Below are 57,671 nucleotides of genomic sequence, written 5' to 3'. Positions count from 1 at the left end.
ATTGTCCCCTTATCTGCATACTGGCCACCACCAGTTGGAAAAAAGATGGTCTGATCAAGTATAACAGCCTGGTCAGTTCTCTCAATAATATTGGCATGACAAGTCGTCATATATACATCTTCATCAAATAATCGTTTGGTCATTAGTCCCTCCATGTTCATATTTTCCATCATGATATCTATCCATAAAATACTCAAAATACATATTCAAGGCATCTGCTTCTTTAATAGCGCCAACCTCATCTAATAAGGCTACAGCCACCTCTACTGTACATAAGTGTCCTTGATCCTTATTTCTTCTTAAATCATAAGATGTTTGACTCTTAGGATTTAGTGCAATGATTGGTAAGTCCGCAAGGTAGGGACTTTTTCTTAACATTTTTCTGGCTTCCTTCCATGTACCATCTAGTATGATAAAGACTGTTTTCTTTTCGGAAGGCTCATAACTTTTAACACGTTTTTTCTCCTCATCCCTGTCATCTGCAAATACAAGATAAACATCATAATCATCCATAAGAGCAATCATCTGAGACGGCGTTTCTGTTCTTGACCATGCAAATACCCTGGTTGAAGCGATGGCATATTCTATAAGCCTACCTGTGTTATTGGTTCTTGAAAACTCATTTTCATGGGTTAAAAGCCAAAACTCAACAGGGGCATTAATATCAATTTCATAATCACAAATACAGCGGCCTTTTACAAGTCCACACGTCTCGCACTGAATGGTATTTTTAGATACTTTCTTTTGAAATGTTCTTTTCAAGTTTTTTCTCCATATAGGCAACGTTAAATTCATTACCCCTATATTTTTTTATCTTATCCACTTTATAACCCAACGCTTCATACCATTTATAAAGCTTTTGATTTTCATATATCATACCTAAAACAAGTTTTTCATTCGCCTGAGTCTCTGCAAAATCCATAAGGACTTTTCCAATGCCTTTATTTCTGTATTCAGGTAAAACAGATAACATTTTAATTTTACATCTTACATGACTCTTCTCCATAAGACCTATACAGGCTATAAGGTCAGGATCATAATAACCATAAAGTATCAAGCCCTTTGAAACCTGTTTCTCCAGTTGAGATAAGGTCAAATACCCACTATTTCCAGGACAGTTCTCTTTGGTGATACCAAGTGACTTATTAACATCTAAAAAACTCTCAACAATCAACTGATGACAAACCTTTAAATCATCCACCTTACGAATCATATGGCCTCCCATTCAAAGTTTAAAAGCATGCCTTTCTCCTTTAGAAACTTTTCTTTACTTTTATAATCTGGCATGATTTCATGTACGCGTTTCCAGTAAGACTTAGAATGATTCATATGCTCCATATGAGTCATTTCATGCACAACTATATAATCAATGACAGATAAGGGTGCCATCAAAAGTCTATAATTAAAGCTCAAAGTTCCTGAAGATGAACAAGACCCCCATCTTGTTTTCTGATCTCTAATGGTTATCTTTTTAGGACGCACTTTAAAATGATTTTGATAATGGTGGATACGTTCTTTAATAAGAGGACTCAGCATCTTCTTATAAAGAGCGATCAGCATTTGCTTGATATGGTCTGAAGTATAATCTTCTGGAATAATGAGAACAAACTCGCCTTGTACAAAGGAAATCTTACCCTTGTCCGTTTTTCTTCTAGTAATCTTAAGAGGTACCTTTTCCCCCAAATAATAGACCATAGTACCGGTCTCAAAGTCTCTTGACTTAAAAGCCTTTTCGACGACACCTAGTTTCTCTTCTATCCACTTGAGCCTTTTTTCAATGACATCCTCAATAATATGGTCAGGTGTTTTTTTAGGTACCTTAAAGACCACCTTTCCACCCGCTTCAATTCGGATTTCTATAGATTTTCTATTACTGTATTTTACTTCATATTCAAAACATTTATCATCATAACTATAAAACATTTATTACCTTCAACTGTTCTTTTACATAAGACTCCCAAGTCTCTCTGTCTTTTCCTACAACTTCAATCATATGATAATCAGCATCAACTTTTTTAATAATCTCATTTAATCGAGGATCCATCAAGGGTACATGCTTGTCCATACTAGAAATATGTTCATAAATCACCATAAAGTTTTCTTTAGGGTCTTCTTTAAATTCTTTGTATTTATCAAGATGATTCTTCTGCATATAATCAAATGAATCTGTCCCATTGATATGAAGACCTTTTATCCATTTGATGGCATCACCTAAATGATCAAGTCTATCTAAAATATAAGCTAAACCATCTGCTTCATTTTCCAAGTAGCCCTTTAAGATCATATGAGACAGATCAAGCATTATGCCCTTGTTCTCATATTTTACACCATCTAAAAAAGTTTCTAGTAAGTCTCTATTGTCTAAGGTCAAACCTGGCCACCATAAGTTTTCAAATAATAGTCTTGGCCCCTTGCCTTTAAAGACATCATTTACAATCTTTAAAGTATGGTCTAGTACTTCTTTGTCACTGTAGGTAAACTCAAAAGAAAAGGCATCTTTTAACCTTACATGAGAGACATGATAAACCATATAGTCTACGTCCAGTTTTTTAGCTATCTCAAAATCTCTTTTAAAACGATCATGTAAAGAGAGTGGATTTGTGCCTCCAAAGGTTCTTATAAGAGATTCATCGTCTGGAAAGTCCAGTTCATAGGCTTCTCCCTTATAAAACTCTAACCATGTAGGAAAATAAGATAAATGAAGACCCTTTACAAGGCCCTTAGGAATATGGTCTACGTCTTCATTACCGTGAAGCAGGAGTTCTATACCGTCCATTTTATTTTTATCTATAAACTCAGTTAAACCATCCCAACCATCTTTGTACCAATTTAGATGGTAGTTGGTATTAGAAAAATTACATAATATCATAAACACCTCTTTTTTTATATTACATGATTTTTCACATGAAAAAAAGCCTTAAAGATTATTCATCTTTAAAGGCTTCTACATACATCATATCTACTTCTAAAATGTGGTGTTTTATCCAGTTATTCATGTAATTGTAAAGCCACATCACATCCATTGCCGTCGGTTCTCTTTCAATGACACGTTTACATTCCATGTAGATATCTTTTTTTATGTTTTCATGCTCTGCATGATGATTTGCTAAATCCGGGTAATTGATCTTCGTTAACAAATCTTCTTCTGATTTAAAATGTAAGGTCGCATACTCTACAATTTCATTTAAAAGCCTAGGTAACTCATCTAAAAAAGTATCATGTGTCGTTAAATCCTCCAGTTTGTTAATCAAGGAAAAGAACATCTGATGTTGCTGATCTAGTTTTTCTACGCCAACTGAATACCTTTTATCCCATACAATCATTTTATACTCCTTCAAGCAGTTGATTAATTATCACAAGATAACCTCTTAATTCGCCTAAAGTAATTCTACCCACCAATAGCCTGTCATAATCTATAATATTATTTTCATGTAAAATTTTTATTGCTTCTACAGCCCAGAAAGCTCTTATATTCACTTGATGGTCATTCGATAAGACATAATCATCATAGAATGCTTGTTTAAGAACCACATAAGTTTCTTCGTGTGTAGCATAATCATCTGGCCTAAAATAGTCTTGATCACTGATTATCCCAAGTGTTCTTGCCTTTCTGACAGATAGGTCATCACAGTCCAAATACGCTTGACCCGGAACCACTTTATCAGACACAAGCGCCATGACTTCTTGAATCATCTCAAGCCTTGTAACCTTATTCATATTTTCATTTAAAAAGAGTCTTGGTCTACCCTCATACTTTAAGACCATGCCACCATATTCATCATAAAAAGCCTTGGCATAGACTTGATCTTCAAAATCTCTGACATATCTTCCATCCAGATACCATTTGTAATCAAAATAACCTACCCTATTGCCTTCTTTCATGGCTATCAAAGGTACATGTTTCACTTGATCATATGCCCTATTAACGACAGAAGTCGTAACAGGGAGTGTTTGCTTCCAGTGGACCGTCTCTACAGTCAAAGAGGGTTTTAAAGTGTTCATGGCAACAAAATCAGTTGAATAGCCAGATGAAGATGTATAACGACTAGATGCCACCATGTCATAACCTGTTTCAAGCGCTATTTTATAAGCCAAGTTAGAGGCATGTTTATTATGATTGTCAGAAAGCATCCACTTATCATAATAGATGACTTCCCCCTTTGAATGAAAGCTTAAATAATTTCTAAAATCATAATCTAAAAAATAATCCATCATCAATTTGGTCTCAACTTCAGAACCTGCATGGGTGCCAAAGTAAAAGGCGCCCCCCGGTCGATAAGACGTGTACTCATTGTGAATCATATTCCAAATATCACGCCATCTTTCCAGGTCTACATCATAATAATAACCTGGAAAATTCCTGTTTAAATCCACCCCACGGATGTTGGATTTATAGTTTCTAAAGTCTTGATCTCTAAAAGATAAGAGTAGGTTTTGATTTTCCTTCGAGATGGTATAAAGGCCTCTGTTAGAAAGGTTGTAACCATCTGGATTGGATAAAGGAATAATATGAAGGACATTTGAACTTAAGAGTTCCTTTAAGTTGTAATCTTCAATCACAGAGTCATCGTAGTAGTCTTTCGCATAGTCTTCTATCATCTTAACCATTAAGTTTGGACCAGGATTTTCCCTAGAATGAATGCCCGATTCAACTAAGAAGTGCATCTTTTCTACATAACCCTCACTTACTCTCATGGTAATATGTACATTTTCTGTCATGACGACAGCATAAATAGGTCGTCCGTCAGTAGACTGGCCTAAATGGACGACCTTAATTATTTCTGGATATTTATTTTCTAAACTGATTACTTGATCATACAAGGTCTCAGCTGTATAGAGTTTGTCTATGTCTTCAGCAAATGTCACAGAAGATAACACGAGTAGAAATATTGCTATAATTTTTCTCATCTTCTTCACCTGTCTCTATATTTTCGGAAACTTTACACCCTCCACGCCAATTGTCTTAAATAACCAAAATCCTCTTAAAACAAAATTGATTTTATCAGCACCTTCTAAAGCCATCTTTTGGATGTAAATTGTTATGCCATCTTGTTCAAATTTCTCAAAGCCTTTTGATACCTCCGGTACCTTATATGCCACTTCTGGCACTTGAATGATACCGCATCAGCCACCGCCTGTGCTTCTTAGAAAAAGCGTTAATGTCGTATGATTTTTACTTCTCAAATAATCAACAGCTTTTTGATCTATATGAATTGTCATCTATCCTCCTATATGCCTATGTCTCGATAAAACTTATAATCGCCGTCTTCTACTTTCCATTCTACAATATATTTGCCTTCATAGCGATTGCCATTTTCAATGGTTAATGTATAAGCACCTTTTTCATAAATTTCACCACTTACCAGATATAGATCAATGGTCTCTATTGTAAAAGTAGACGGTCCTATTCTTGTCATAAACTCTTGTAAATACTCTTTTACAGCCTGTCTGCCTTCAATTACTTTTCCGTCTGCACCTAAAATGGCACCATCTGTGTGAAAATAAGATGCTAACTTTTCATAGTCTTGATCTTTAAATGCTTGAATCCAAATACCGTTGCCTTTATCTACTGCTTTTCTGATATTTTCCATAGGACACCTCCTCTACATTATAAATACCCATATTCATGCAAAATATGCCACAAAATATCATCAAATCATACATTTAGAGTGTTTTAATGTCTTTATTTCGGGCATCTATATATAAAGGAGAATATTATGCGAGCTATACCGACTAAATATGTAAGAGAAGGCAGTGTTTTAGGAGAAAACCTATATACAGCATCTGGTCAAGTACTTCTAAAAGCCAATACTGTCCTGTCAGCAAATCTCATTTACAAGATCAATGATAACAAGATATATACCATCTATGTAAAAGATGAGCACAGCGATTATGAAGTCAATAGACTCCTAGAACAATCTTTTAGAGTAAAAGGCATGCTTCTCATCAAAGAATTATTCACCATTGCACAAGACGACAAACATGTCCTGGATCTACACGACAAGCTGTCTGAGTATGCAGATGATGTCTTATATGAGCTCAAGTCATCTCAAGACCAGTTCATTGAATACATTGATGTAAAAAATGTAGACATTTATATCTATTCATCATCTTTAAATGTTGCTTTACTGTCTTCATTGATTGCATGGAAACTAGGTTATAATGATGAAATGGTCAAGCATGTTTTTTTAGGAGCCATATACCATGATATAGGTATAGCCCTTTTACCTAATGATGTCATCAATAAAACAACAGAGCTTACAAGAGATGAAAAACTCATGATACTTAATCACCCAAACAGGGGCTATCAATTTGTAAAGGACAAGACTTACTTGTCTGCTTATATCAAGCAAATTGTTCTTCAGCATCACGAGTGTATTGATGGCAGTGGATATCCACAAAGATTATCAGGTGAAGATATATCAGAAATTGCTCAGATAGTTGGCATAGCAGACATATACGATGCTATGACCTCTGATAGGCCGTACAAACGTGCAGTGGCTCCCAATGAAGCTTTAGAGTATATATTAGGTTCGAATACCAAGTTCAACCCTAAGGTTGTAGAAGCTTTTATAAAACACATCGTGCCTTATCCAAAAGGCGCTTTAGTAGAATTGTCAAATGGTGAAATCGGTGTAATAGATGAAATACACCCTCACCTTCCACTCAGACCAAAGATTAGGGTTATTCACAAGGTTAAAAAAGGATATGACTATGAGAAGGTTGATCTAGAATTTAAGAACAATCTGGTCATTAACAGACTGTATTATGACATGATTTAAGGCCGTCAATGACGGCCTTTTAAAATGGTGCGAATCCTTGCTCACTCCACCAATCTTCTTGCAAATTGTTGTACTCTTTATTAAATACATCGTAATGGGCTCTTTCCCATGCTTCTAAAATCTTAAATAGTTCTTTAGCAGACTTTTCTTCCACTTCTTCAGAAGCCTTCTTATAAAACTCAAACGATGCTTTTTCAAGCTGAAGTGCTATACCGAAAACACTTAAGATGGTCTTAGGGTCTTCCCTATCAAGTTTGTCCCACTTAAATATCTCAGGTGATGGTGGTGCATCAACTGTCATCAGATCAAAATCACTGCCAGAATCGATAGACTTATGTAAATCCTGTAGCCAAACCACATGTTTTCTTTCTTCTTCAGCCAGCTCTAAGTATGTTTCTTTCATCTGAACATCACGCGTTTGTCCAGCTGCCATCCTGTAGAATTCATAACCTTCGATTTCACTGATTATGGCTTGTTTGATATAAGCTAAAGTCATCATTAGTAGTTCATTTCTTTCTTCTCGAAGTAGCCTTGAGGATGTTGACATGTTGGACATTCTTTAGGTGCATTTGGACCTTCATGAACATGACCACATTTTCTACACTTCCATCTAGTTGGTTCAGGCTTAGTAAAGACTTCATCATTTTCAATGTTTTTAGCTAACTTAAGGTATCTAGCTTCATGCTCTTTTTCAACCTTAGCAATATTTCTAAATGCTCTAGCGATAGCAGGGAAACCTTCTTCTTCTGCAACATTAGCAAACTCAGGATAAAGCTCAGTCCATTCTTCGTTTTCACCAGCAGCTGCTGCTTTAAGGTTTTCTACAGTTGACTTAATGATACCTGCAGGATACATAGCTGTAATTTCTACCGCTTCACCTGACTCCATAAACTTAAAGAATGTTTTGGCATGTTGCTCTTCATTAAGTGCTGTTTCCATAAAGAGTGCAGAAATCTGCTCAAAGCCTTCTTTTTTAGCTTGCTTAGCATAAAAAGTATAACGATTCTTCGCTTGAGATTCACCTGCAAATGCTTTTAATAAATTCTTTTCTGTTTTAGTTCCAATTACTGACATACTTACCTCCCTTAAATTTTAAACATCTTTACCTTTATACCTATTATATGCCATATTTAATCAGAAAACACAAAATTTAATGTAATACTATATTAACTTTATTATTTCCTCATCCATATGATATAATCAATTATGGTATTAATTAGGGGGAGGGGTATTATGCATGATACATTAACACCGAATGTCTTAAAAGTTGAATTTTCGAGAAAAGTCATTCAAATAAGAGCTTTAGTTGCTCTGGGTAATAATCTTATAAAAAACAACCCAGAGAAAAGATATGAACTGATGCTTGTTACAGCAGCAGGACAAATAAGCGGATCATATTGTGAGCTATACTGTAGTGATGATTTAGCTTGTCCATGTAACGATCAAGAATTTGATATTTCTAAAGTAGATGAATTAGCCAATAAGGTACTTATTGACGCTGAAAATGAGTTAGTTAACATTAAGTTGGTTGATAATGCAGAGTTTATCAAACTTACAAATGCTAAAATAGTTCAAGGTGGTCAAACCACTAAAGTAGAACAATTAAACATCTATGCCGATCAAATTATTGGTTTTTCTTTAGTAGAAATCTAAAACACGTGAAAACGTGTTTTTTTATTTTCCCATTTATATTTCACAAAAATCCCATAAGCGTATGAATTTAAGACATGATGCCATAGTCCATGTATTTTCTGGATGCTAAAATGAAGAAAATTTAGAAAGGAACTCTTATGGATAAGAAACTTACTTTAAAAGATCAAGCATCTTTACTGATGGGAAAAGATTTTTGGTCTACCCATCAAACAGATGGATTACCGTCCATCATGATGTGTGACGGTCCTCACGGACTCAGAAAACAAGCAGGAAAAACAGACCACCTAGGCAAGAATGAAAGTATACCTGCCACCTGTTTTCCAACAGCATCTGCCTTGGCCTCATCGTGGAATACAGATTTACTTTATGAAGTTGGTCTTGCTCTTGGAAGAGAATGTCAAGCGCACGATGTTTCAGTCCTACTGGGCCCCGGCATCAACGTCAAACGGTCTCCCCTATGTGGTAGAAATTTCGAATATTTTTCAGAAGATCCTCTTGTTTCAGGTAAACTGGGTGCTGCTATGATTAATGGCCTTCAATCCATAGGCGTGGGTGCATCCTTAAAACACTTTGCCGTCAACAATCAAGAGTACAGACGCATGTCCATAGACGCTGTTGTAGACGAAAGAGCTTTAAGAGAAATTTATCTACCTGCATTTGAAATTGCCATAAAAGAAGCAAATCCTTGGACTGTCATGTCCGCTTATAACAAAGTTAATGGTTCTTATTGCAGCGAAAATAAATACTTGCTGACAGACATACTCAGAAAGCAGTGGCATTATGACGGACTTATTGTAAGTGACTGGGGTGCTGTGTCTGATAGAATAGCCTCTTTAAAAGCAGGGCTTGATTTAGAAATGCCTTTTTCGAGTCACAAACATACAGAAGAACTTATAAAAAATAAAGACCAGCCTTCTTTTGATCAATCTGTTAACCGTGTTCTAAAGTTAATCAACAAGACCAAGCACCATAAAAAATCCCTTAAAGTGGATTACGACAAACATCATCAACTTGCTAAAAAAGCCTTGGTAGAATCAGCAGTGCTGTTAAAAAATCAAGGTGCACTGCCCTTAAAAAAACAAGAAACTCTTGCATATATAGGTCCTTTTTTTGAGAATCCACGTTTTCAAGGTTCAGGCAGTTCACATGTTAACCCTAAAAACTTGATTTCATTGAAACAAGCCTTAGACCAAGAAGATGTCAACTACATCCATTTGACTCAGGTAGCAGGTTCAGAAGACTTGATTAAAAACGTAGATAAGGTAGTTATATGTATCGGCTTACCTGATATATACGAATCTGAAGGATTTGACAGACAAGACCTCAATCTACCGCCTGACCATAATTCACTCGTTGATCAGATAGCTGAAATCAACCCAAACATAGTTGTCGTCTTATCTAATGGTTCACCAGTTCTTATGCCTTGGCTCGATCATGTTTCCGCCCTACTTTCAATCCACCTTGGCGGACAGGCACTTGGTCAAGCGACATATGATTTACTTTATGGATTTGAATCACCTAGTGGTAAGCTAACTGAAACCTATCCCCTATATCTTGAAGATACACCTTGTTATAAGTTTTTCGGGATGGGACCTCAAACTGTAGAATATAGAGAAGGCATTTATGTTGGTTACCGTTACTACGATACCTTTGAAAAAGAAGTCCTATTTCCTATGGGATATGGTTTATCTTATTCATCATTTGAATACAGCAACTTAAAGCTTATCAAGCACAAGGAAAGCTTTCACGTTTCAGTGGATATTAAAAACACTGGCTCTATGACAGCATCTGAAACAGTCCAGCTTTATATAGCACCACTTAAAAGTCATATTCATAGGCCTCTTCAGGAACTGAGGGCATTTGAAAAAGTACGTTTATTAGCTAAGGAGAAAAAAACTTTAGACTTTTACCTAGATAAAAGAGACTTTTCTCTTTATCATACCGGTATCAATGATTTTTATGCACCATCTGGCGACTACGAGATTAGAATTGGCAGTCATTCGAGAAATATCCTTTTAAAAGATCTTGTTCAAATAGAAAACAAAGACGATTTGCAAGTAGATTATCACGAAACGCAAAGAGAGTTTTATATGAAAGACATTGATATTTCAGATGAAACCTTTGAAAACATGATGGCTAAACCTGTTACTAAAAATGCACCTTTAAAAAAAGGCATGTTCGACATCAATTCTACCTTAGGGGATATCAAACATACCCTGATTGGTAAACATTTATATAGAAAAGCATATAAGGAAATGAAAACATCTGGCAGCCCTGTCGAAAAGGCCAATCTTGAAAGAGCAACAAATGAAACACCCCTTCAAGCTTATATTTTGATGACAGGCGGCCAAACTTCTCCTGATAAGATGAAAGCCTATATGGATATCATCAATGGGGCCTATATAAAAGGATTTAAGAAGCTACTAAAAAACCGTATCACTTAGATACGGTCTTTTTGACATATTCAACAAAATCATCATAACCTAAAGGTTTACTGTACAAGTAACCCTGTAGTTCCTCACAGTCTCTTGATTCAATGTAAGACAGTTGTTCCTCTGTCTCAACACCTTCTGCAACAACGCTTAGATTAAGGTTATGAGCAAGTCCTATAATAGCCGATACGAGCTTCTGACTCATGATATCATCTATGGCATTGATAAATGAACGGTCAATTTTAAGCTTTGACAGTGGTAGGTCCTTGATATAAGAAAGAGATGAATAACCTGTCCCGAAGTCGTCTACAGATATAGATATACCTAAAGACCTTAACTCATTTAAAACTCTAAGAGTCGTCTGTAAGTCGTTGATAAAGAGGCCTTCTGTAATCTCAACGGTTACTTTTTTAGCATCTATGCCGCAATCTTCAATGGCCTTTTTCACTTCACCAATAAAGCCTGCATCTAAAAACTGCATTACTGAGACGTTGACTGCAATATTTAGATGGTCTAATCCTTCATCATGCATGCGCTTGGCTTCTCTAAGAGCTCTTTTTAAGATCCAAATACCTAATGAAATAATCAAGTCTGTTTTTTCAGCTAAAGGAATAAAGACTGCAGGCGAAACATGTCCAAGTGTATCATTTTCCCATCTTAACAAGGCTTCCATACCTGTAACTTCCTTAGTCATAACCGATACAATCGGTTGATATAATAGGGTCAACTCATCATTTTCTATAGCATTTCTCAGTTCATTGATGATGATCATACGCATTCTTGCAGAGTCATTCATCTCTGCACTGTAGAACTCATACCTGCCTTTGTTCACTTCTTTACAGTGAATCATGGCATTAGTAGCAAACTTAAAAAGCTCTGTTGGTTCTGATGTATCAAATGGAAATGATGAAATACCAACACTTGAGCCAATCAAGATCTCATAATCACCAATCTTATAAGGTTCTTTAAAGGTTTGGTTCACATCCTCTACAGTGTTGATCAAGTTTTTTAGTTTGTTGTCTCTAAAGATAAAAGCAAACTCATCACCACTTAACTTAAAGAGCATACACTCATTAGGCAGAACTTGTCTGAGTCTCTCAGAAATAGCCTTTATAAGCTTATCACCAAAAGTCCACGAATAGGCTTCATTAACCTTTCTAAACTCGTCTAATCCTATGACAACAAGTGAAACAAACTGCTCTTTAACATCCTTTAACTCTTTTAAAATATTAAGGAGTGCCTTTTTATTAGGTAAATCAGTTCCAGAATCAAAGTTTTCCAGATAATCTATAATCCGATCTCTTTTGATTCTTTCATCGATTTCTGCTTGTAATCTTTCGTTATGTGTTTCCATTTGATGAAAAGAGGTTTTGATCTCTGCTATCATCTCTCTAAATGCAGATGCAAGTACACCGACTTCATCAATGGTATCCACTTTAATCTCAACATCATATTTTTTTTGTTTAACAGCATCAGCTGCCTTTGATAAGGTTACAAGTTCTCTAGTCACAATTGTATTAGACTTATAGATCAAAAATAAGATAATAATGGCAAGTACAAAAGTGATGATAAAGACATTCAATGTTAAAACAGACACTTCTGAGTTGATCTCTTCTTCTATTTCATAATACATATGGAATACTTCATCTCTTGGCACTAGAAAACCAATTTGCCATGACTCTTCAAAAAAGCTTTTTTCTGGTAGCCACGATTGGTAAGAATAAAGTTTTTTAGATGCAAACATATAATCCTCACCGTCAATGGAGATGGTTTGAATCTTTAACTCGTCATCATTATTCATGTCAAGATTTTGAATGGCTTCATGCTTTGAATCTTCTAATTTTCTATCTAACCTGTTAAAACCTTCATCAGAAGTGGTTGTAGATAAACTATCAGAGCTTAAACCTAGTACCTCTAAACCATCTTGGTTAACAGAAAATACATTACCACTAGATTGGGTCACAAAGGCAAAACCTGTTTCTGATATGGATATATCTTCAATCATAGAAGTGATTTTTCCAATAGATACATCATATGAAATGGTACCTTCAAAGTTATCCTTGCCTTCATTGGCTATAGGTTGAGAAAGGGTTAATACCAAGTCACCAGAAAGACCATCTTGAACTGGTGGTGTTACTCTTAAAAGCTGAGTGATTTCATCAATGTCAGAGTTTGTAATACGCTCACGCCACTCACCTGCTAAACCTGGATTAAAAGTCTCCCATATCGGTTGATTAAATAATTCAGGATAAACAGCTATGGTATCTTGTCCTAAATTGGTCCAAGGTGCCAACCTGAAGACTTCTCGGTTTTGACCACCTTGAAAATATATCTGCAGTTTCTCAACGCCGTGTTCCATAAAGGCCGGCATTAAAAGATCCAGTATTCTTGTATCATCAATGAGTTTTACAACTTCTTCATCAATAATGCCATCTTTAAAAAGATAAGATGGTACAGAGACAACAGTCGGTTCATCATCCATGTTCTGCATATAATTGGAATATTCATCTAGATTATCACGAAAATAAGAAGATGTTCTCATGGCATCTATCCACTCAGTTAATTCACTCCGATTAGAAAAGACCCTTTGCAAGGCACTAGAAAGTATGTGAAGTTCATTAAAGAGATTATCCATTTGACCATTAACATGTACATAAACAGATTCTGCATAATTACCATAATACTCTTCAACTAACTGATTCAACTCAGTTTCAGTAACATCTAGCGTTTCAGTTTTCATATGTCCAATAGAGTTAAAATTTAGTGTAGATACAATCACAACATATATCAACAGACATACGGTTGTCATCCACAATAATTTAAGATTTATACTAGAATTTATATATTTTAATAAACTTTTTTTCTTCATAAAGTCACCACCAATTAAAATATACCCTAATTCTCTATTCGTAAATCATGTTTCTTACCTAATATATGCCAAAAGTTTTTCTTTGATTTCGTCAGACGTAAAGGCGGCCTGAACACTATACTCATAGATTTTATGATAATCGCTTAAGTCTAAGTTAAAGGTCTCCATAACACGCTTAACTTCTTTTGTCATGCTTGTGTTAGATACCGTTCTATTGTCTGTGTTTATGGTGACTAAAATACCTGCATCCATAAAGTCTTTTATAGGGTGGTTCTCCATTGAAGTTACTGCTTTAGTCTGTACGTTACTTGAAGGACATGTCTCTAAAACAATCTTATGTTTCTTTACTATGTCAAAGGCCTTTTGATGACTATGAATGTGGATACCATGTCCAATCCTATCTGCACCAATGGTCACTGCATCAAAAACATTTTTGCCAACACCTGTTTCGCCAGCATGAATGGTTATCTTATAGCCCAAAGCTTTTGCCTTCTCCACAAATGGTTTAAATGTATCACAAAAGCCTGCTACTTCGCTTGAAGCCAAGTCAAATCCTACTAGGCCTTTATCCAAATACTTTGAACCAGTTTCAATCAAGTCATCCAGCCTATCTGTCGGCATGGTCCTTAAAGCAGCAATGATGATACCACCCTCTATATCATATTTTTCTTTGGCATCATTCATGCCCTTTAGAACACTCGAAATAATTTCATCAAGATTAAGCCCCTTGTTCATGTGTAAAAGCGGACCAAATCTAACTTCCAAATACTTAACATTTTCATACGAAGCATCTTCAAATATTTCATATGCGATTCTTTCTAGTGAAGCTTTGTCCTGCATCACTTGAACAGCTAATTCAAATCTCTTTAGATACTCGTCTAAAGACGGACAAGATTCTGGTGCAATCAATGAGGATCTTAAGCTTTCAATATCTGCGACTTGTAAGTTTCTCTCTACGGCCAACTCACGAAGTGTTTCAGGTCTTGCAGAGCCGTCTAAGTGACAATGCAAGTCAATCTTTGGTAATGCTTTGTAATTCATTTTATTTCCTTTCACGCTTAACAGAATGCTTACTATGATCAAGTATTTTTATATGTAACAAAAAAAAATTCCTGACCACAAAGAAAGCATTGCTACTTTCTTCGTAATCAAGAATTATTGGTTCTTGGTAGAGACTCCCAAACCTTATTATTGGGATTATACGAATATAACATTGTTAAAGATATTAACACAGTTATCATAAGATGTGAACCCCTTAAATTATGAATTTGCATGACTTTATAAAATATTTACAAGAGATCACTAAATACTTTCATGATAAGACAAGTCTTTTTCTCTTTTATCTAACCTGTCTATAATACATATAAAAAGGACCAAGCCAGAAAAACTGTATAAGTATGATGGCATTTCATGGAGATAGAACTTATGATAACTTAACAAAAGCACCAAATTAACCACCAGTACCACTGGTGTGATGGACTTCTTCAACTTGCGCTTGAACATACATAAAAATAAAGATAAGGCCATGCTCATCACTACTAAAAGCATGTTATGGAGTAGGCTAAGGCCTATCAGTACATTAAAGAGAAAAATGACAACAGACAAAGAAACAATATACAAACATTTTTGAAATTTCATATCAAACCATCCACGATGTCAACAAGTATGTATAATAAGTCACAAGCTTATCCATACGCTTATAGTAATCAGAATAGTAGTAAGTCTCTGAATGACACCCCTGACCAATGATATCAAGACTGGCTACAGGTCTTTCACCAAACATATAAATATCACTATAAATATGCTCATCTATCTGCGACTTATCTTCTAAATAAACATAAAACTTCAAATAGCCCATTCTCGACATGACTTTTGTTTCTCTTATAGACTCATGACCATTTTCCAAGTCATTAACAAAACTTGCTACATCTTCTGAATAATAAGGCACTTTCACAATAGATAAAATGACAAGTCCTAATAGTATTAATAATGACACCAAAGCAAAATTTCTCATAACTCCTCCAAAAAAAACGTTCTAATAATAGAACGCTTTAATATGAGATTTCTTACACCTTTTTTTTAATTTATTCAATTTTTTTAATGTTTTCTGCGATCTTAATGACTTCTTCAGATGATAAGTTCGAAACCAAAAGAAATAAAGTATCTTCATTTGCAAAAGAAATCTTAACAGTCCCCTTCTTATAGATATGCATGGCTTCATAATCATTGATAAGTATATAAGTTACTTCAGCATCCTCAGTATCTACAAGAGTGGTTGTAGAAGCCTCTAGAGGTGATGTTGTTAAAGTCACAAAATCTTCACCTCTTTCAAAGTGATAGAGTTCAATCACATTACCAAGATGACTTTTTTCAAGATTAAAACCCTCAGGCATATAGATTGGATAATAGGAACCAGCATATTTTTCATTGAGACTCTCGGTATCATTTTCATCTATAGGACTGGGGATTATTTTAGTATATTCCCCTTCATCAGAAATCAGAAGATTAAAGAACTTGATTCTCAAGGCTTCCACATTAAAAGTAATCACAGATGCTGCCACTGTTAAAGTAACCAAGATACTTGCAGCATACTTCATGGTCCTAAAGTGTCTTTTTCTTTTATGAGCTTTTGCCTCTTTTTCTTTTAAACCCTGGCTAAATCTTTTAAACCACCCATCAAGCGTGGCTGGCACTTCTAAGTCTTTATATAGATCTAGGAGACGGTCTGTTTCTTTACATATTTGATCAGAGTAATCATAACCTATTTCATAAAGCAAGGTTTCGTTGAGTCTTATATTTTTATCCTTTTCTTCTCTAGTAAGCTCTGTCAAAAGACTTCCCCCTTTCATTAGAAATTTTCTTTAAAGACTCTAAGCCTCTTTTAATACGAACACTGACATTGTTTTTACTAATACCTAAGACTTGTGATATTTCATCAATGGTCAAATCATCATAGTACCTTAACTTGATTATTTCTTTATAAGTCGGGTGTAATGTCTCGACTAGATCGTTTAAATCAGTCGTTTTTTCACGACCAATGATTTCATCTTCAATCAAGGAAGTAAGTAGATCACTTGTGATAACTTCTTCAATATGACTATCTGTTAAATGTTCCTTCTTACTGCGTCTCATATAGTCAATACAAAGGTTCCTTACTATAATAACGAGATAGGACCTTGTTTTCTTACACTTTATCTCAGATATTTTATCTAAAAAAGGATGAATCTTTAAAATCGTCGTCTGTACCATGTCTTCAGCTAATTCATGACGCTTTAAAATTGAGTAAGCTGTGATATACAAATCTCTCTTATAGGTTAAATATATTTCTTCAAGTTTACTTCTTTTGGCTTGATCTTCAATCAAGGTTAAAAACAACATAGATGACCTCCATTTTCATTTCATATCCATCATAGCACAAGAAATGGAAAATTATAAAAAAAATAAGCAGAAACAACATTCTGCTTATTAATCACCATTAACCTCAATAAAGTCAACTATATTTTCATCCTAAAAAGTAATCGCAAACTTCTAAATATTTTTTGTAGCATTCTTTAACAGTTTATGAAAACCTGTTGGCAAGGCATAATCTTTAAGTTCTTCATAACTTACCCAAATAGTTTTAGGCAAATCTACCTCAACTTGCTGTTCAGTCGACATTTCAACAAGTATCATATCCCAAACCAGATGGGTATAGACATGTTTAGTTGTTGAGATTTCTTTGAAATCATCAACCTTTAAATCATAGTCCTCTTTCAAATGATCTTTAATCAAACTTATATAATCATCTGTATAGGTTACAATAGGAAAAGCCCAAAGTCCAGCTAGAAGACCTTCTGAAGGTCTTTTCATAAGCATGATTTTATCATTGCATTTGATGTAACATGCTGCTATTTTTTCATGTCTCTTCTTGATCTTTTTAGTCTTTACAGGACGAATATCCTGTAGTCCTTGTTTTTTAGCCTGGCAGTCCTTATGAATAGGACATTGATTACACTGATAGTTTTTCGGCGTACATATTCTGGCACCTAGTTCCATCAGAGCCTGGTTAAAATGTCTTCTGTCCTCAGGTAAAGTCTCCATGACCTTTTCTTCAAAGACTTTTTTACTGGATGCTACAGATATATCATTAGCCATATCAAAGTATCTGGAATAAACTCTCATGACATTGCCATCAACTGCAGGCACCTTAACATTATAGGCAATACTTAAAACCGCACCAGCTGTATAAGAGCCTACACCAGGCAGCTTGATGATTTCATTATAAGTATTTGGAAAATGGCCATCATAGACTTCCACAACCATTTTAGCACATGGTATCAAACGTCTTGCTCTTGAGTAATAGCCTAGACCTTCCCACATCTTTAAGACTTGGTCTTCTTCTGCCTGGGCTAAATCGTATACTGTCGGGAAATTACTTATGAAACGATTAAAATAAGCTACAACTGTAGCGACTTGAGTTTGTTGTAACATAATCTCTGATAACCAAATCTTATAGGGATCACTACTTTCTATCCAAGGTAATTTTCTATGATTTTTATGATACCAATCTAGTAATTCTTTTTGCATATTTCTCCTAAAAAAACTATGAACAATGTCATAGTTTTTATCATTTATTCATTGGATTGTTTTCTTAGTTCATTTGAGTCTACTTGTATTGTATCAGATTTCTTCTTAAAATCTACCTCAATGATTAAAATTGCTGCAAAGATAAGTAGACATCCCATAATCATCAGAGGTGTCATAACTTCATTTAAAAGCAAGACGCCAAAGACAGCTGCAAATACCGACTCTAAAGACATGATAATCGATGCATGTGACGATGATGTATACTTCTGAGCAGCGGTTTGAACTGTGTAACATAAAAATGTTGAGAAGACAGCTAAATAAACAATCGATGATATTTCTGCCCCTGTAAGATTAAATACCAGTGGTTCAAATAAAAGGGCTGATACAACAAATAAAAGTGCTGCAACTGAGAGTTGTAGAAATGTCAACTTTAAAACATCTACTGATTTTGTATAATATTCTAATGCAATGATATGTGCTGCAAAGAAAAGAGCACAAAGTAAAGTTAAAGCATCACCTGGATTAAAATCAAGTGATTTATTAAGTGAAACCATGGCTATGCCTGCAATGGTTAAAACACTCCCTAAAATAGCCTTATTCTTTGGTCTCTTTTTATAGAACAACCAATACAGTATCGGTACCATAACCACGTATGTTGCCGTTAAAAAACCTTGTTTAGAAGCTGTAGTATATTGGAGTCCAAATGTTTGTGTCGCAAAAGCCAGATATAATATCGACCCTACAACAGCCCCAACCTTTAGATCTTCTTTACTGATTTTACCTATCTTCTTATGAAAAAATAAATAAACAATTGATGATGCCAGTACAAATCTGTATGCCATTAATAAAAATGGTGTCATAGTATCTAAGGCACCCTTAACAGCTACAAATCCGCCACCCCATACGGCAGCTACAAAAAATAAGCTGATGTCTGATAGATACTGTTTTTTCTTGCTTGATAACTTATCCATTAATGCCCCCTTTTAATCTATTAATGTCACTATACCAAAGAAAGTGATATTTTGCATCAAATTTCTAAAAGCAATCAAAAAAATTTAAGAGGCACTCAAAAAAATTGAAGTGAAATTAAAAAAGTCTGCTTACGCAGACTCAAATGTTTTATGCTAATTCAAAATCTTCTTTACCAACGCCGCATAAAGGACATACCCAATCCTCTGGAATATCTTCAAATGCAGTGCCTGGAGCAATACCGCTATCAGGATCGCCTACTTCAGGATCATAAACATAACCACATACTGTACATACATATTTTTTCATAATTGTCCTCCCATATAAAATATTCTAAGTTTCTACTCTTTCAGAATATACCATAATTTACTTCTCTTCAATCATTTTATTTAGAATACGATTGAACTTTCTAAATAATGGTATATACATAAGGGAGGTTATGATGATTGATAGAAAAAATAAAGACGAGAAATTCCTAGAATATATCTTAAAAGAAAACTTCAATCTTATATTGGTATTTTGTTCTTTGTACACAGTTTATATTTTACTCAGCATTGCCTTTGGAGATTTTGATGATTCTTTTATTTCAAATGCAACCGTTATACTGATCATGTTTTTACTTTTAACCCTATCTGGCATATGGGTACAACACAAACACAATCATCAGATAAGATACTATAAACTTTTGATAGGTGCCTTCTACATGTGCACTATCATTGCAATCATCTTAAGTGATATAGGAGAAACATCCTCTTATCTGTTCATATTTTCCGGTTTGATGTTACTACTGATGTTTTCTGGGTATTTATATATCTCGATAGTTTTACGTACACCTTTATTGATTAGCATCTTGGGCTCATGTATATTTTTAACTATAAAAATGTCTCAAAGTAATCTTTATATTGTGGTTTCTATAGTGATTTTATTTTATAGTTTACTTGTGTCTCATCAAAGATATCAAAGCATAAACGAAAGATACAATAATCGCATACAGATCAAAGAGATGAAAGAAAGATTAGAAATCTTATCCTACAAGGATATTCTAACCGATCTCTATAACAACCATTACATCCATGAACAACTCGACCATGAGATAAATCGGAGTGTCAGGTATCAAACACCCCTATGTCTACTTATATTAGACATAGACAACTTTGAAAGATACAATCAAGAACACGGCCAGCTTGCAGGAGATGATGCCTTATCCATTATAGGCAATATACTTCTAGCCAACTGCAGGTCGACAGATATCATAGGCAGATACAGTGGCGAGGAGTTTATCGCCGTATTACCAAATACATCACTTGATGAATCAATCCTACTGGCAGAACGACTAAGACTTCTGATACATAAATATGATTATGGTCATGCATCCGACTTAACAGTATCAGTCGGTATAAAAGAATACATTGATGAAACAAGTTCACAGCTTGTCAAAGCAACAATAAAAAACGTCCAGTTAGCCAAGAAGCTTGGTTATAATAACATCTATTATGACAAACTAGGAGGAGAAATTGTTTAAGAGAAAAAAGAAAACAAATGAAGAACCTATAATTCAAAAGGAAGTGGTTCAGGAGGTCCAAGTACTTGAAGATAACCACACAATAGAATACTTACAAAAAATAAATAGCATCTTAAAATTTGTTACTGAACTCGATTACATAAAAGATATGCTTTTAGGTGTTGATAAACAAGCTGAAATGGTTGATAATGTGGCTGCTAGTTCAGAAGAGATGACAGCAGCCATAGAAGATATTTCTAACTTTGTTCAAGATTCTTCTGAGAGAACAAACAACTCAATTACTGTTGCCAACACATCTTTACAAGGCATTGAGACAGCATTTAGAGACGTTATAAAAAGCTTCGAAGCTTCAAAAAAAGTACAGACAACCATGGAACGTGTATCAAGTGAAGCACAGAAAATCAATGAAATGGTAACCATCATCAAAAGTGTTGCTGACCAAACCAATCTCTTAGCTCTAAATGCATCTATAGAAGCAGCTAGAGCTGGTGAACACGGTCGAGGCTTCGCTGTTGTTGCTGACGAAATCAAGAAGCTTGCTGAAAACACCAAAGAACAAGTGGAATACATCAATGAAACAGTTGGCAAGCTAACAGAAGAAATCAACTTTACCAATCAGGCACTTAATGATTCCAATAAGAGTTTTGAAAACAGTAAAACTATGATGCAAGAAGCTGTAGGTTCTCTTGATACCATGCACGATGATTTAACTGAAATCAACAATGCATTTATTGAAATTTCAGCTAGTATTGAAGAACAAAATGCAGCCTCACAAGAAACCACATCTTCTGTTATGATCGTAAATGAAGTGACTCAAGAATTACAAAAGGAAACAAGTAAAACAGGTCGTGCTGTCAATTCTATTTCACAACTCATCAGCGATCTAAGAACAGAACTACTTGCTCAAACACCGGATTTAGACATCAATACTCAAATAGAAATTTGTATGACAGACCATTTGATCTGGAGATGGAAAGTTTACAACATGATCCTAGGTTATGAAGACTTAACAGAAGCTGAAGTAGGGACTCACCACACATGTCGATTAGGTAAATGGTGCGACAATACTCATTTCGAAAATCCTAATATGTGCAGTGCTATTGATGAAATGGAATCACCACATGCCAAGCTTCATGAAGTCGCTAAGAAGTCTATACGAGAATACAACAGGGGCAACACCTTAGGTGCTGAAGAATACTTAAAAGAGCTGGACTTACTATCAGCGGATGTTATCAAGCAACTTAAGCAAATGAAACGTATCATTAGAAAAGAGCAAAAAAATAAGTAATCTCTCAATCGAGAGATTACTTTTTTTTTTATTTCAATTGACCATCTGGTGTAATTGTTCTTTCTAAGTAAGGAATCGCCTTACCTGATTGTTCCATAGCTCTTTTAACACCTGTTACAATACCTGTACAACATGGTACTGACATTCTTGCAACAGTAATTGAGTTGATGTTGTGCTTTTTAAAGATCATTGTTAACTTCTCGATATACTCATCCATCTTGTCAAGTTTTGGACAACCAATCAATGTTACCTTACCTTTAATGAATTCTTGATGGAAATTAGCATAAGCATATGCTGTACAATCTGCAGCTACTAAGATGTTACAATCGTCAAAGAATGTAGAATCAACATTTACTAATGAAATTTGTACTGGCCATTGTCTTAATTGAGACGGTGCAATACCATTTGCATTTGTTTGAACATTTAATGGTGCATTTGGTTTAAAGCCTGGTGTAGGGAAAGTCTGCTCATGTGCAGAACCACAACCACAAGCTGGCTCATCTTTTTTAAGTGTAATACCATCATTTTCTTTTACATTAAAAGGATTTGCTGGTGCAGCATTTACGCTAAATGGATTAGCAGGCTTGTCATCTACATTGAATGTCATTTCTTTAGTAGAACCACAGCCCTTAGATTTTTCACCCTCTTTAAGTGCAAAACCTTTTCTGTCTTGGTCAAACTCTTCTGCTTCTTTTTCAGTTAGTTTAATGGCATCCACTGGACATGCTGGTAAACACATACCTAAGCCATCACAGTAAGTCGTGCTCATTAATTTAGCCTTACCATCTACCATTTGAATAGCACCTTGCTCACAGGCACTCGCACATAAACCACAACCTACACATTTATCTTCATTGATTTCAATAATTGTTCTTTTCATTTTTTTCCTCCTCATTACGTTTATCTTGATTATATTCTACCAAAGTTCTATGATAAATACAGTAACCTGTGTTACAATTACACTATAATTTATACTATTTTTGTGCATTTTAAAGGAGATTTATGAAATATAATCAAATATATGAAGGCAAATTCATTAAACGTGTTAATAGATTTATTGCTCATGTTGATATAAATGGACAAGTTGAAGTTGTTCATGTAAAAAACACAGGCAGATGTAAGGAACTCTTTATAGAAGGCAGAAAAGTTTTTCTTCAGAAATCGGATAATCCAAACAGAAAGACCAAGTATTCTCTAATAGCCATCTATAAAGACGAAAAACTCATTAACATAGATTCTCAAGTACCCAATCAAGTCATTTATGAAGCCATAGAAAATGGTCAGATTCACGGCTTTGATCAACTTAAATACATCAAGCGAGAGCAAACATATGGTAACTCTAGATTTGATATCTATTATGAAACTGAATCTCATAAGGGTTACATTGAAGTAAAAGGTGTTACCTTAGAAAACGACGGTATCGCCATGTTCCCAGATGCCCCTACTGTTAGAGGCACCAAACATGTCAGAGAACTTATTAAAGGTCAAAAGGAAGGCTATAAGAACTACATCATGCTTTTGATTCAAATGAAGGAAGTCCATTACTTTAAACCCAATCATATTACAGATCCTGACTTTGCAAGCGCCCTTAAAGAGGCAAAAGAAGCTGGTGTAACAATCAAGTGTTATACATCGACCATTACTGAAGACTCTATAGAAATCCTAAAAGAAATAGAGCATGATTACATGCTCTAATTACTTGACACTGCCTGATGTTAAACCACCTATAATATATTTTTGACACAGTATAAACACCAGTATCATTGGTATAAGTGCCACAGTCGCTCCTGCCAGTATCAAGTGATCCTGAGCGAAGCCCGCTTCATCAATGAAGTTTGTTAAACCAACTGTTAATGTATAGAGCTCTGGTTTTGTTACAAAGATTAGGGGTGCTTCGTAATCGTTCCATCGCCATACAAAGTTAAGAATGGTTACTGTGGCTAAAGCTGGTTTAGCAAGTGGTAAAATCAGCTTCCAGAATATTTTAAACTCACCTGCACCATCAATCCTTCCCGCTTCTATTACAGAATCCGGTATTTGAACGAAAAACTGCCTCATCAGGAAAGTTGAAAGCGGTGAAAAGAGTCTAGGTAATATAAGTGCCCATCTAGTATTAAAAATGCCTAGGTACTTAAATAAAATAAACTGAGGTACCATCAAGACTTGAAAAGGTATCATCATGGTAGCCAGATACAAAACAAACAACTGGTCTCTGTACTTAAAATCTAATTTGGCAAAAGCATAACCTGCAATGGATGATGTTAAAAGTGTACCAATTACAGAAATTACAGTAACAACTGTAGAGTTACCTAAGTAAGTCATAAAAGATGGATCTTGTTCAAATAAAACGACCTTATAATTATCCAATGACATGTTTTCAGAAAACAACTTTGGCGGAAACTCACTGAGTTCACCAAGGGGTTTTAAAGATGACACCAGCATCCATATGAATGGATAGATAATCATAATGCAAACCAAAGCTAAAACAAGTGTTAATAACCATTTCTTCAAATTCTTTTTATCCATAGCTGCCTCCTACATGGTCTCTTCAAATTTCTTCTGTATCTTCCACTGTGACAAGGTAACGACAAAGATGATCAGTAGAAGAATCCAAGCCATAGCTGAAGCATAACCCATCTTATGATACCTAAAACCTGTTACATATATATAGTGGGCCAAAACGGTTGTTGCCTTTCCAGGTCCACCGTCAGTCATGATATTGACGGTTCCAAAGACTTGAAAAGATGCTATGATATTGGTTATTACTAAGAAGAAACTTGTGTTTTTTAGCATGGGTAAAGTGATTTTAAAGAAAGTTTGAATGCCACCTGCACCATCTATATCTGCTGCTTCATAAATAGACTTATCTATACCTTGTAGGGCTGACATATAAATCGTTGTATTGTAACCCAGTCCCATCCAAACCGCTATGATCATTAAAGCCGGTAAAGCCCAGTCTAAAGATCCTAACCAACCTGGCACATTTTCTATACCTATGGCCATAAGCGCTTGATTGATCACACCATTTGATGGGTTATAAAGTATCGACCAGACCGCTGCTACTGCAACCACACTTGATATATAAGGTATAAATATAATGGCTCTCATCAAGGTTTTACCATGGACTTTATCATTTAAGACAGTTGCTAGAACTGCTGATAAAAAGATCATAGAAGGTATGGTAACAAGGGCAAACAATAGATTGTTCCAAAAGGCTGCCTTGAACCATTCATCTGAAAAGATATTCATAAAGTTCTTCAAGCCGATAAAACTTGTGCCTTCTAAGCCTTTAAATATATTGAAATCTGTAAATGCAATTAGTAAAGAGAATAATACTGGTATTAAGATGAATACTAAAAAGCCAATAAAATTCGGTGCAATAAACAAATAAGGTGTCCATCTATTCGGTTTAATGCTTTTTTTCACTATTTTCTCCTTTCAAAAAGCTGGGTTACCCCAGCTTGTGTAGTCTTTATTGTTCTGCCTTAATAGCGTCATCAGCACGAGATTTAAGATTCTTTAGGTAATCATCTTTTGTTGTTTCACCTAAGAAGAATAACTCACTCTCCTCTTTGTATATTTCAACAATCTGAGGATAAGCTGTTGTAATTGTATCTACGATATAAGCATTATCAGGATTCATTACAACACGTGCATAACTTTCAGCATTAAATAGTGTATCAGCATTGTCTCCTAGTATTTTCTCACTAACCAAAGCTGTATCTGCCTTTGACCATGCTGGAATCTTGCCGGCCTTTAGCATGTACTCAGAACCTTCAGTGATCCAGTACTGCATAAACTCCCAAGCTGCTTCTTTGTTTTCTGACTTTGAGTTCATACAAATATTATTATTCAAGTAGGCTCTAAAGTTGTTATCAACACCAGCTTCCGTTGTTGGGAATGCAGCGAATGTCACCTTAAAGTCATGTGGGAAGTTTTCTAAATCTTTTACGTATCTTAACATCCAAGTTGAGAAAGGCATAATTGCAACTTCTTCATTTAAAAATGCTGGATGTGCATACATTTCTAACTTCTGGGCAAATACTTCTTCAAACGGCATAGCATAACCTTCAGCCATCAACTCCTGAATTCTTGCATTGGCTGCAAACTCTTTTGAATCAAAGTTAGACTCATTGCCGTCATTCTTATAATATGAATCGCCACCTAATACAGTTAAAGCAAAGTTAAGTGGTAAACCACCACTGTAAGGGTGTACACCATAAATAGTCTGGTCACCTGTAGTATCTGTTAAGGCTTTTGCCACTTCAACAAACTCATCTACAGTCCAATCATCAGAGATCTCAACGCCTTTTTCTAAAAGCATGTCTTCATTGATCATAAAGCCAAAGAACTCTTTAACAGTTGGAAGTGCATAATACTTGTCATCAATCATTGAAACATGATCTGTATTAGTCGTGATGTTTTCTTTAATAAAGTCTACAACACCATAAGATTCCAAAGGCTCTACCATACCACCATTTACACGTTTTTTAAGTAAGTCCGTCGAATAGGTAAAGAAGACATCAATCTGCTCACCTGACATGATGGCAGTATCAAGTTTGGTATTACCTGTGTCATCATTTACAAAACGATTGTACTCAACTTGAATATCTGTATGACTTGCATTAAATGCATCCACTAGGTCTTGAGGTCCTGACTCACCAGGTACACCGCCCCATACAACCAGCTTTGTAACTGCTTGTTCTTCGGAACCAGATCCTTCTGTCGCTTGTTCATTTGTACCGCTACAAGCCATTAAAGAAAGACCCATAGTCAAACATAATAATAGTGCTAATAATTTTTTCTTCATTTTGTTTCCCCCTTCACATATAAGTATAGATAACGTTTTCCTCATAAGCCATGAAGGGATATTTGAGGAATTTTCAAAATTCTTTGATACTTTTTCATCCATCCAAAAATAATGAAAAAAGTTCAAAGAATAATGCATTCTCTATTACAAGTTTTTCTTATATGTATTCGGAGAAAGGCCTTCATTGGATTTAAATATCCTTGAAAAATAAGACTCACTTGAGTAACCAACATCAAATGCAATCTCATAGATAGCCTTATCAGTATGTTCTAACATGTATTTAGCAGCCTTGATTCTTGTATGGTTGAGATAATCACTAAAAGATGTACCTGTAGACTGCTTAAAGAGTGAAGACAAATAGGATTCATTCATGCCAATATGTTTGGCTACATCTGATAATTTCAGACTCTCCTTATAGTGGTCTTCAATATATGTTATGGCTTTAGAGATATCCTTTCCATATTTCATCTGCTCATTTGATTTGATTTTTTCTGACACCAACAAGGCAACTTCATGAATACGATCCGTCATGACTTGTATGGAATGACTCTTGTCTAAATAATCATAACAAGACATACCCTCTATAGTGAGATCTGTCATATATGAACCCGAGATCTTTAACTGCCTGTTAAAGAAAGCATATATATCTACCCAGTCATGAAAAGCTTCAAGAGATTCAACTCTACTCGTTATGGTGGAAAGGTGGTCTTTTAAGAGTTTTTCATGCCCCTTCAATGCTTTTTCTAATTCACGCTCATCTTCAATAAAATAGTGGGTTGTCATGACTTTTTTATGATCAGCTTCTGAAGTCAACTGAACGGACTGTAAAAGTGAAGTAATGTTTTCTTTAAGGCCATTAGGACTTATAGACAGTTTCGGAATGTAATCTAATGCCCTGTTAAACTTCATAGCCTCTCTAATGGCTTCTACGTCGTTTATGCAGGATAAAACAACGACAGCAATCTTGTCAAATGATTCATGGACAATCTTAATAAGCTCTAAACCATCCATCTTAGGCATAACAATATCAGTAATCATCAGATCAATATTATGATTTTTAATAACTTCTAAGGCCTCAAGGCCATTACCAGCTTCGTAGACTTTTTCAAAACCAATAGACTGCCAGTCAATGCCCATCACAAGTCCTTTTCTAACAAGGACCTCATCTTCAACAATTAATAGTTTCATTTAAACCTCCAAGTAATCTCTGATTCTAAGTGTTATCTGAGTGCCTGTATGAGAAGAATCTATGATCAAATGACATGTTTCATCATAATATAATGAAATTCTTTCATCAACACTTCTGATGCCTATACGAGTGGCGTTTTGAATATTTTTCTTATAGAGTTCCAACATCTCAGGGTCCATACCAAGACCATTGTCTATAACTTGCAAGTAAACATAGTCCTTGTCAGAATAAGCTTTGATGGTAATGATGCCCTTTTTGTCCATGCCTGTAAAGCCATGTAAGATAGAATTTTCTACAAGAGGTTGTAGAATAAGTGCTGGCACCAAGACATGATTTAAAGACTTGTCCACATCAAAGATTAGTTCAAAGCTTTCTCCATACCTATATGACTGAATGTCTCCATAGTATCTTAAAGTCTGTAGTTCATCTTCCAAAGTAATAATTGATTTGTTCTTACCTAAAGTTCTTTCTAGTAATGTACCAAGTGCCATAAGCATGGATTCAGCCTTTTGATTATCCTTCATAACCACAAGCCATTTGATGCCATTTAAAGTGTTGAGTAAAAAATGCGGATTGATTTGAGCTTGTAAGGCTTCAAAGTGCTTTTCTTCTTTGGCTTTGGTTTCTACCTCCACCTTCTTGATCAAAGTCTCAATTCTTTCTACCATACCATTGAAGTTATCACTTAATGCTTCAATTTCTTCACTGCCTGTTACTGCTGCCCTAACCTTTAAATCGCCTTCTGAAACCTTGGACATGACCTGACTAAGTTCTACAATAGCCTTGGTGATGACTTTCGACATAAAAAATGAAGCCACCAAAACTACTATGATAAAGACACCATTCATAACAATGGTCAAGTTTCTATACGACTTAAGATCATAAGTTATGGCATCATAAGACTGAACTTGGTAGATGGTCCAATTTGTTAATTCTATATCTGTTTTAGTTACAACTGATTTAACATCATCTACATAAATAATAGCAGAATCCTGATTTTTCATATTTTCATAAATACCACTTGCACTCCCGACAGGATTAAGTCTATCATTTAAGATCATCTGTCCTTTATCATCAAGAATAAAAATATGATTGACATTGTCATCAACGACATTTAAAGATACCAGACGGTCATTCTTAGACGGTTTTACCATAATGCCAATAAGCCCGATACTGTTATAAAACTCATCTTTGATGGATCTTATAAGTACCAGGCTATGGTCACTTTCACTTTCAGTCCAATCATTTTGCCATATAAAATGTTCAGATCCGTCAAGTATCTTTTGGAAGGACTCTGAAGTACCTATGACCTCTTTACTGATAGGTGTATAATAGTTTGTATTGTAAATGTTACCAAATGAATCTGCAATCACAGTTTCTACATCATAGGTATACCAATTGGTCGTTTGCATGGAATGAATCTTAGATTCTATGTTCTTTGAAACTTCAAGCGGCTTTTTAATGTAGATGTCTCTATTGGCCAAGTAATTTTGAACTTCACTGTCAAAGGAAAAGCTGTTAGACCCGACAATGATGTCATCCATCACTTCATCAAAGGCCTTGCCATAACGCTTGACTTGCTGAAGTGATAGATTGATCACCTTTTCTCTAATAACATTTGTGGTATAGGCATAACCTATAATCGGTACGATGATTAAAGGTATTAAAGCCACTAAAATGATGGCTAAACTGTATTTTTTCTGAATTGATAGTTTCATATGTTCTCTCCTACTTTCAGTTTAGCACACTCATTTTTACTTTGTATAGTAGGCAAGTCTGCCAATAGGTACTTGAATCTCTTTTTCACATGGGCCCTCTACGATAGAACCATCATCTCCAGTCCATCTTCCTTGAGGAAAATAAACTGTTTTTTTATACTGTTTACTTGAAACAACAGGTGCTACCAGAAGATTATCTCCCAGCATAAACTGTTCATTAAGATGCTCATAATTATTTTCAGGATACATGAGAGCCATATGCCTCATCAGTGGTAAATTGTCTTTTATAGACTGATGAACAGACTCAATGATATAGTCTCCAAACTTTTGATGTATCTTTGCAGCTTGTAAACAGAGGTCATTATTTTCCTTTGATAACACTCTCCAAGGCGAAACAGAAAACTGCATGATTGGAAATAGAGCTGCAATTTGTGCGTATCTAACAACCAGTTCTTCATCTAAGTCTAGACTAGAAGCTATAAAGTTAAGATACTCTCCACCACCAATCATATCAGGACAATTGTAATCAAAGCCCATCATGGACTGTAAGATGCCATCTGGCAAAAGACCACCAACTCCATCAGATTCCCAGTTATGATGTTTATCACATAGTCTTTGTGTCAAAGGCAGGCCTGCAGTTTTAAAGCCAGTACGGAGCTCGTTATATTCATATTCTGAACAAAACTCACTGTAGAGCTTCACTTGATCCAAGGGACTGATTTTCTTGTAAGTGATATCATCTTCTTTGTAGTTCCATAAATCACCAGCATCAAACTTAAAACCAACAACGCCATAGTCATCCATTAGGCCATCTAACTTTTCTTTGAACCATTTATAGGCTTCAGGATTTGTAAAATCCAATACAGCAGAATAACCATTCCACCACTCCCTGATAGCTGTTGTGCCATCAGCATTTTTTATAAAGTAATCCTTATCTCTCAGTTGTCTAAATGTCAATGAATCAGGGCTGACAAAAGGACACACCCATAACATCACCTTGAATCCCATTTTCTTCATTTTGTCTATCATGCCTTTAGGGTCTCTAAAACGACTGCCTGAAAATTCCCAAACACCATAGTCTTCTTGCCAATTATCATCAATCATTAATATACCAGGATCATAACCCTCATCAAGTATAGACTGGGCATACTTTAAAAGTTCATCTTCAGACTGATTGTACATAAGTTCAATCCAAGAGTTATACTGTGGTACCTTAAAAAGTGTTTCATCCAGGGTAAAATCTACAGAACTTTTATACTTTTTAGACTCTCTATAAGCAGTCATCAAGTTACCTCTAGTATCTGTTAATTCTATTTCTGTATGGCTTTCAAAAGACATCTTGCCACCACTAGTATTTAATCTAAAACCACTATCTGACCATATGACCCTCCCCTTACTTGACAACATCAAGGGCATGACCTGATTATGGGTTGCATGATTGTATAAATCTACGTCATAATTTGATTTATTATCCAGTGGCATTTGACTACCATGACTGATACATCCACACCACCACTTTTCATTTTCAAGCATTTGAATTTCTTTATTTATCATCATTTTCTCCTTTTTCTTGACATTTCCCTACTTAAATCTTACGATAATTAGTAAGAAAGCTAAATAGACTAGCGTTACACATTTACCGTCAAAATGTGACATGATTATGATTAATATTAGATTATCCGGTGAAGCCATCGAAAAGCAAATAAAGATCTACCATGCAGGCTATGAAGACTGTAAGTCTGGCTATGCATTTGGTCCCTTTATTAGGGATCATTACCTTATTCATTTTGTTATAAAAGGGACCGGTATTTTTAAGCTAGACAGTGAAGTCTATCACATTGAAAAAGACCAGGCCTTTTTAATCAGACCTGATCAAACCACCTACTATCAAGCTGATCAAAATCAGCCTTGGTCATATTACTGGGTGGGTTTTCATGGTGATTATATCAATGATCTTTTAAAGGAAACAGAGTTTGAAAAAAGTCCAGTCATTCACTTCAAAAAAAATGACGCCCTCTATCAAATACTGGCACGCCTTCTGGCACTAAATCCTAAACTTATCAGTCATCAGATCAAGCAAACCAGTCTTTTGTACGACATATTTTCTAGACTATCTGAGCTTAAGTATTCCAAACACGATACAATGAGTCCTGAATGGTATGGCGAGCAGGCTATTATGTTTATGCAAAAGAACTATTCACTTGGCGTTGGCATCAAGGAGATAGCAGAATATCTCAACTTAGACAGGTCTTATTTCTCAAGAATATTTAAGCAGGTTTACGGTGTATCGGCCCAGGCTTACTTAATAGATTACAGGATAGAAAAGGCCAAGTACCTCTTGTTAAAAAGTGACCTCAAAATAGTAGAAGTTGCCTCTTCCGTTGGTTATAAAGACGCATACACCTTCTCAAAGGCATTTAAAAAACAAGTCGGTAAAACACCAACTTGTTTCAGACAAAGTATGGATTTATTAGAAATATAGTAATGGGGCATTCGAGAAATAGCATTTTCTGAATGCCCCTTTATTATATAGCTCTCATAATTAAACAAAATCTAAATAGACTAACAGAACGATTATGCTAAATCACACCATTTTTTACATTGTTCAACTCTCATACCATCATCACCTTCTTGTTCATCATAAGAGAATTTATTAAGCAAATCACAGGGAAAATCACCGCACATACCACAATTATCAAGATTCTTTTTTTCACAGCATGCCTTTACATCACATGTTCCCCAAAATGGATTTTCAATACTTATACATCCACCACAATTCATTTTCTCTTTATACTCACAATCAGAACATACAATACCACATCTTGATTCTATCATTTTCCCCTCCATCATTTCTTTACTTATATCTTTAAAATAAATATAACCTAAAAAATTAGCTGAATCAAGTTATCATTCATAGGCTCATGGCTTCCACCTATACTAGTACTACGGCCGGCACATATCAAAAAAGATACCTGAAATTATCAAGTATCTTTCCATATCAAATCAACAATATTTCAGTCGTTCCTACTTTATAGATCTATTTCAATGTGGTCCCAATATGACTTCCACATGTACTGTAACTTGGTCGCAGATACTTATTTCTCGTATATATCTCTCCTATGTCCAACCTCTACGACTGTAATCACAACAATATCATCTTCAATCTTAGCAAGTATTCGATAGTCTCCAACTCTATATCGCCATTTATCATTTAAATTACCTTTCAGCGCTTTACCATATCTTCTTGGATTATCACAATCAACTAATTTATCTTCGATGTAAGCAACAATAAAACTTGCAATTTTTTTATCTATTTTCTTTAGCTGGCTTAAGGCAGTTTTAGTATACTCGACTTTATATATCATAATCCCAGTTCTTTCTTAACGTCTTCATGTGAAATTCTTTCTTGATCTTTTTCTTCTTCCCAGACTTTGTTGAAAAGAGTCAAATCGTATTCTTCTTCGATTTTCTCTATTACAGCTTGTCTGATAAATGTTGATAAATCCATATTATGTAGCTCAGCATATTTCCTTATTAATGTATCATCCTTTTTATTTAAACGTAATGAAACAGTACTCATTTCTCTCACCTCCATCGAGTAATACTTTGTATTACACTTTAATTATAAACCTCTTTTATCATAATGTCAAAACTTGGTTCTGCATCACATTTTCATTTACAACGCTAGTTTGAGCTATACAACCTTCTCAACGTGTGTGAAGTGTCTCCCTTACATATTAAAACTTTGTTTTCAAAACACTAATAAAAGCAGACTCATTTTTAAGTCTGCTTTTACTATTATTTCATTCTATAAATCGATTTACCATTAACCGTTTCTAAGATGGCGGTTAACACTGAATCAGGCAGGTAAGACTCTATGTAATAAGATCCTAAAATAGTAGCATCTTCCAAGAAAGTCTCTCTGATATCCCATAAATCTCTTTTTCTATTAGAGTCTATATAAGCACTTAATAATACCTTATCAAGATCTTCTTTTCTTCTTTTATAAGCATTTTTACTCTGCTGACAAGTTACTTCAAATGTACAACCTTCTGAAGTTGAGACTTGTCTCTTTTCTATGATTATTGTCTCTTCGATGCCTAAAATCTCAAATGTAAAATCTCTTGTTTCAGGAATAAGCTTGTTAGGATCTGAAACAGGTAAAACTTTTACAGTCAGTTTACTGCCATCATAGGTTTGTTCAAATCTTGTAACAACACCTGACCCCTTTAAATAATCTTTACTATCGCCATCATCTTCATAAAGCTCATAAGAACCACTTCCTGCAAAGATCTTTACATGCATCTCTTTTGGATTATCAATACCACCCCAAGGAACTTCATGACCGAGTGGTACAATGGTACCTGATTTTGCAAAGACAGGCATATCACATAGGTCACCGTAGACGCCATAGTGTTCACTGCCTGCATAATAATGACCAGTAAAGAAATCATACCAGTCGCCTTCAGGTAACCATACACTTTGTCTTGATAACTTGGTATGTTCATCCGCTTTTTTTACAAAAGGACTTACAATTAAGTCACCAAAATAATATTGGTTGCCGTAGTGATAAGCTTCATCTTGATCTGGATGTTCATAATACATTGGTAAAAATCCAGGAATACCTGTCTTGTAGTTTTTATACGACAATGTATAAAGATAAGGAATCAGCTGGTGACGCAGTTTCATAAACTTACTTGCACAGATTTCAGCTTCCTTTTTATAATCCCACGGCAATCTTTTTTCAAAGATGTTATTTGTTGAATGCAGTCTCATCATAGGTGAAAAAACACCGAACTGTACCCATCTAGCATATAACTCACCATCATCAAAACTATGGTGATGACCACCGATATCATGACTCCACCAGCCGTATGCCACATTGGCAGCTGTTGCAGTTAAATATGGTTGGAAAGCTAAGGTCTCCCAAGTCGCTGCAGCATCACCAGAAAAACCAATAGGATATCTATGATTACCAAGACCACCCCATCTTGAAAATATAAATGGTCTCTTATTGTCTCTTCCCATATCTAAGAAATGAAGATGATTTAAGACAAATAATGGATCTATATCTGAATACTTGGTCTTAGTGCCTTGCTGCCAATCCATCCACCAAAAGTCTACACCCATGTCTTCATGTGGATGATGCATGATATCAAAGTAGCCTTCAGCAAATCTCTTATCTGTTATGTTAAAGTGGATTGGCTTTAAAGCTTTAGAATCTTGTCCCATAAAGTCAGCCATTTCATTATACATGCTTTCATGAGGCCATAAACCATCTGCTGGATGAAGATTTAATGCTGTTTTTAAACCTCTTTGTCTAAGCTCTTTGAAGAATCTATCTGGCTGTGGGAAATACTTTTCTTCCCATGTATAACCTGTCCACCCCAAGAAATTACTTGAAGCAGGTGCTGTACCAGACTTATTGACATCTGTAATGTGCCAGTCCATATCTACGATGCATACCGATAAGGGAATTTCTTTTTCTTTAAACTGATCCATTAAGTCGATAAGTTCATCTTGTGTGTATCTCCAGTATCTTGACCACCAATTACCCATGGTCCACCTTGGAAGCATAGGTACTTGACCAGCAACCTTTGTAAAGTCTACAAGGCACGCTTTGTAATCGATACCATATCCAAATAGATACAAGTCTTCGTATGAACCTGATTCAAAGTGCTCTTGCTTCATCCAGTGATCTTCAGTAAAGATAAATGAGCTTGTATCGTCTACTAAGGCATAGCCATCTCTTGACATAAGACCATCGTCTAATCTTTGAGCACCGTCCGTCCCATCTAAAGTTCTAATGGTCCCTTTTAAGTTTGAACCCTCACGGCTATAAGTCCATGTTTTACCAGTTGCTTTTACTTCTACGCTTAAGGTATCAATTGTAAAACCAATTTCATTGATGCGGTAGTTTAGAAGCAAAGCACCCGTATCGATGGTGATATGGTCTTCGGTTTGAGTCAACTTGAAGTCAACCTTACCCAAATCTCTATGAATAAATGTCTGAGTGGATAGGTCTCTAAATTGTCCCTTTCTACTGTGTTCCATTCTAATAAGTCTGTCTGTGATAACTGTAAATCTTACCTGACCAGCTCTAATAACATTCTCAGGATTGGCTACCGGCTGGTGTTTAAACTCTATTCTTTTATTAAACATAACTTGTCCTCCTAAGTCTATTTTAGACCTTATTATTCAGCTTTACTTTTCTTTATTTTACCTACTTTTGTCCTTATTTTACCTTTGTTCGTGATATACTTATCTAGAGGTGACCTATGAGTAATAATATACAATTTGGCAACATGACCTACTTTTTTCATTCTAGAGACAGGCTAAAAGCCTTTCGTAATAATGAACATTATCACAGCCATCACTACTTTGAAATATCAATGATCAGGCAAGGTAAAGGGGTCTATATTATAAACGGTAAAGAGTATCCTGCAGAGCCTGGAGATATCTTCATCTTTAATAACAGAGACACACATGGTCTTACAGTTCCTTACGATAACGAGGTCATCAATGAGGTTATTCACTTTGAACCAACTTTGATTTACGAGTCTATTGATCAAGATTTCGATAAAAACTATCTGTCAATTTTTTTAAACCGCCATGAGGATTTTGAAAATAGGATTTCATCCCATGTCAATGATCATATAAAAAAGATACTGGATGATATCCATGAAGAGTTCATGAATAAAGAGTCTGGCTATCAATTGATGATCAAGGCAAGATTTATGGAAATCTTGGTCCTACTCGGTAGACACTGTAAGACCTTGAACCAAAATGGCGAGCCCATATCAGCAAAGTCCATTCATGGTTCCCATAAGGTCATTGAGTATATGAAGTCTCACTACTTCGATAATATTTCTTTAGATGATCTGGCTGGCATCATGCATATGAATCCATCCTACTTCTCAAGGTTCTTTAAAAAGTATTATGGTCTATCACCCATGGCTTATCTTACCCATATAAGAATAAAAAAAGCCTGTACTTTACTGATTACAACAGACTTAACAATCACAGAAATCTCTTCAAGGTGTGGATTTAATCAGGTTTCTACCTTTAACAAGTCCTTTAAAAAGATTCATAACATAACACCAAAAGAGTATATCAAGATAAAAATATAACCTTGTCTAAGACAAGGTTATGAGTTTATTATGACACTTTTCAGTTCATCAATTTTATTATTAAGTTGTTTGATTTGGTCTTCTTTTTCCTTGATGATCCTCTTAAGTTCTTCATTGTTTTCAATACCGTCATAAGATTCATCAGATTCATGAGATAACTTGAAATCATCTCTATAGGCAGATGGTGACACACCACTTAGATTTTTAAATATCTTTGAAAAATGAAATGGATTTGAATAACCTACAGAGTGTGCAATATTGGATATGGACAAGGTAGAATTCTCAAGTAGATTTCTAGCCATGGTCATACGGTAGTTGATCAAGTATTCTTGAGGAGATTCTCCTACATGTTTCTTAAATATACTGTACAAATACTTTCTATCTAGACCTACGTGTTTTGAAAGGTTTTCAATGGTAAGTTTAGATTGATAATTCATTTCTATAAACTCAAGTGCTCTTCTTAAATAGAGCTCAACAGATTCTTTAAACTCACCCTCTTGCTGCTCACTGGCAATATCTAAAAGTTTAGACATCATGCTATAAAGAATGGACATCATCCTACAGTATCTGTTATAACCTCTTTTAGATACCTCTATCATTTCTTTAAAATGATCTAAGAAGAAATCATCCGCATGGTAGTCAAAAATAGGGGTTGTTTCACTGAGACCTGCTCTTAGTAAATAAAGCTCAGCTAAAAAGCCATAAAAACCTACCCAAACCAACTTCAAAGGGTTATTCTCATCTGATTTATAACTGGTCAGTGCATTTTTAGGTATTAAAAATCCCTGTCCTTTTTTTACATCAAAAGTCTTATCTTTTACAGTAATGGTCCCCGATCCCTCGTAGACATAATAAAGCACAAAGTGATCAAGTACCTTAGGACCCCAGACCGCGCCAGGTTTAGTTTCTTCAGAACCACAATAGTATATGCAAAGGGAGATATTTATGGTCGAACGTGTACTGATGATGATGTGATTGTTTCCTAACATCAAGTATCCTTTCCCATCTTCTATTAAACTATCTATAGTTTCATCATAACATCGTTCTGACTTCATATCAAATTGTGCCCCCTACAAAGATTTTTCTAGTTTATCTATTAAATCAAGTAATTCCAGTGGTTCTACTATTGTATAATCAGGTTTTTCACTTTGGTCGACTGGCTCTTTAGGATAACGGTCTGTCCAGGACATAAAGACGCTTGTAATTCCCATTTCATTGGCACCCTTAACATCCCTTGAAAGGTTGTTACCGACCATGATAATTTTTTTTACATCATTTTCTGTCAAGTTACAAACATCAAGTGCCGCTTGAAACATACGCTTGTCAGGTTTATGGACACCAACATCTTCTGAATAGATATGACCATCATACAAATCATAAATCCCATGTTGTGTATGAACATTGATAAATGACTGTCTTAAGCCATCTGCAACCATAATAACAGGATTGCCTCTTTTTTTAAGCCTTTCAATAAGCTCTTTGGCACCAGGCCTTAAATCTGCAGATAAAACCAGTTCTGTCTGGCCTTCATAAACTTCTGTTTTTTCTTCTACCAAAGTGTCTCCACTATCGATAAAAACAATTATCTTTTCCACTATATAATACCTCTCAATTTCAGTTCCTTTGCTCTATGACATGCTACAAAATGATTTTCCTCTAACTCAACAAGAGGTACTGTATCAGTTTTACATTTATCCACACAATAGTTGCAACGTGTATGGAACAAACACCCACTAGGAGGATTGGATGGATTCGGTACATCGCCTTCTAGAGGTATTCTTTTAAATTCAATATTTGGATCAGCAATAGGTACAGCTGATAGTAAAGCTTCTGTATAAGGATGTTTAGGTGAGTTAAAGAGCTTTTCAGTTGTTGTATGCTCCATAATCTGACCAAGGTACATCACGATAATCTTATCTGAAATATACTCCACAACAGATAAGTCATGACTGATAAATATATAAGTTAAATCCAGTTCAGTCTGAAGTTTCTTTAGTAGGTTAATAACCTGTGCCTGAACAGATACATCTAGTGCAGAAACGGATTCATCACATACAATAAGCTGCGGATAAAGCACTAGGGCTCTTGCTATACCAATTCTCTGTCTTTGACCCCCAGAAAAGGCATGAGGATATCTTTTTAAATAAGAAGTGTTTAAACCTACTTTACCTGCCATTTCTGTTACACGAGACTCTATCTCTTCTTTGGTAAACTTACCATTGGCTCTTAGCGGCTCTGAGATTATATCAAAAACAGTCAATCTTGGATTTAAAGACGAGTAAGGATCTTGAAATATAAACTGGATTTCTTTTCTTAAACTCTTTAAGGCCTTCTTGTCTAAAACAGCCAAATTATGTTCTATACCTGTTGTTGCCTTATAGTGAATATCACCTGCTGTCGGCTGGTGGGCGTTAACAATACACCTGCCTAAGGTCGATTTTCCGCAACCCGATTCTCCTACAACACCAACGGTTTCACCTTTTTTCACTTGAAAACTGACACCATTAACGGCCTTAACGGATGTTTTTTTGCCTTCAAATATTTTGACTAAATCTTTAACATTTAAAATCACATCTGACATTTTATCACCTACTTATCCTTCATCTGTTCTGCCACATAACAAGCAACAAAATGATCTTTTCTAACTTCTACTAAGGCCGGTTCTTTACCTGAACACATTTTTTCATCACGACTGGTACATCTGTCATAGAATGAACATTTGTCCTCAAGATTCATCGCCAGAGGTACCGTCCCCTCAATGGAGAACAGTTCTTCTTTAGCAGAACCGATCTTATGAACAGAACCAATAAGTCCTCTTGTGTATGGGTGTAAAGGATTGTTAAAGATGTCTTTACACGATGCAGTTTCTACAATTCGTCCTAGATACATGACAGCAACTCTGTCACACACAGCAGCTACTGTACCCAGGTCATGTGTGATGTATAAAATAGACATCTTATACTCCACTTGTAGCTCTTTCATAAGTTCTAGAATCTGAGCTTGTATGGTCACATCTAAAGCAGTTGTCGGCTCATCAGCAATTAAGAGTCTTGGATTACATATAAGAGAAGTTGCAATCAAAGCTCTTTGAAGCATACCGCCAGAAAACTCATGAGGATACTGGTCAAAACGCTTGTCAGCATCTGCAATACCAACACGTTCCATCATTTTAACTGAAAGCTCTCTCGCTTGTTTCCTATCCTTTGTAATATGAAGCCTAACTGCTTCAGAAATTTGATTACCCACTGTAAAAAGTGGTGAGAAAGATGTCATAGGCTCTTGGAAGATCATTGATACTTCCTTCCCTCTAATGGCTCTTAAGGCCTTACTAGTACGCTTAAAAGCAAGTAAATCAATGGTCTCATCTTTATCATTTGTATAAAGAATCTGACCCGATCTGACAATCTTCTTACTGTTAATACCCAGTATGGACTTTGAGGTCAAAGATTTACCGCAGCCCGATTCACCTACCAGGCCTAATGTTTCTTCTTCTCCTATGGAAAAGCTCACGCCCCTTACAGGTGTCAAAAGGCCCTCATCTAATTTTATTTCAACTGCCAGGTTCTTAATGTCAAGAACCGGCTTTTTAACTTTACTCATGATTTGCTCCTTACTTATATGGGTCAGCCGAATCTCTAAGACCATCACCTAAAAAGTTGAATGCTAAAACTGTTACGATAACAAATAAAACAGGAATCAGCTTCCATGGATGGTTGGCGATATTCGGAATAGATTGACATTCCTGTAATAGTACACCCCAAGACGTAGCAGGCGCACGCATACCTAAACCTAAAAATGACATAGATGTTTCACCAAGAATCATAGTTGGTATATTTAATGTCAACTGGACAATTAAGTAAGACATAAAGCCAGGAATCAAATGACGTACGATGATTTTAAAATCACTGACACCAAATAGTGTTGCAGCAAGTACATAGTCATCATTCTTTAGTGATAAGAATTTAGATCTAACAGTTCTTGCAAGCCAAGGCCAAGAAACCAAGGACATAATAATTGTAATCATAAAGTAGACCTGGCTGATAGGAAGACCTGCTGGAATTGCAGCTGATAAGGCCATCCATAATGGCAAGGTTGGAAAAGAAATCAAGACTTCAATGATTCTTTGAATGACTGTATCAATTTTGCCACCGTAGTAACCCGATATACCACCAATAACAAGTGCAAGCACAAAGGAAATCATGGTTCCCACTAGTGGTACTGTTAAAGACACTTGAGAACCTAAAAGTATTCTAGAAAACAAGTCTCTTCCAAGTTGGTCTGCACCAAATAAGAACAGGGCTACTGGATCCTGACCTTCTTCTAAGTCAGAATTGTCCACACCAAATAGATGAACATCACTCTTTATAAAGCCTAAAATCTTATATTCTACCCCCTTAACAAAGAAGTCTATCTTGTAAGGCTTAGAAGTATCTTCTTCAAAGTACTTCATTTCATACTCGTCATAAGCAATCTTAGAACCATAAACAAATGGACCGATAAACTCTCCTTCATGAACAAAATGAAGTTTTGAAGGCTCAGCATTAGAATAAGTCGCTGAAAAATCCTCTAATCCTTGAGGCGCTATAAAACCTGCGAATATAACACCTAAGTACATGATGGCCAAAACAATCATACTCATCACAGCAAGCTTATGTTTTAGAAGTTTTCTCCCCATTAACTGCCATTGTGAGGCCAAGTAGTATTTTTCTTCTTTGATACGCTTTTTTTCTTCTTTTTTCTGTTTTCTTAATTCTGAATCAAATACTTGATTAATAGATATCATTACTTTTCATCCTCCATTTGCTTAATTCTCGGATCAAGGACAACTAATAGAATATCTGAAAGTAATGTACCTAACACAACCAATGTAGCTGATATTAAAAGGATACCACCAGATAACATAACGTCTTGTGATTGAAGTGCTTTTAAAAGTACAGGTCCATTCGTTGGAAGCATTAAAACAATGGCAACAATAGTAGAACCTGTGAAGATTTTAGAAATCATAGGTCCTAGACCTGAAACAATTGGATTTAATACCGATCTCATTGCGTACTTGTAAGTGATGACATTTTCACTAACACCTTTTGCTCTTGTGGCTAAAACGTAAGGTTTTTCTTGTTCATCCAGCATCTGTGCTCTGATAGAACGGATCAAACCGCAAGTACCACCTAAACCAATTACTATAATCGGAATAGACAATGACTTAATAAATAAACCTAATGACTCAAAGTCTGTAACCGGCACATCTGGAAAGCCCATAATCGGTTTTCCAAACCATTTATAAGAAGCATACATAAGGAGTATGGCAAAGAGAAAACTCGGAATTGCCATACCAATGAAGCCTATAAATGTAAAGATATAATCGCCAATCGAATATTGATGCTTGGCAGCATAAATAGCAATTGGAATAGATACGATATAGGTAAAAAGCATTGTAAAGAATGACAACATAATAGTATTGCCTAGCGTTAAAGAAATCTGCTTTAAAACACCTTGATTATAGTGGAATGAAGTTCCCCAGTCTCCTTGTAAAATACCTGATATCCAGTGAAAATACTGAACATATACAGGTCTGTTTAAACCGTAGTTCTCTTTTAACAACAAGACATCTGCTTCTGTCACCTGTTCACCTTCTGCAATCATGTTGGTTACCATGGTATCAACAAAGTCACCTGGTGGTAACTGGATGATAACAAATACAACAAATGATATTAGAAACAAGGTCACAACTGACATCAACAACCTTTTAAATATAAATTTTGCCATTCTAAACACCTTCTGCCTAATCTTCTTATACAAATGAATTAGCTAACCTAGGTCAGCTAATCCATTCTTAGTTATTATTTACTTACTTTATACCATTGTTCTGGTCTAAAGATATTTACCCATCTATACTCATCATTGAAAGCCATGTTATCTGGGAAGTTCTTTAAATCATTTGCTACTAAGAACCTTCTCTTAGGAGCTGATAAGAAACCAATTACCCATACATTGTCTTTATGAAGTTCATAAATCTTGTTAACATTTTCTTCTACAATAGCAGTTCTTTCAGGACCAGCTGCAGCTCTGATTGCATCGTATGCTTCAACTAAGGCTAACATGTCGCCACTTGGTTCAACGCCACCGTTTTCAGTAGATTTATTGTCCTCATACCATTTACCGTATGCACCATACCAACCCATGTAGTTTCTCATTGGAAGCATTGAGTCTGGTCTAAGTGCAGGTGATACACTTGATGGTCTATCTAATGTAACTTCATGTTCGTTTGCAAGGATTAACTGTGCAACATCTGATTGAACTTGATCAATTACTTTAATACCAATTTGCTTATAAGCTGAAGTTAACAAGCCAATATAGTCACCATTTAACTCCATTTCTCTTTCAGAGATTGTAATCGCAAGCTCAACGTCTTTATCAGTACCCTTCATTTTTCTATAAGTACCTTCAGTTTTATCCCAGGCTTCCGTTAAGCCATCTAAGATCGAGTTAGCCTTAGCTACATCGTACTCAGTCCACTTACTTGCCCAATCAGCATCATAACCCAACATACCTTCAGCAGGTGATAACTGTCTTGGGTCTGCTTGATTGTTTCTTAAAGTTGCATTTAAAAGTTCTCTATCTACAGCAATTGATAATGCTTGTCTAAAGTCTTTTGATTGGAATAAAGCTCTCTTGTCTTCATCTTTAACAGTCTGATTTAATGAAAGTACAAAGTCTCCCCACTCAGCACTGTTATTTGAAGAAATCCTATGTGTATCTTTTGTTGATGATGCAATTGTAGAGAAGTCAGCAGGTTGAATTTCATAAACGTCTAACTCGCCAGCAATCGCTTTAAGAACAACTTGATCTTGTTCATTGATTACAGCTACATTGATAGCATCTAAATAAGGTAGTTGTCTACCTTCACTGTCTGTTTTAAAGAAATATGGATTTCTTACTAATTTATAAGTTTCACCAACCTTGTTCCAGTTGTTTTCTGTCGCTATAAATGATCTTAATTGAGGAATTTGATAATGATCCCAGTTGTAATAACCTGTTTTCTTACCCATGGTTGAATATGAATCATATTCTTTTCCTAAGATGCTATTTGCATTTGCCACAGCCTCTTCTTCAGTAATAAATGGGAAAGACGCATCATCTGTTACACCATCTTTTCTAGAAACGATTTGTTTGAAGAAATGCTTTGGAGCAACTGCCCACTTATTATCGATAGCAACTGATTCAGGGAAATCAGGCTTAGGTGCGGCAAATGTCATCGTGTATTTGTAATCGTCAATCTTTTCAAACTCAGCCCAGTAGTTAACACCATCAATCGTTACATAGTATGCTCTATAAGGCTTAGAAGTAAATGCATTGTAATAAGCTTCATCATCTGAACTTAATGGTGAACGATCTTCATTTAATGCAGGTACTGACATATGGTTGTAGTAAAACTCAAAGTCATCTGCTGTTAATGGTTGACCATCTGACCATTTCATGCCTTCACGAAGTTCAATGGTCCATACAGTTGAATCTTCATTTGGATAGAAAGCCTTACATACATTGGCTTCTACTTGACCAGAACCATCAGATTTAAATCTAAATAAAGACTGTTCAGTTAAAGGACCCCAATCCCAGTGACCACTGTCTCTATAAGTCATTTCAACAGAACCACCATATTCACCCAAAGATTGAACATCTGTTTCAACCATTGCATCTACAGGTAAACGTTTTTCTAGTGCAGGTAATTCACCCTTTTCAACTAAGTCAGTTAACATAGGTGCTTCTTTAACCATTAACACTTCTTCTGTTAACTCTACAGCTTCTTCACTGCCAGCATTTGTAGAATTACCACCAGCATCACCAGTGTTTGTTTCATTATTATTGCTACATGATATCATACTAAACGTTAACGCAAATACTAGCGTTAAGATTAATAGTTGTTTCATTAACTTCATAAACCCTCCTTAATATTATCATGTTATAGTCATAAGTATTCTATATCGATATAATGCATATGTTACTTAACATACTATAATAGTACCGATTTGAAGGTAGTAAGTAAATATTGTCATGTCTCAGGCACATATCTTTATGTCGTTTTTATCTTAACCTTCAGAATATTTCTACTCATTTTCTTTCAAGTTTATGGTAGTTTTTTTTCATTTAGTTTTGATAAACTCAGATATAAAAACAAGTTCCATATAAGATAACATTCTAAATCCATTGAAAATACTACATTTTAGAATTATGATAATTCCTCAAATATTTCAGAATATTTATAACTTATACAATATTATTGTATTTATCAAAACATCCTAATAAGTTGACCATGACTTTACCTATCCTAAAGTCATATACTTTTTACCCAAAAGAAAAGAATCCTATCAACTAGGATTCTTTCAAATATGTATCTATTCTTTTTGCAGCTGTTATAACATTTTCTTTGGATCTAAGCGCACCAATCTCTAAAACCTTAATAGGGATTTTCTTGATAAATGGCAAATACATATCTATATAGTCGCCAAACTCATAAGGGGCATAATGGTCGTTTACACCAATGACATCATGGATATGGATACCTATGGTACGTGACAGTATCTTCTGTAAACCATCCATGTTGTTGAACATGCCTAGGTTTTCCATCATAACACCGTGACCAATATCATACCAAAACCGAACCGGTGCATCCTCTAGTCTCGAAAGTATGTATTCAGCCTCATAAAAATCAGGAATTTGGTGACACATAGCCCTGTTTTCAATGCCTATTTTTACATCATAGTTCTTTTTAAGTATATAGTCAGAAAGGACTTCAAGACTGTCAGCCGTTCTCCTTACAAAGCTCGGGCTGAAATGGTCTCTATGTTCAATCATCTCTTTATAAAGATTTTTATAGTCTTTGCTGTTTTTCTTGCCCTCACGGTATAAGTTTTTAAGTAAAACATCATAATGATGATTTTCATAATCAATGGGTACTTCACTTGGATGAATAACAACAGCTTTTGCGCCTAAAAGATGAGCATAGTCAATAGACTGCTTGGTCATGTCTATGGCCTTGTTTCTCAGTATTTTGTCTTCAAAACCTAACATCTGAGAATCTGTGTCAAAGAGCTTTTCACTATGTTTTGGAAAAGGATGGTGGACACTAGAAATCTCAACTTGACCTTTATCAACCATAGGTAGTATTTCTTCTATCATCTCTTTTGTGATGGCATAGTTAAGCTCAATTTTGTTAAAACCCATTTCTTTATAGGCAGAAACAATTTCTTTTCCTGACTTAAACTTGTCGCCACACCATGATGTGGACATAGATAACTCATTAAACACAAACAACCTCTTTTCTCATCATTAAGTGATAATCTATAATTGCCAGCTCTTCTTTTATTAGGAGTGGTATTTCATGTTGAAGATAAGTCCAAGGCATAAATAACACCTCAGGGATATCCACGGCATGATAAGTTTCAGAGAGTTTAAACTTAAACTTCTGCATATACCATTTCACTTTTTCATCAATTTCATGATTTGTAGACATAATGTTTTCTAGAATAGGTGTCACTAAGAAACCATCTTTACCGACAGTTTCACTGGTACAAGACCTATAATTATGCCAGTTCTCATAAACATCTAGTGATGGTGCAAGTGCATGTTTACCTGCCTGACAATATAAGAAAAGTCCATTGTCATCATAATTATTTAAAGTCAGTCCATTGATAACCTGTCCATGAAAACTCACTTCGCACTTGACCACTTGATAGCTGTGGTCTAGATAAAGCCAAATATGTTCTAAATCATATAGGTGTTCAATGTCATAGTTCCAGTAAAGGGCATACTCTATAACCATTGAAGTATCTAAATCTACTTGAATCCTTCTATCAAACGAAGGTGACCGTTTTGATTCCTCAAATACCGTATAACCAATGCCAAGCATTTCAAATGGCTCAGAGGCATTCATTTTTATGGTTGGAAAATAATCTATAATTCTATTATGAGATAGCTTTTTCATTTAATCGCTTCCTTCTTTTTTTTGTTGAATGTCTTTCTAGCTTTTTAAGTATAAATAAAGAAAACATAACGATAATCACTGCTGTGAGGGTTATAAAATACATACCAGCACCAATGGCAAGTCCAATACAAGCGACTATCCAAACAGAGGCTGCCGTGGTTAGACCTTTAACTTGACCCTTGTCTCTAATGATGGTGCCTGCACCAAGAAAGCCCACACCAGTTATGACTTGACCGGCCATTCTACCAAGATCAAGTTTGATGGCTTGTGTATCGAAAGTTCCTGACTGCAAGAGGGTAATCAAATTATGCATCATCTCTTCTTGCATGACCATAACCAAGGCTGCTCCAACACAGACTAAGATATGGGTTCTAAAGCCTGCTGGCCTATTTTTTACAGTTCTCTCGTAGCCAATTATGCCTCCAATTAGTGTTGCAAGTAATAACCTAACAATGATTTCTCTATATAACATAATGTTCTCCTTTGTAAAATAGTATCACCAATATTCATCAGAAAACATCATCCTTTGTCGTCAATACATATGCTTATGTCGTATATTTACTTTGGCATTCATCTCAGTCACTCTAGCAAAATCTTCTCAAAGGCTTGAAAAATGGACACTAAAAAAAACATATCCTCAGATATGTTTTAAATTCAAATATTTCTCATAAATTCCCATACTTTTATGTCGTCACAAACTACTTGTGCTCATTTTCATCTGTAGAAAAAACAGAAGCAAAGATCGTTTTTCTAAAGTAGTTTTCACCTTCGATTTTTTTAGTATACTTGTTCAAAAGATTTTCAAGTTCCTTTTTCAGTTCATCGTAAGAAGCTTCGTCTAAATAAACTTCAGTAGCCCTAACAACCGACTCCTTTTCACCTGGCTTAAAGTCGCGTTCATCAAGATTTTTTGAGTTGATGAAGTTTAGAAACATATCCCTATGGTTGTTAAAAAGATTGCCAATCATATCTGAATAGGCACTCTTAATCTCATCATCTTGTTCGTCTAATTGATTGTTTTTATGGCTGGATGACATTTCATCAAAGGCAAGTTTATAATATTTGGCAACTATGCCGTTGATTTTCTCAGTTTTTATAAGCTCCACAGCACCAATATCTATCATCTTTTTCACATGATAATAAACTTTTCCATGAGGTTCATCCATTTCTCGAGCAATGTCCTTAACCGTCATCGATTCAGGTTCGTTTCTTTGAAAGATTCTCAGGATCTCTAATCTATATGGATCTGTCATGGTTCTTATATCTTTAATTGTTTTTAATTCTAGTATTCTTTTCATAATAAGCTCCTAGAACCATTCTATCATAGTTTCTACTAGAAAACTATGCTGCCTCGTTGGCCGAAAGCCCCTTGTTCTCCTTAAGCGTAAAGAACGGAATCAAGACTGCAAACATAATCATTGAACCAAAGATGATGATCATCATAGAAAGCGGCATGATGACAGCAAAGATTCCTGCTAGAAATGCCCCAAGCGGTGATGCACACATCATGAACATAGACATAACACCACCAACTCTTGCAAGCTTGTCTTTTTCAATATTGGTCATTAAGAAGGTTCTTAAACCAGCACCTGCAAGTGAAGCCATAGCCGCTAAAAGTGCAGCGTCAACACCTATAACAAGTAGTGATGAAAAGAACGGTACATAGTTTGGCAAACCTAATACGACATAGAAGACTGATAATAAGGCTAGACCTGATACGATTAATCCTTTTGGACCTACCTTTTTACCAATGGCACCCGCTAATATGCCACCCAGGATACCACCAATTGAAAGTGCTACCGAAATAAAACTGATGCCTTCAGGACCCATTTTTAGAACTTCATCTATATAAGCCGGTAGAAGTGCATTGAATGGTGATAAGAAAAAGTTTATAAGAGCAGCCGACACAATCAAGCCTAAGATAGACTTATGCTTTAGAACATAAGTAACACCTTCTTTGTATGATGCTCTGTAAGAATCCATGGTAAATTGCTTTTTCTCTTCATGTGGAAATGCAACGGTTAAAATAATCAAACCAGATGCTAAAAATGTAGCTGCATCAATAAACATAACCCCTTCTATGCCAAGCGCGACAATCAAACCACCTGCTATACCAAGACCCAAAAGCTCAACGATGCCTTGAATGGATTGGAATGTTGAATTGACTTGTAAATAATAATCCTCATCTATCAGTTTAGGAATGGTTGCAAACTTACATGGCGATACAAATGACTCAATCGTAGAATTTAGAAAAGTCATCACATATAAGTGCCAAGTTTCTAATAGACCAGCCCTGTATAAGAAAGCTGCACCAAGAACTATGCTGGCTCTGAGTAAATCACCAAGTATAATGATTTTCTTCTTTGAATAAAAATCTACAACTGCACCAGCAAAGGTAGAAAATAATATATTTGGAATCACATTGACAATAAATATAGAAGCTAATAAAAGCTTTGAACCCGTTAACTGAAATACTAAGTAAGCAAAAGCTATAGCATCTACAGAGTCACCAAATCTAGAAATCACATTTGCCAAATACAATCTTAAAAATCTTTTAAACTTAAATATACCCTTCATCATATTCTCCCTTCAACTTGTCAAAATTATTTTGACGTTGTAATCATTATAGGCCCTATTTCAAAACTTGTCAAATTATTTTTGACGTCAAGTAAAAAAAAGCCATACAGATGTATGACTAAATGATAAAATATACTTTTGAATTTAAGATCTTCTTAACAATAAAGAAGCCTAAAATATTGATAAATACTGTTGAACACATAGATGCCAGTGCTGCACCATCGATGCCCATAATCGGAATAAGTAAGTAGTTGAGCGTTACATTTAAAACAGCTGAAACCAAAACACCTATAAATCGAATTCTAGGATGACCTGTCATCAAGACAATGTACCATACAGAACCCACACTTGCATTGACAAGTTGGCCTATCCCCCTATAAATTAAAACCATTTTTGATGCTGTATATACTGGTCCATACAGAGATAAAAGTGGTCTCCAAAATAGCATAATGGCTATAATGACGACAGAGGATACTAAGAACAAGTACCTTGTCAGTTTCTCATACATCCTTCTCACTTCATCCACCTTGCCTTCATGATAAAGCTTTGAAATCAAAGGTGGAAAAACTGTGTTGACAACTGTTAAGAATATGGATGGTAGTTGGGCTAGGTCTGTACCAACCTTATAAAGGGCCACATCTTTACTTGTCATCATGGCTTCTATCATAACAATATCAATGTAATTGATCAGAAGAGACATCACAGAACCTAAAATAATGGCCATGGAATAAGTGATGAACTCTCTTCTAAGTTTAATAGAAGAAAACATGTCTTTACATAGCAAGAAGTAGACACTTATTGATAAAATCGCTGACATATAAGCCGCTAATATGATATTGATGTCTCTGGCACCTGAAAACATATAGAAAATATACGAAATCACAATGATGCCACCGATACCAAGAAGTGATTTTATAATAAAAAACTGCTTGATATGATGTCTTGCCCTAAATATACTGAAGAACAACTGTTCAGCAGATAACAACCAGATAAGTCCTAGGTAAGGATGTACCTTAGCAGGCATCATGATATATAGTATGATGATGGTCATACCACTTGTTATTAGATTAACCATAAAAGCAGCAGAAACATACTTCTTACCTGTTTTCGGTATAAAGTATAAAAGGCCCGTATCCATACCTAAGTTGGCTAAAAACATGGCAATAGAAACAATGGTCATACCATAAACATAGTTACCATAAACTTCTACACCATAGATTCTAGAAAGAACCATTGGCAATACTAAGTTTAAGCCAAACATAGACAGGTTGCCAATAAGGGATTCAAATAATTTATTTTTAAATTTAGAAATTTCCATAACATCACTCCAAAACATTATCATCATAACGAAAAAAAATCGCTATGTAAAGCGATTTTATCTCATACATTGAAATGATACACTTGTCCATCTTCTGTAACGGCAGTTATAACAAGACATAAGTACTGTATCAACCTGTTCATCTTCGTCGTCTTCAGAAAAGTTTTGACATCCTGATGCTGCTATTCTAGATTCTTTATAGTTTTCTTTTCCGTAGAGAAAAAGCTTTTTCTTGTCTTTTAAATCAAACATCAATAAATCCTCAAATGCTCTTTCAAACAATTCTTATAACCTTCTTCCGATAAGTAAACAGGTAAAACTCTTTTATGGTCAATTAGAACACTCTTAACTTTTCCCGATACATAAACGCTGCCTTCAAGTAGATAGGACTTTGTATGGTGATTCATGATTTCATCCACCTTCAACATGGCCTTTAAATCTTCTACTGGATAAAAACCTTCATCAATCTTGTGTTTGCCTTTGAAACGACCATCATTACCTGTCAAACGAAGACCAACACCTGCAAGAGCACCAATAACACCATCACCTGTGCCACCAAACTCATTTAGGTAAATATTGTTTTCTTTTGCAAAATCATAAGCCATCTTCTTAGTTAGAACTTTTACTTTAGCGCTTCTACCAAAATCAATCAAAGGATCATGTTTATCCTTAAAAGTATAAATACATAAACCAGGATCAGATAAGGGTGATGATTCAGCTTTAAGATAATCCGAAGCTAAAGACACCAACTTGTTATAATCACCTTTCAGTTTAAATTCAAAACACATAGATGAATTATGTGATGTATAAGGAATATCTTCATGGACATAAAGCTGATGTCTTGATATAGCAGATGCCTTTCCTAAGTCATTGTCTTCAAGAAGCCCGGCTATCTCTTCAGCTATTTCTCCTGTTCCCTTTGAATCCAAATCATCTGTATCATCTATACATATGTAAAGTAACATCATCTTTCATCCTTTCTGATACGCATACCATCTCCGTTAAGAATCTCTTCAATCATTTGATCTGACACATCCACATCAAAGAAAGTCTTATAGAAATATTTCATTTCACTTTCAATGTCAAAGTCTTCGAACAAGTCTGGATAAACCTTTTCACCTGCAAACATCATAGCAAAAGGAATCTCCAGCGAGTTGGGATGTCCCCACCTTGAAATACCAACCGGCAACATGTATACTTGACCAGTTTGTACTGCGTCTAGCGACTGCCACTTGGAGTCCGTCAAAATATATTCATCTACGCCATTTTCATTTGCAAAGATAACCTCAGGATTCCATTCAAGGATTTGCTCTAAAGAAGCATAGTAATCACCTGAAATAAACTTGAGTTCATCAGAAGTCGAAACCAAGTACATGCCTGTCTTATTAAACCACTCTTCAACTATAGAGCCCTTCGGATCAGTTCTTGTCGCCTCGTTAACAGAATGATAGACATTAACTGGCTTTTCAATACCAGCTGTAATTTCAGAAATTTCATCTATTTTTTCGTTACAGTAAGTGATATAAGCTTCCGCTTCTTCTAACTTACCATAAACTTTACCAATCATTCTAACCATATCCTGCTGACCCTGAATAGAGTCAAATGCTACAGCCAAATACGGAATGTTAAATTTATCTAGTTTAGCTGTTTCTGCCTCATTAAGTGCAATGTCCGATGCTACAAATATTACATCTGGTTTATTGATAAGAAGCTCTTCTATATTTATTGAGCCGCCATTTTTAGGCTCTGTCGCCTCTTCTAACGTCGGTACAAGAGTCATCATCATCACATCTCTTTTTAAACCTGATGTCACTGATACAATCTTTTCTCCCTCACCAAGTAGTGCTGTAATATGACCTGATATGGCATAAATACAACCTACCTTATTTACTTCAACAGGTACCTGTACAGACCTGCCAAGACCGTCTATAATTTCATGTGTCTCAACATCAGCTACTTGAACATTCTGACAGCCGATCATAAGTATACACATAAAAACAATTATAATCTTCTTCATGACTTACTTCCTTTTGTATATAAAGGCACCACATGCTTGAGTTGATCATGTCTGAGTACCTTAGATTCTATTTGATATATTTGTTCGAGATTTTCTTCTGTTAAAACATCACTAGGCTTACCCATAAATTGAATCTTACCATCATTTAAAAAAGCGACTTTGGTATCAAGACCATGATTTTCAAAGTAATAAGCATGGTTTGGATAATGGGTTGCCATAAAAATGGTATGGCCTTTGTCTAAAAGCATCCTAATGGCTTCTAAGATGACCAGCTCATTTCTATAGTCTAGATGAGCTGTAGGTTCATCTAATACAATGCACTGACTTTCTTGTGTAAGGGCCCTCGCAATCATAACCAGCTGAGATTCACCACCACTAAGTTCTGTAAAAGGTCTATGAACAAAGTCTTTCATACCTAGATAGTCTAAAGAAGACTTGGCTATATCATAATCTTTCTTTTTAGGACTAGCCAAGGTCTTTAGATGACAGGTTCTTCCCATCACCACCATGTCTAGAACACTGTATGGAAAAGATGACATTTGCTTTTGTGGTACATAAGACACCTTCTTTGCAAGTCCCTTGTAATCGTATGTATGAATGTTCTTGTCATGAATCACGATGTCACCGTGGGTCTCTTTGTGTATGCCAAGCAAACATTTAAGAAGGGTAGTTTTACCAGACCCATTTGGACCCAACAGACAAAGAATTTCGCCCTTTTTTGCATGTAAAGACACATCATCAAGAACAGGTTTACTTGAATAAGAAAAGACCAAGTTTTTAATTTTAATCAAGACCAAACACCTGCCTTTGTTTTCTTTAATAGATAGATATAAAATGGACCACCGATTAAGGCAGTTAGGATATTGAGGGGGAGTTCACCACCTGTAATGACTCTTCCAATCACATCAATAATCAAAAGCATCAAGCCACCTAATGCAAAACTAACAGGCAGCAAATCTTTGTTGTTATTGCCAACCAGCATACGGCCAATATGAGGAATGACAAGGCCAATCCAAGAAATGATACCGCATACAGCCACAGCACCTGCTGTTGCAAGTGACGTACACAGGATAATCAAGAGTTGAAAGAACCTAGCATTTAAGCCAAGTGACTGAGCTTCCAGTTCACCCATACTTAGAACATTGATACGCCAGCGCATCAAAAGAAGACCACTAACGCCAATGACCATGGGTAGACCTGAAATTATGATTTCCTTGTAACTGGCATTAGAAAGCGATCCCATCATCCAAAACACAATAGAAGGCAGTTCATTGTAAGGATCTGCTACGTACTTTAAGAGTGATATCATGGATGAAAATATGGACGACACAATAACACCACCTAAAACCAGCAAAATAGTGGTCGACTGACTTTTGATTCTCCCTACCCTAACAGAAACAAAGACTGCCAACATTGAGAATATGAACGCTGATAGATAAATAAAAAATGTACTTGAAAATAATATGATCGCCAGTGCTGCACCGAATCCAGCACCTGAAGATACACCAAGTATGCCTGAATCTACCAGGGGATTTCTAAAGAGTCCTTGAAGGGCTGCACCACTGATACCTAGAGAGCCACCTACTAGAATGGACAGTATGGCCCTTGGCATCCTGATATCCCAAATCAAAGAATAATCATTATAAGAAATCGACTGATCACCCATGCCTGTTAAAACAGTAATGACTTGTCTAAAAGTGATTGGATACCTTCCTATAAAGAGTGCCATCATTAAGCCAATTAGAGGCAGTATATAAAGAAGATATTTACGCTTTTGCATGTTTTTTCTTCATTGTCGCTGCAAGAATGACGATTAATGCGACAGCACCAATAATCAGTATATTGACCATCGAAAATCCTGAACCACCTTCAGTATGGAAATTGATAACAATATCTTCAGCTATAGAAGAATCATTTTTTGAAGTAAAGCCTGCCTTAATAACCAGTTGATAAGACTCTCCTTCATTTAATGGTGCTTGTGGCTTTACGGTTACAATCCTTTTTAACTCAGGTGATACCTGGTCATCTGCCATAATCACGTCTATTGAGACTTGACCACCCTTTTTATCAAGCATCTCAATCATAGTCATATTTTGATCTCTAACTGTCATGTTAATAACATTGTTAGAAAACTCTAACTCGAACTCTGGTTGTAAAACAACATCTGTCGCACCATCTTCTATTGAAGAAGAAACAAGACCAAGTTGTTTGCCGCCTGCAAATACATTTGTTGTCATCAACAACACCATTAGTACTACAATAACCTTTTTCATTTTTACCCCCTAAACCAAAAAAACTTCCTTTATGGAAGTTCGACAAAAATAAGCCTTCTTTCCACACTGGGAGGCACAGAAATTTCTCTCTGTACCCATCGGCTTAAGAACCATAGCATCCTTTAGGTCCTTAAGCTCGAAGTACTGTACTATTTCACTTTACACAATAGTAAAAATTCTGTCAATAAGCCTCTATATAAGTTTACACTTATAATGAAAAAAAGCAGATTACTCTGCTTTTGGTAGTTTCTTATTAATGATCTGAATAAGTGGTGCAACTTGTAAAATGGTTGGTGCCCCCTTCATCCATATTTGCTGCTGAATCACTTCAAGAAGTTCTTCTCTAGAAGCACCTGAGTCAATGGCTTTTCTCATTTCTAACTTGGCACGTTGTTCGTTGTCATCAAAGATTGCAGTCGCCATCGCTATCATATATCTATACTTTAGGGGAATCACACCCTCATCCCAAATTTGCTTGTGATAGGATTGAATTGTTTCTTGGAACTCATCACCAAAGTTTTCTGCTACCATAATCCCTGGAGGTACAAATCCTTGTTTTGTTTGGAAGTATTCTTTATCTTTATTATCTAACATATTATTTTCTCCTTTTCTCTTCTTTTGATAATTCTATTATACACTATTTAAGTATACTTACAGTAACCTGTGTTACATTTCCCACTAAAATACAAGGAAATAACATTTTTTATTATCAGAATTTTCGCAAATCTAAATATTGATGTATAATATAATTAGTAGCTTATAAAATAACTGATTGATAAATAATCTATGATAAAAATGGGTAAAGATATGTTAAAGGAGAGTCCCATGAAAAGAACACATCAACTAAAGGACATTAGAAATATAGGCATCGTGGCTCATATTGATGCAGGCAAAACGACCACTACAGAACGTATCCTCTATTATACAGGTCTTACATATAAAATTGGTGAAGTACATGATGGTTCAGCAGTTATGGACTGGATGGAACAAGAACAGGAAAGAGGCATCACCATAACTTCTGCTGTAACAACATGTGAGTGGCAAAACAAACGTATAAACATCATTGATACACCAGGTCACGTCGACTTTACTGTAGAAGTAGAAAGGTCTTTAAGAATACTCGACGGTGCTGTTGTTATACTGGATGCAAAAGGTGGTGTTGAGCCACAAACCGAAGCTGTCTGGCACCAGGCGGACCATTATCATGTACCTAGAATTGTCTTTATTAATAAGATGGATCTTGTCGGTGCTGACTTTAAAAGGTCTATTAAGATGATTGTGGACAGACTAAAAGCCAATCCAGTGGCCATTCAAATTCCCATGGGACACGAAAGTGACTTTGAGGGGGTTATTTCTCTAATTGATATGAAAGCCATCTATAATATAGGAGAAAATGGTGAAGAACTTGAAATCACCGAGATTCCTGAAGCCTATAAAAAAGAAGCTCTTGACTATAGACAAAAGTTGTTAGAGACCATCGCTGAAACAGACGATGACATTATGATGGCTTACTTAGAGGGTGAAAGTATAAAGTCAAAGGACCTTTTGAATGCTCTGAGAAATGCTACCCTAAGAAATGAAATTGTACCAGTATTATGCGGTGCCGCTTATAAAAACAAGGGCGTGCAAATGCTTCTAGATGCAGTTAATGACTTTTTACCATCACCTATAGATGTTAAAGATATTGTCGGTCATACGCCAACCGGTCAGGAGACATCTAGAAAAGCCAGTGATGACAGTCCATTTTCAGCACTTGTTTTTAAGATTATGACCGACCCATATGTAGGTAAGTTGTCTTATATGAGAGTTTATTCAGGCACCCTTGAAGCAGGTAAACAAACGTACAATGCATCTAAAGATAAAAAAGAAAAAATAGGCAAGATGCTTTTAATGCATTCCAATAAAAGAGAAGAACTTGGGAAGATTCATACCAGTGATATCATCGCAGCAGTAGGATTGAAGTTTTCAACTACCGGAGACACCCTATGTGATAAGTCACACCCTATCATTTTAGAATCCATGGACTTTCCTATTCCAGTTATCTCTGTTGCCGTAGAACCTAAGACACCAGGTGACTTGGATAAAATGACATCATCTTTAAATAAACTTTCTGAGGAAGACCCGACATTTAAGTTTGATAAACATCCAGAAACAGGTCAACTCCTGATTTCTGGTATGGGGGAACTCCATCTTGAAATCATTTTAGACAGAATGATCAATGAGTACGGCGTCAATGCCAATGTGGGTAAGCCTCAAGTCTCATACAGAGAAACCATCACCACTGAAACAATTACTGAACATGAACTTTCTAGGCAAGTAGGCACCCAAGGCATCTATGGATATGTCAAACTTAAAGTCAGTCCAAATGAAAGAGGCTCTGGTCATTCATTTACAAATAACCTAACTACAGATTGTCCTAAGGTCTATTTTGAAGCTTGTAAAGAAGCCGCCATGGCCTCATTAAAATCTGGTGTTATAGCAGGTTATGAAGTTGTCGATGTTCATGTAGAGCTTCTAGACATTAAGTTTGATGATGATTCATCTGAAGTAGGATTTAAGTCAACTACAGCCTTCGC

General features: G+C 35.6%; 60 protein-coding genes and 2 riboswitches (2 of these 62 cut by a window edge). Of the genes, 9 read left to right on the top strand and 51 right to left on the bottom strand.

Translation table 11 applies throughout. From position 1 onward, the window contains the following. The 9 genes in view from EZV73_RS13775 to EZV73_RS13735 are tightly spaced (at most 55 nt apart) and all read right to left on the bottom strand, a layout consistent with a single transcriptional unit that may run on beyond the window. Positions 1-143, bottom strand: partial view of an alanyl-tRNA editing protein gene (locus EZV73_RS13775; protein ID WP_240840918.1) — the beginning only. Its footprint begins 1,006 nt before the window's first position; only the first 143 of its 1,149 coding nucleotides appear in the window; it begins with the start codon at positions 141-143; its stop codon lies off the left edge, out of view. After that, the gene (locus EZV73_RS13770; protein WP_240840917.1) at positions 124-762 is read right to left on the bottom strand and encodes a tRNA-uridine aminocarboxypropyltransferase; all 639 of its coding nucleotides are present in this window, start codon (positions 760-762) and stop codon (positions 124-126) included. Before EZV73_RS13770 ends, EZV73_RS13775 begins: the two co-directional genes overlap by 20 nt. Then, complete coding sequence (locus EZV73_RS13765; RefSeq protein ID WP_240840916.1) at positions 731-1,213, bottom strand: N-acetyltransferase; 483 nt, start codon at positions 1,211-1,213, stop codon at positions 731-733. The genes EZV73_RS13770 and EZV73_RS13765 overlap by 32 nt, the downstream gene beginning before the upstream one ends. Continuing rightward, positions 1,210-1,923, bottom strand: a complete 714-nt coding sequence (locus EZV73_RS13760) for a M48 family metallopeptidase (RefSeq protein WP_240840915.1) — start codon at positions 1,921-1,923, stop codon at positions 1,210-1,212. Before EZV73_RS13760 ends, EZV73_RS13765 begins: the two co-directional genes overlap by 4 nt. Next, a complete protein-coding gene (locus EZV73_RS13755) occupies positions 1,913-2,869 on the bottom strand; it encodes a TIM barrel protein (protein ID WP_240840914.1) in 957 nt (318 codons plus the stop codon). The genes EZV73_RS13760 and EZV73_RS13755 overlap by 11 nt, the downstream gene beginning before the upstream one ends. Positions 2,870-2,924: 55 nt before the next feature. Beyond that, positions 2,925-3,323 carry a bacteriohemerythrin gene (locus EZV73_RS13750; RefSeq protein WP_240840913.1) on the bottom strand — a complete coding sequence of 133 codons (399 nt, stop codon included), beginning with the start codon at positions 3,321-3,323 and terminating at the stop codon, positions 2,925-2,927. Between the two features lies 1 nt (position 3,324). After that, positions 3,325-4,908, bottom strand: coding sequence for a M14 family zinc carboxypeptidase (locus tag EZV73_RS13745; protein WP_240840912.1), 1,584 nt, complete (start codon positions 4,906-4,908; stop codon positions 3,325-3,327). 15 nt (positions 4,909-4,923) lie between these two features. Continuing rightward, positions 4,924-5,220: a CC/Se motif family (seleno)protein gene (locus EZV73_RS28785; RefSeq protein WP_264175401.1), complete on the bottom strand. Its 297-nt coding sequence runs from the start codon at positions 5,218-5,220 to the stop codon at positions 4,924-4,926. Positions 5,221-5,228: 8 nt separating this feature from the next. Then, complete coding sequence (locus EZV73_RS13735; RefSeq protein WP_240840910.1) at positions 5,229-5,591, bottom strand: DUF4440 domain-containing protein; 363 nt, start codon at positions 5,589-5,591, stop codon at positions 5,229-5,231. A 126-nt stretch (positions 5,592-5,717) separates the two neighbouring features. On the opposite strand from EZV73_RS13735, the gene EZV73_RS13730 reads away from it, so the two are divergent. Next, a complete protein-coding gene (locus EZV73_RS13730; RefSeq protein ID WP_240840909.1) occupies positions 5,718-6,782 on the top strand; it encodes an HD-GYP domain-containing protein in 1,065 nt (354 codons plus the stop codon). A 19-nt stretch (positions 6,783-6,801) separates the two neighbouring features. On the opposite strand, the gene EZV73_RS13725 is transcribed toward EZV73_RS13730, so the two are convergent. Together EZV73_RS13725 and rbr are read right to left on the bottom strand one after the other, a co-directional pair. Continuing rightward, a complete protein-coding gene (locus EZV73_RS13725; protein ID WP_240840908.1) occupies positions 6,802-7,281 on the bottom strand; it encodes a ferritin family protein in 480 nt (159 codons plus the stop codon). Then, complete coding sequence (gene rbr, locus EZV73_RS13720; protein WP_240840907.1) at positions 7,281-7,856, bottom strand: rubrerythrin; 576 nt, start codon at positions 7,854-7,856, stop codon at positions 7,281-7,283. Before rbr ends, EZV73_RS13725 begins: the two co-directional genes overlap by 1 nt. A 159-nt stretch (positions 7,857-8,015) precedes the next feature. Here rbr and EZV73_RS13715 point away from each other — a divergent pair, with 159 nt between their 5' ends. After that, the gene (locus EZV73_RS13715; RefSeq protein ID WP_240840906.1) at positions 8,016-8,435 is read left to right on the top strand and encodes a hypothetical protein; all 420 of its coding nucleotides are present in this window, start codon (positions 8,016-8,018) and stop codon (positions 8,433-8,435) included. Between the two features lie 137 nt (positions 8,436-8,572). After that, the gene (locus EZV73_RS13710) at positions 8,573-10,879 is read left to right on the top strand and encodes a glycoside hydrolase family 3 C-terminal domain-containing protein (RefSeq protein ID WP_240840905.1); all 2,307 of its coding nucleotides are present in this window, start codon (positions 8,573-8,575) and stop codon (positions 10,877-10,879) included. On the opposite strand, the gene EZV73_RS13705 is transcribed toward EZV73_RS13710, so the two are convergent. From EZV73_RS13705 to rd, 9 genes are all read right to left on the bottom strand, one after another. Continuing rightward, on the bottom strand, positions 10,872-13,736 hold the full coding sequence (locus EZV73_RS13705) for an EAL domain-containing protein (RefSeq protein WP_240840904.1): 2,865 nt from the start codon (positions 13,734-13,736) through the stop codon (positions 10,872-10,874). The two genes, EZV73_RS13710 and EZV73_RS13705, sit on opposite strands and share 8 nt — an antisense overlap. Before the next feature lie 54 nt (positions 13,737-13,790). Then, on the bottom strand, positions 13,791-14,777 hold the full coding sequence (add, locus tag EZV73_RS13700) for an adenosine deaminase (protein WP_240840903.1): 987 nt from the start codon (positions 14,775-14,777) through the stop codon (positions 13,791-13,793). A gap of 84 nt (positions 14,778-14,861) precedes the next feature. Further along, positions 14,862-14,961: riboswitch (purine riboswitch) on the bottom strand. Between the two features lie 77 nt (positions 14,962-15,038). Next, positions 15,039-15,374 (bottom strand): hypothetical protein, encoded by a 336-nt coding sequence (locus EZV73_RS13695; protein WP_240840902.1) that lies wholly within the window; start codon positions 15,372-15,374, stop codon positions 15,039-15,041. Between the two features lies 1 nt (position 15,375). Beyond that, a complete protein-coding gene (locus tag EZV73_RS13690) occupies positions 15,376-15,750 on the bottom strand; it encodes a hypothetical protein (protein WP_240840901.1) in 375 nt (124 codons plus the stop codon). Between the two features lie 70 nt (positions 15,751-15,820). Continuing rightward, positions 15,821-16,567, bottom strand: coding sequence for a DUF4367 domain-containing protein (locus tag EZV73_RS13685; protein ID WP_240840900.1), 747 nt, complete (start codon positions 16,565-16,567; stop codon positions 15,821-15,823). After that, positions 16,551-17,114: an RNA polymerase sigma factor gene (locus EZV73_RS13680; protein WP_240840899.1), complete on the bottom strand. Its 564-nt coding sequence runs from the start codon at positions 17,112-17,114 to the stop codon at positions 16,551-16,553. The genes EZV73_RS13685 and EZV73_RS13680 overlap by 17 nt, the downstream gene beginning before the upstream one ends. 150 nt (positions 17,115-17,264) lie before the next feature. Then, positions 17,265-18,302 (bottom strand): A/G-specific adenine glycosylase, encoded by a 1,038-nt coding sequence (gene mutY, locus EZV73_RS13675; RefSeq protein ID WP_240840898.1) that lies wholly within the window; start codon positions 18,300-18,302, stop codon positions 17,265-17,267. Positions 18,303-18,346: 44 nt separating this feature from the next. Beyond that, entirely contained in the window at positions 18,347-19,273 is a 927-nt protein-coding gene (locus EZV73_RS13670) for a DMT family transporter (RefSeq protein WP_240840897.1), read from the bottom strand. Between the two features lie 148 nt (positions 19,274-19,421). After that, positions 19,422-19,580, bottom strand: a complete 159-nt coding sequence (rd, locus tag EZV73_RS13665) for a rubredoxin (RefSeq protein ID WP_240840896.1) — start codon at positions 19,578-19,580, stop codon at positions 19,422-19,424. 133 nt (positions 19,581-19,713) lie between these two features. Here rd and EZV73_RS13660 point away from each other — a divergent pair, with 133 nt between their 5' ends. Next, positions 19,714-20,793 carry a GGDEF domain-containing protein gene (locus EZV73_RS13660; RefSeq protein ID WP_240840895.1) on the top strand — a complete coding sequence of 360 codons (1,080 nt, stop codon included), beginning with the start codon at positions 19,714-19,716 and terminating at the stop codon, positions 20,791-20,793. Continuing rightward, the gene (locus tag EZV73_RS13655) at positions 20,786-22,081 is read left to right on the top strand and encodes a methyl-accepting chemotaxis protein (protein ID WP_240840894.1); all 1,296 of its coding nucleotides are present in this window, start codon (positions 20,786-20,788) and stop codon (positions 22,079-22,081) included. The genes EZV73_RS13660 and EZV73_RS13655 overlap by 8 nt, the downstream gene beginning before the upstream one ends. 28 nt (positions 22,082-22,109) lie before the next feature. Here the strand turns inward: EZV73_RS13655 and EZV73_RS13650 are convergent, their stop codons facing one another. Continuing rightward, positions 22,110-22,961, bottom strand: coding sequence for an ATP-binding protein (locus tag EZV73_RS13650; RefSeq protein WP_240840893.1), 852 nt, complete (start codon positions 22,959-22,961; stop codon positions 22,110-22,112). Between the two features lie 122 nt (positions 22,962-23,083). On the opposite strand from EZV73_RS13650, the gene sfsA reads away from it, so the two are divergent. Further along, positions 23,084-23,776, top strand: coding sequence for a DNA/RNA nuclease SfsA (gene sfsA, locus EZV73_RS13645; RefSeq protein ID WP_240840892.1), 693 nt, complete (start codon positions 23,084-23,086; stop codon positions 23,774-23,776). On the opposite strand, the gene EZV73_RS13640 is transcribed toward sfsA, so the two are convergent. From EZV73_RS13640 to EZV73_RS13615, 6 genes are all read right to left on the bottom strand, one after another. Then, complete coding sequence (locus EZV73_RS13640; RefSeq protein ID WP_240840891.1) at positions 23,777-24,607, bottom strand: carbohydrate ABC transporter permease; 831 nt, start codon at positions 24,605-24,607, stop codon at positions 23,777-23,779. Between the two features lie 9 nt (positions 24,608-24,616). Then, positions 24,617-25,507, bottom strand: coding sequence for a carbohydrate ABC transporter permease (locus tag EZV73_RS13635; RefSeq protein WP_240840890.1), 891 nt, complete (start codon positions 25,505-25,507; stop codon positions 24,617-24,619). Positions 25,508-25,553: 46 nt separating this feature from the next. Next, complete coding sequence (locus EZV73_RS13630; protein WP_240840889.1) at positions 25,554-26,891, bottom strand: ABC transporter substrate-binding protein; 1,338 nt, start codon at positions 26,889-26,891, stop codon at positions 25,554-25,556. Between the two features lie 144 nt (positions 26,892-27,035). Next, positions 27,036-28,079, bottom strand: a complete 1,044-nt coding sequence (locus EZV73_RS13625; RefSeq protein WP_240840888.1) for a helix-turn-helix domain-containing protein — start codon at positions 28,077-28,079, stop codon at positions 27,036-27,038. Continuing rightward, the gene (locus EZV73_RS13620) at positions 28,080-29,798 is read right to left on the bottom strand and encodes a sensor histidine kinase (protein WP_240840887.1); all 1,719 of its coding nucleotides are present in this window, start codon (positions 29,796-29,798) and stop codon (positions 28,080-28,082) included. A gap of 36 nt (positions 29,799-29,834) precedes the next feature. After that, on the bottom strand, positions 29,835-31,352 hold the full coding sequence (locus tag EZV73_RS13615) for a glycoside hydrolase family 31 protein (RefSeq protein ID WP_240840886.1): 1,518 nt from the start codon (positions 31,350-31,352) through the stop codon (positions 29,835-29,837). A 106-nt stretch (positions 31,353-31,458) separates the two neighbouring features. Between EZV73_RS13615 and EZV73_RS13610 the strand changes: the two genes are divergently transcribed. Beyond that, positions 31,459-32,280 carry an AraC family transcriptional regulator gene (locus EZV73_RS13610; protein ID WP_240840885.1) on the top strand — a complete coding sequence of 274 codons (822 nt, stop codon included), beginning with the start codon at positions 31,459-31,461 and terminating at the stop codon, positions 32,278-32,280. Between the two features lie 92 nt (positions 32,281-32,372). Here the strand turns inward: EZV73_RS13610 and EZV73_RS13605 are convergent, their stop codons facing one another. The 4 genes from EZV73_RS13605 to EZV73_RS13590 all read right to left on the bottom strand — a co-directional run bounded on the left by EZV73_RS13605 (position 32,373) and on the right by EZV73_RS13590 (position 35,960). Next, on the bottom strand, positions 32,373-32,633 hold the full coding sequence (locus tag EZV73_RS13605; RefSeq protein WP_240840884.1) for a DUF3795 domain-containing protein: 261 nt from the start codon (positions 32,631-32,633) through the stop codon (positions 32,373-32,375). 260 nt (positions 32,634-32,893) lie between these two features. Further along, positions 32,894-33,163: a type II toxin-antitoxin system RelE/ParE family toxin gene (locus tag EZV73_RS13600; RefSeq protein ID WP_240840883.1), complete on the bottom strand. Its 270-nt coding sequence runs from the start codon at positions 33,161-33,163 to the stop codon at positions 32,894-32,896. Further along, positions 33,160-33,378 carry a type II toxin-antitoxin system RelB family antitoxin gene (relB, locus tag EZV73_RS13595; RefSeq protein ID WP_240840882.1) on the bottom strand — a complete coding sequence of 73 codons (219 nt, stop codon included), beginning with the start codon at positions 33,376-33,378 and terminating at the stop codon, positions 33,160-33,162. Before relB ends, EZV73_RS13600 begins: the two co-directional genes overlap by 4 nt. Before the next feature lie 218 nt (positions 33,379-33,596). Next, the gene (locus tag EZV73_RS13590) at positions 33,597-35,960 is read right to left on the bottom strand and encodes a TIM-barrel domain-containing protein (protein ID WP_240840881.1); all 2,364 of its coding nucleotides are present in this window, start codon (positions 35,958-35,960) and stop codon (positions 33,597-33,599) included. Positions 35,961-36,076: 116 nt separating this feature from the next. Between EZV73_RS13590 and EZV73_RS13585 the strand changes: the two genes are divergently transcribed. Further along, positions 36,077-36,928 carry an AraC family transcriptional regulator gene (locus EZV73_RS13585; protein ID WP_240840880.1) on the top strand — a complete coding sequence of 284 codons (852 nt, stop codon included), beginning with the start codon at positions 36,077-36,079 and terminating at the stop codon, positions 36,926-36,928. A gap of 17 nt (positions 36,929-36,945) precedes the next feature. Here the strand turns inward: EZV73_RS13585 and EZV73_RS13580 are convergent, their stop codons facing one another. The 20 genes from EZV73_RS13580 to EZV73_RS13485 form a co-directional block, all read right to left on the bottom strand. Further along, positions 36,946-37,983 (bottom strand): AraC family transcriptional regulator, encoded by a 1,038-nt coding sequence (locus EZV73_RS13580; RefSeq protein WP_240840879.1) that lies wholly within the window; start codon positions 37,981-37,983, stop codon positions 36,946-36,948. Between the two features lie 15 nt (positions 37,984-37,998). Next, positions 37,999-38,523, bottom strand: a complete 525-nt coding sequence (locus EZV73_RS13575) for an HAD family hydrolase (protein WP_240840878.1) — start codon at positions 38,521-38,523, stop codon at positions 37,999-38,001. Then, entirely contained in the window at positions 38,523-39,509 is a 987-nt protein-coding gene (locus tag EZV73_RS13570; protein ID WP_240840877.1) for an ABC transporter ATP-binding protein, read from the bottom strand. Before EZV73_RS13570 ends, EZV73_RS13575 begins: the two co-directional genes overlap by 1 nt. Before the next feature lie 8 nt (positions 39,510-39,517). Then, positions 39,518-40,528, bottom strand: coding sequence for an ABC transporter ATP-binding protein (locus tag EZV73_RS13565; protein ID WP_240840876.1), 1,011 nt, complete (start codon positions 40,526-40,528; stop codon positions 39,518-39,520). A gap of 10 nt (positions 40,529-40,538) precedes the next feature. Continuing rightward, positions 40,539-41,711, bottom strand: coding sequence for an ABC transporter permease (locus tag EZV73_RS13560; protein ID WP_240840875.1), 1,173 nt, complete (start codon positions 41,709-41,711; stop codon positions 40,539-40,541). Then, complete coding sequence (locus EZV73_RS13555) at positions 41,711-42,694, bottom strand: ABC transporter permease (RefSeq protein WP_240840874.1); 984 nt, start codon at positions 42,692-42,694, stop codon at positions 41,711-41,713. Before EZV73_RS13555 ends, EZV73_RS13560 begins: the two co-directional genes overlap by 1 nt. Before the next feature lie 74 nt (positions 42,695-42,768). Continuing rightward, positions 42,769-44,865 (bottom strand): ABC transporter substrate-binding protein, encoded by a 2,097-nt coding sequence (locus EZV73_RS13550; RefSeq protein ID WP_240840873.1) that lies wholly within the window; start codon positions 44,863-44,865, stop codon positions 42,769-42,771. Between the two features lie 433 nt (positions 44,866-45,298). Continuing rightward, complete coding sequence (locus EZV73_RS13545) at positions 45,299-46,234, bottom strand: sugar phosphate isomerase/epimerase (protein WP_240840872.1); 936 nt, start codon at positions 46,232-46,234, stop codon at positions 45,299-45,301. Then, a complete protein-coding gene (locus EZV73_RS13540; protein ID WP_240840871.1) occupies positions 46,227-46,910 on the bottom strand; it encodes a hypothetical protein in 684 nt (227 codons plus the stop codon). The genes EZV73_RS13545 and EZV73_RS13540 overlap by 8 nt, the downstream gene beginning before the upstream one ends. Next, positions 46,891-47,382: an MgtC/SapB family protein gene (locus EZV73_RS13535; protein ID WP_240840870.1), complete on the bottom strand. Its 492-nt coding sequence runs from the start codon at positions 47,380-47,382 to the stop codon at positions 46,891-46,893. Before EZV73_RS13535 ends, EZV73_RS13540 begins: the two co-directional genes overlap by 20 nt. A 226-nt stretch (positions 47,383-47,608) precedes the next feature. Next, positions 47,609-48,208, bottom strand: coding sequence for a helix-turn-helix domain-containing protein (locus EZV73_RS13530; protein WP_240840869.1), 600 nt, complete (start codon positions 48,206-48,208; stop codon positions 47,609-47,611). 43 nt (positions 48,209-48,251) lie between these two features. Continuing rightward, the gene (locus tag EZV73_RS13525) at positions 48,252-49,487 is read right to left on the bottom strand and encodes an MFS transporter (protein ID WP_240840868.1); all 1,236 of its coding nucleotides are present in this window, start codon (positions 49,485-49,487) and stop codon (positions 48,252-48,254) included. Positions 49,488-49,605: 118 nt separating this feature from the next. After that, positions 49,606-50,805: a flippase gene (locus tag EZV73_RS13520; RefSeq protein ID WP_240840867.1), complete on the bottom strand. Its 1,200-nt coding sequence runs from the start codon at positions 50,803-50,805 to the stop codon at positions 49,606-49,608. Positions 50,806-50,862: 57 nt separating this feature from the next. After that, positions 50,863-51,057, bottom strand: a complete 195-nt coding sequence (locus EZV73_RS13515; protein ID WP_240840866.1) for a hypothetical protein — start codon at positions 51,055-51,057, stop codon at positions 50,863-50,865. Beyond that, complete coding sequence (locus EZV73_RS13510; protein WP_240840865.1) at positions 51,057-51,773, bottom strand: hypothetical protein; 717 nt, start codon at positions 51,771-51,773, stop codon at positions 51,057-51,059. Before EZV73_RS13510 ends, EZV73_RS13515 begins: the two co-directional genes overlap by 1 nt. Then, complete coding sequence (locus tag EZV73_RS13505) at positions 51,770-52,822, bottom strand: ABC transporter substrate-binding protein (RefSeq protein WP_240840864.1); 1,053 nt, start codon at positions 52,820-52,822, stop codon at positions 51,770-51,772. The genes EZV73_RS13510 and EZV73_RS13505 overlap by 4 nt, the downstream gene beginning before the upstream one ends. Beyond that, complete coding sequence (locus EZV73_RS13500; RefSeq protein ID WP_240840863.1) at positions 52,819-53,613, bottom strand: ABC transporter ATP-binding protein; 795 nt, start codon at positions 53,611-53,613, stop codon at positions 52,819-52,821. Before EZV73_RS13500 ends, EZV73_RS13505 begins: the two co-directional genes overlap by 4 nt. After that, positions 53,610-54,602 carry an iron ABC transporter permease gene (locus EZV73_RS13495; RefSeq protein WP_240840862.1) on the bottom strand — a complete coding sequence of 331 codons (993 nt, stop codon included), beginning with the start codon at positions 54,600-54,602 and terminating at the stop codon, positions 53,610-53,612. Before EZV73_RS13495 ends, EZV73_RS13500 begins: the two co-directional genes overlap by 4 nt. Further along, positions 54,589-55,095 (bottom strand): Ig-like domain-containing protein, encoded by a 507-nt coding sequence (locus EZV73_RS13490; RefSeq protein ID WP_240840861.1) that lies wholly within the window; start codon positions 55,093-55,095, stop codon positions 54,589-54,591. The genes EZV73_RS13495 and EZV73_RS13490 overlap by 14 nt, the downstream gene beginning before the upstream one ends. 38 nt (positions 55,096-55,133) lie before the next feature. Continuing rightward, positions 55,134-55,249, bottom strand: a riboswitch (molybdenum cofactor riboswitch). A 74-nt stretch (positions 55,250-55,323) separates the two neighbouring features. Further along, positions 55,324-55,689, bottom strand: coding sequence for a carboxymuconolactone decarboxylase family protein (locus EZV73_RS13485; RefSeq protein ID WP_240840860.1), 366 nt, complete (start codon positions 55,687-55,689; stop codon positions 55,324-55,326). Positions 55,690-55,920: 231 nt separating this feature from the next. Between EZV73_RS13485 and fusA the strand changes: the two genes are divergently transcribed. Beyond that, on the top strand, positions 55,921-57,671 hold the 5' portion of the coding sequence (fusA, locus tag EZV73_RS13480; protein WP_240840859.1) for an elongation factor G. Its footprint extends 304 nt past the window's final position; only the first 1,751 of its 2,055 coding nucleotides appear in the window; the start codon lies at positions 55,921-55,923; its stop codon lies beyond the right edge, outside the window.

Source organism: Acidaminobacter sp. JC074, assembly GCF_022496765.1.
In the GTDB taxonomy this organism is placed as follows: domain Bacteria; phylum Bacillota; class Clostridia; order Peptostreptococcales; family Acidaminobacteraceae; genus JABXKX01.
Note: the sequence above shows the minus strand (reverse complement) of the source record. Positions and strands in the feature narration are given on the sequence as shown.

Bases quoted from the DNA above. Each gene is read 5' to 3' on its own strand.
- EZV73_RS13765 (WP_240840916.1), bottom strand. From the start codon at position 1,213: ATGATTCGTAAGGTGGATGATTTAAAGGTTTGTCATCAGTTGATTGTT.
- EZV73_RS13760 (WP_240840915.1), bottom strand. From the start codon at position 1,923: ATGTTTTATAGTTATGATGATAAATGTTTTGAATATGAAGTAAAATAC.
- EZV73_RS13755 (WP_240840914.1), bottom strand. From the start codon at position 2,869: ATGATATTATGTAATTTTTCTAATACCAACTACCATCTAAATTGGTAC.
- EZV73_RS13750 (WP_240840913.1), bottom strand. From the start codon at position 3,323: ATGATTGTATGGGATAAAAGGTATTCAGTTGGCGTAGAAAAACTAGAT.
- EZV73_RS13745 (WP_240840912.1), bottom strand. From the start codon at position 4,908: ATGAGAAAAATTATAGCAATATTTCTACTCGTGTTATCTTCTGTGACA.
- EZV73_RS13735 (WP_240840910.1), bottom strand. From the start codon at position 5,591: ATGGAAAATATCAGAAAAGCAGTAGATAAAGGCAACGGTATTTGGATT.
- EZV73_RS13730 (WP_240840909.1), top strand. From the start codon at position 5,718: ATGCGAGCTATACCGACTAAATATGTAAGAGAAGGCAGTGTTTTAGGA.
- EZV73_RS13725 (WP_240840908.1), bottom strand. From the start codon at position 7,281: ATGATGACTTTAGCTTATATCAAACAAGCCATAATCAGTGAAATCGAA.
- rbr (WP_240840907.1), bottom strand. From the start codon at position 7,856: ATGTCAGTAATTGGAACTAAAACAGAAAAGAATTTATTAAAAGCATTT.
- EZV73_RS13715 (WP_240840906.1), top strand. From the start codon at position 8,016: ATGCATGATACATTAACACCGAATGTCTTAAAAGTTGAATTTTCGAGA.
- EZV73_RS13710 (WP_240840905.1), top strand. From the start codon at position 8,573: ATGGATAAGAAACTTACTTTAAAAGATCAAGCATCTTTACTGATGGGA.
- EZV73_RS13705 (WP_240840904.1), bottom strand. From the start codon at position 13,736: ATGAAGAAAAAAAGTTTATTAAAATATATAAATTCTAGTATAAATCTT.
- add (WP_240840903.1), bottom strand. From the start codon at position 14,777: ATGAATTACAAAGCATTACCAAAGATTGACTTGCATTGTCACTTAGAC.
- EZV73_RS13695 (WP_240840902.1), bottom strand. From the start codon at position 15,374: ATGAAATTTCAAAAATGTTTGTATATTGTTTCTTTGTCTGTTGTCATT.
- EZV73_RS13690 (WP_240840901.1), bottom strand. From the start codon at position 15,750: ATGAGAAATTTTGCTTTGGTGTCATTATTAATACTATTAGGACTTGTC.
- EZV73_RS13680 (WP_240840899.1), bottom strand. From the start codon at position 17,114: ATGTTGTTTTTAACCTTGATTGAAGATCAAGCCAAAAGAAGTAAACTT.
- mutY (WP_240840898.1), bottom strand. From the start codon at position 18,302: ATGCAAAAAGAATTACTAGATTGGTATCATAAAAATCATAGAAAATTA.
- EZV73_RS13670 (WP_240840897.1), bottom strand. From the start codon at position 19,273: ATGGATAAGTTATCAAGCAAGAAAAAACAGTATCTATCAGACATCAGC.
- rd (WP_240840896.1), bottom strand. From the start codon at position 19,580: ATGAAAAAATATGTATGTACAGTATGTGGTTATGTTTATGATCCTGAA.
- EZV73_RS13660 (WP_240840895.1), top strand. From the start codon at position 19,714: ATGATTGATAGAAAAAATAAAGACGAGAAATTCCTAGAATATATCTTA.
- EZV73_RS13650 (WP_240840893.1), bottom strand. From the start codon at position 22,961: ATGAAAAGAACAATTATTGAAATCAATGAAGATAAATGTGTAGGTTGT.
- sfsA (WP_240840892.1), top strand. From the start codon at position 23,084: ATGAAATATAATCAAATATATGAAGGCAAATTCATTAAACGTGTTAAT.
- EZV73_RS13640 (WP_240840891.1), bottom strand. From the start codon at position 24,607: ATGGATAAAAAGAATTTGAAGAAATGGTTATTAACACTTGTTTTAGCT.
- EZV73_RS13630 (WP_240840889.1), bottom strand. From the start codon at position 26,891: ATGAAGAAAAAATTATTAGCACTATTATTATGTTTGACTATGGGTCTT.
- EZV73_RS13625 (WP_240840888.1), bottom strand. From the start codon at position 28,079: ATGAAACTATTAATTGTTGAAGATGAGGTCCTTGTTAGAAAAGGACTT.
- EZV73_RS13620 (WP_240840887.1), bottom strand. From the start codon at position 29,798: ATGAAACTATCAATTCAGAAAAAATACAGTTTAGCCATCATTTTAGTG.
- EZV73_RS13615 (WP_240840886.1), bottom strand. From the start codon at position 31,352: ATGATAAATAAAGAAATTCAAATGCTTGAAAATGAAAAGTGGTGGTGT.
- EZV73_RS13610 (WP_240840885.1), top strand. From the start codon at position 31,459: ATGATTAATATTAGATTATCCGGTGAAGCCATCGAAAAGCAAATAAAG.
- EZV73_RS13605 (WP_240840884.1), bottom strand. From the start codon at position 32,633: ATGATAGAATCAAGATGTGGTATTGTATGTTCTGATTGTGAGTATAAA.
- EZV73_RS13600 (WP_240840883.1), bottom strand. From the start codon at position 33,163: ATGATATATAAAGTCGAGTATACTAAAACTGCCTTAAGCCAGCTAAAG.
- relB (WP_240840882.1), bottom strand. From the start codon at position 33,378: ATGAGTACTGTTTCATTACGTTTAAATAAAAAGGATGATACATTAATA.
- EZV73_RS13590 (WP_240840881.1), bottom strand. From the start codon at position 35,960: ATGTTTAATAAAAGAATAGAGTTTAAACACCAGCCGGTAGCCAATCCT.
- EZV73_RS13585 (WP_240840880.1), top strand. From the start codon at position 36,077: ATGAGTAATAATATACAATTTGGCAACATGACCTACTTTTTTCATTCT.
- EZV73_RS13580 (WP_240840879.1), bottom strand. From the start codon at position 37,983: ATGAAGTCAGAACGATGTTATGATGAAACTATAGATAGTTTAATAGAA.
- EZV73_RS13570 (WP_240840877.1), bottom strand. From the start codon at position 39,509: ATGTCAGATGTGATTTTAAATGTTAAAGATTTAGTCAAAATATTTGAA.
- EZV73_RS13565 (WP_240840876.1), bottom strand. From the start codon at position 40,528: ATGAGTAAAGTTAAAAAGCCGGTTCTTGACATTAAGAACCTGGCAGTT.
- EZV73_RS13560 (WP_240840875.1), bottom strand. From the start codon at position 41,711: ATGATATCTATTAATCAAGTATTTGATTCAGAATTAAGAAAACAGAAA.
- EZV73_RS13555 (WP_240840874.1), bottom strand. From the start codon at position 42,694: ATGGCAAAATTTATATTTAAAAGGTTGTTGATGTCAGTTGTGACCTTG.
- EZV73_RS13550 (WP_240840873.1), bottom strand. From the start codon at position 44,865: ATGAAGTTAATGAAACAACTATTAATCTTAACGCTAGTATTTGCGTTA.
- EZV73_RS13540 (WP_240840871.1), bottom strand. From the start codon at position 46,910: ATGAAAAAGCTATCTCATAATAGAATTATAGATTATTTTCCAACCATA.
- EZV73_RS13535 (WP_240840870.1), bottom strand. From the start codon at position 47,382: ATGTTATATAGAGAAATCATTGTTAGGTTATTACTTGCAACACTAATT.
- EZV73_RS13530 (WP_240840869.1), bottom strand. From the start codon at position 48,208: ATGAAAAGAATACTAGAATTAAAAACAATTAAAGATATAAGAACCATG.
- EZV73_RS13525 (WP_240840868.1), bottom strand. From the start codon at position 49,487: ATGAAGGGTATATTTAAGTTTAAAAGATTTTTAAGATTGTATTTGGCA.
- EZV73_RS13520 (WP_240840867.1), bottom strand. From the start codon at position 50,805: ATGGAAATTTCTAAATTTAAAAATAAATTATTTGAATCCCTTATTGGC.
- EZV73_RS13515 (WP_240840866.1), bottom strand. From the start codon at position 51,057: ATGTTTGATTTAAAAGACAAGAAAAAGCTTTTTCTCTACGGAAAAGAA.
- EZV73_RS13510 (WP_240840865.1), bottom strand. From the start codon at position 51,773: ATGATGTTACTTTACATATGTATAGATGATACAGATGATTTGGATTCA.
- EZV73_RS13505 (WP_240840864.1), bottom strand. From the start codon at position 52,822: ATGAAGAAGATTATAATTGTTTTTATGTGTATACTTATGATCGGCTGT.
- EZV73_RS13495 (WP_240840862.1), bottom strand. From the start codon at position 54,602: ATGCAAAAGCGTAAATATCTTCTTTATATACTGCCTCTAATTGGCTTA.
- EZV73_RS13490 (WP_240840861.1), bottom strand. From the start codon at position 55,095: ATGAAAAAGGTTATTGTAGTACTAATGGTGTTGTTGATGACAACAAAT.
- EZV73_RS13485 (WP_240840860.1), bottom strand. From the start codon at position 55,689: ATGTTAGATAATAAAGATAAAGAATACTTCCAAACAAAACAAGGATTT.